This is a genomic window from Pseudophaeobacter sp. 1A16562 (assembly GCF_041008785.1).
Classification (GTDB): Bacteria; Pseudomonadota; Alphaproteobacteria; order Rhodobacterales; family Rhodobacteraceae; genus Phycobacter; species Phycobacter gallaeciensis_A.
Window position 1 is genome coordinate 1 of sequence record NZ_JAXGFT010000014.1, and the last position, 57058, is coordinate 57058.

Below are 57058 nucleotides of genomic sequence, written 5' to 3' on the forward strand. Positions count from 1 at the left end.
GTGACCGCCTGAACGGCACGCCTAGAAAGTGCCTTGGATGGCGCACCCCACTCGAGGCGTTCAGAGAAGAGATGATGAAACTGAGATAGCGGATACTGTCGCAACGACCCTTGAGCCATCACGACAGGGCGCCACTATGATGCGCCCTGTCGACACTCAATCAGGTTGCTGTATTGCGCGCCTATGCGCTGATCTTGTCACGCGGCTGTGCTGCGCTCAGCGTTTCAAAGGCTTCATTCTGGGACAGGAAGATCTGGCCGCTCAGCGCATCCAGGAAATGGCTGCGTTTCAGACGATCCATGACTGGCCCTTTAACCTCGGACATATGCAGCTGGATCCCCATGTCAGACAGCCGTTGGTTCATTTCCTCAAGCGATTCAAGCGCACTCAGATCGATTTCGTTCACTGCGGAGCACATCAGCACGACGTGTTTGATCTCATCACGGCCTTCGTGCACGCGCGCCAGGATCAGGTCCTCCATACGCCGCGCGTTGGCGAAGTACAGGCTTTCGTCGATCCGGAGCGTGACGAGCGAAGGATCGGTCACCACGTTATGGCGGTGAATGTTACGGAAATGCTCGGTTCCCGGCACCTGCCCCACCTCGGCCACGTGCGGGCGCGAGGTCTTCCACACGAACAACAAAAGCGAGACCAGCACACCAGCAGCGACACCGGTTTCCACACCAACCAACAGCGTCAGCAGGATCGTGGTCAGAACCGCGGCGAAATCGGCTTTGGAATAGGTCCAGGCAGTTTTGAGAATCTTCAAATCAACCAGTGAAAGGACCGCAATGATGATGGTCGCTGCCAGTGTTGCCTTGGGAAGAAAATACAGCAGCGGAGTCAAAAACATGGCGGCAAAGGTCAGCCCAACGGCGGTAAAGGCGCCCGCAGCCGGGGTGCGCGCACCGGCGTCAAAGTTAACGACCGATCGAGCAAAACCGCCTGTCACCGAATAGCCACCAGACAAGGCAGAGGCCAAGTTCGCAGCGCCAAGGGCTTTAAGCTCTTGGTTTGGATCAATTTTCTGGCGGCGCTTGGCGGCCAAGGTCTGCGCGACCGAGACACTTTCAACATAGCCGATAATGGTGATCAGCGCTGCAGGACCAATCAGGGCCGGAACCAGCGCCCAGTCGATCATCGGCAGGCCAATCGGCGGCAGACCGGTCGGCACCTCGCCCACCACGGAAACCCCCATCTCAGGCAGGTTCAGCGCCCAGGACAATACGATCGTTCCGATGACGGCAAAGACCGGGCCAACCCGGGCTGCGGTTCCGGCGGCGCCTTTTGACAGGCCGACCTTTTGGTGCAGCACGTTCGCCATATGTCGGCGCACCCAGATCAAAAAGCCGAGGGCCAGCGCGCCGACCCCGAGGGTCCAGAAATTGACCTGACCAAGCCCCTGCCCCAGCGACAGCAGAATTTCCGGCAGATTGTGACCATGCGCCGGAATGCCCAACAAATGCTTCATCTGGCTAACTGCGATCAGCAGCCCCGAGGCCGTAATGAACCCAGCGATCACGGGATGCGACAGCAGGTTGGCCACCACACCCAGACGCAAGGCCCCCATCGTTGCCAGCATCAAGCCGGACAGCAGTGCCAGCACGGCGGCGGCGGCAGTGAACTCTGCAACAGTGTCCAGACCCAGCGGCGCCAGCGCAGATGCGCTCATCAACGACACCACGGCGACCGGCCCCACGGCCAGGGCACGCGAGGTGCCGAAGATCGCATAGGCCACCAAAGGCAGGATCGACGCGTAAAGCCCGACCTCGGCAGGTAGCCCGGCGAGCAAGGCATAGGCCAGTGACTGCGGGATAAGCATGATCGTGACGATCACTGCCGCTGTCATATCCCCGGTGAAATCAGGGCGGTCATACCGTCGTCCCCAGTCCAAAATTGGAAACAGGGATTTCAAGTCGATGCGGGACAGTGGCGAAGACATTGCGGAGGCTTTCCTGAGAATGGATCGCGCCGCGCACCCGATCAGGTGTCAACGCGCTCAATACATATTCGTAAAAGCATATATATATTCGATGAGAGGGAGGAAAGCCCTTTCATTAAAATTGTTACCGCACGCCCCTGTACGCCCTCGTAAAACACTGTTAAAAAAGAATTAAGTACGAAGGATACTGCAAAGCCGCCCTTCAATTTCTGCCGGTGTTATTGCAAAAACACCGGGGCAATTTTGCATGTTGCGACTTGCAGAAACGCAGGTCCGGCGCTTAGCCGCACAAGAAGGGGAATGCGCCCCTCCCTACCCTTTGCGATTTTCTATGGATTCACGTCGAACCTTCGGACTTCAGGGCTATTTGGGTATTTACGCCCATGCTTGAGAACTTGGCCTCAACGCCATGCTCAAATGCTGATGGTATCCCGTGGCGGTTAACTTCGGTAAATGGTGGATGGACGGCAGCTGACCGCGCAGGAGGTTGCTAAAAATAAGCACGGGCAATTTGAAGCATCCCTTGCTTCTGCTTCAGCGTTAACCTCCGCCTTTACCGTTTTGGATCCATTTCGAAGGGAAACGAGCGAAAATCCTGTGCCTTTGTCTTTGCAGTGATGTGAGGACGAGGGCTATCTGCACTATTGCAGGCCTGAAATGCAAAACCGCAAGGCCGGTGGGCACTTGCGGTTTCGAGACTGATGTCAGTCAATCGGGGCCAGACTGCGGAAATTAACGATCTGGCCCCGGATTTTGGCGCTATTCGTTAAAAGAACGCCTGCAGACCGGTCTGAGCGCGACCCAGGATCAGCGCGTGAACGTCGTGCGTGCCCTCATAGGTGTTGACCGTTTCCAGGTTCACCATGTGGCGGATGACCTGGAATTCCAGGCTGATGCCGTTACCGCCGTGCATGTCGCGGGCCATGCGGGCGATGTCCAGCGCCTTGCCACAGTTGTTCCGCTTGACGATCGAGATCATCTCGGGCGCGGCATTGGCGGCGTCCATCAAGCGACCAACACGCAGCGAGGCCTGCAGGCCAAGGGTGATTTCGGTCTGCATATTGGCCAGTTTCAGCTGGAACAGCTGGGTGTTGGCCAGCGGACGTCCGAACTGGGTGCGGTCCAGACCATACTGACGTGCGGCGTGCCAGCAGGCTTCGGCGGCGCCCATCGCACCCCAGCTGATGCCGTAACGTGCGCGGTTCAGACAGCCGAACGGACCTTTGAGTCCTTGCACGTGCGGCAGCAGCGCGTTTTCACCGACTTCGACGCCATCCATGACGATTTCACCGGTGATGGAGGCACGCAGCGACGCCTTGTTTTGGATTTTCGGCGCGGAGAGGCCCTTCATGCCTTTTTCCAGCACGAAGCCACGGATCTTGCCGCCGTGCTCTTCGGATTTTGCCCATACGACAAAGACATCGGCGATCGGCGCGTTCGAAATCCACATCTTGGAGCCGGTCAGCTTGTAGCCAGTCGCGGTCTTCTCGGCGCGGGTTTTCATGCCTGCGGGATCAGAGCCGGCATCGGGCTCGGTCAGGCCAAAGCAGCCGATCCATTCACCAGATGCCAGTTTCGGCAGGTACTTCTTGCGCTGCTCTTCGCTGCCATAGGCATAGATCGGGTACATCACCAGCGAGCTTTGCACCGACATCATCGAGCGATAACCGCTGTCGACGCGCTCAACTTCGCGCGCAACCAGGCCGTAAGACACATAGCCTGCGCCCAACCCGCCGTATTCCTCGGGGATGGTGGTGCCCAGCAGACCCATCTCGCCCATCTCGCGGAAAATGGCGGGATCTGTGTGTTCGTTTTCATATGCTTCGGTAACGCGCGGCTGCAGCTTTTCCTGCGCATAGGCACGGGCCGAAGCAGCGATCATGCGCTCATCTTCGTTCAGCTGGTCGTCCAGACGCAGCGGATCTTCCCAGTTGAAGCCGCTCAGATCGGGCGCATCCTTAGCCCGCAGTTTAGGTGCATCGGTCATGTCTTGCCCCTTTGTCGTTGATGTTGAAACCTGCGGCGACCCTAACGGTGGGTTAAGGAAAAAAACAGCGAGACTTTTGCAAGCATATATGAGTAAAAAGCATACATGAGTGCACCACGTCGTTTTCTCCCGTCCATTTCTGCCCTGCGCGCGCTCGAGGCACTGGATCGTTTGGGCAGTGCATCGGCGGCGGCGGCCGAATTGTCGCTGACCCAAGGCGCGGTGAGCCGCCAACTGCAGGCGCTCGAACGGCAACTGGGGCTGGATCTGGTGCACCGGGACAAGAAAAAACTGACCCTGTCGGCCGAAGCGCAGGAATACGCCGGAGAAATCCGTGCCGCGCTGAACCAGATTGCCCAGTCGACGCTGCGCCTTCAGACCGCGCCCTTGGCTGGAACGCTGAATCTCGCGATCCTTCCGGCCTTTGGCATGCGCTGGCTGATGCCGCGCCTGCCGGAATTTGCTCGGCTGCATCCGGATGTTACCATCAATATGACGACGCGGCTGGAGCCTTTCAGCTTTGCCAGCGAACCCTTTGATGCGGCGATCCATTTTGGCCGCGCAGAATGGCCGGGCACCGACGCCCTGTTGTTGAAACATGAACAGCTTTTACCGGTCTGCGCGCCGGATCTGGTGGTCGGCACGGCCTTGCGCGGCCCCAAAGACATTCTGAACCTTCCACTCTTGCATATTCAGACCCGCCCCGAGGCCTGGTCGGATTGGTTTGCCGCACAAGGCGTGGAGGCGCCAGAGACCGTTAGTGGTACCATGTATGATCAATTTGCAACCATTACTCAGGCCGCAATGCACGGGTTGGGGGTCGCCTTGATGCCGGATTATCTGGTGGAGCAAGATCTGGCGACCGGGCGGTTGGTGGCGCTGCACCCTGCCCCGACAGAAACGCGCGGCGCCTATTATCTGGTCTGGCCGACCAGCAAATCCAACGCGCCCGCGCTGCGCAAATTCCGCGACTGGCTGGCCACCAAGGCGCAGCCCGAAGATCCGCTGCCGCGTTGAACCACGCCCAACCACTAGGCAAAACAAAGGGGGGGGCGTCCGTACCCCACCGCACACCAATCGTGCACCCTGCGTGCGCCGCTGTGGCCCAATCCATGGGACCAAGCGGAGCACGCAAATTTGGAAGAATTAGCCGAGCGCGTAACCTGCGCCGCGCACCGTGCGCACAGGATCGTCGCCGCCATGCTGGGTCAGCGCCTTACGCAGCCGCCCGATATGTACGTCGACGGTGCGGGTGTCGACGTAGATGTCGCGGCCCCAGACCCGGTCCAGCAGCTGTTCCCGGCTCCAGACCCGGCCCGGCTTTTCCATGAAGGTCGACAGCAGGCGGAATTCGGTCGGCCCCAGTTTCAGGGGCTGGTCCGAACGGCTGACCTTGTGGGTCTCCGCATCCAGAATGATGTCGTCAAACTCCAGCCGCACGCCAACGGTGGACGGACGCACCCGGCGCAACTGGGTCCGCACCCGCGCCATCAGCTCGATCACCGAATAGGGTTTTACCACGTAGTCGTCAGCGCCGGTTTCCAGACCGCGCACCTTGTCCACCTCTTCGGAACGGGCCGAGAGCATGATGATCGGAATGCCGCGGGTTTCGGGCCGTGTCTTCAGGCGGCGGCAGACTTCGATCCCGCTGAGGTTCGGCATCATCCAGTCCAGAACGATGATGTCCGGCGTGTCCTCCTCGACCAAAAGCAGCGCCTCTTCGCCGTTTTCGGCGCGGATCACACGGAACCCGTCTGCTTCGAGGTTGTAGGCCAGCACTTCACGTTGGGCCAATTCGTCCTCGACGACCAGAACAGTGGGCTGATCGGCAGCCATGTCTTAGACCTCCTGCGGAGTGGTTGAGGTGGTATCGGCCTTGGGCCGGTCGTCCTCGGGACGGCTGCCGGTAACCAAGTAGATCAGCTCTTCGCAGATCGAGGTCACGTGATCGCCCATGCGTTCGATGTTCTTGGCGATGAAATGTAGATGCATACAGGGCGTGATGTTGCGCGGATCTTCCATCATATGGGTCAGGAATTCGCGGAATAGCGCATTATACATCTGGTCGACGTCGCGGTCGCGGGTGATCACATCGCCCGCCAGTTCGACATCGCGCTGGATATAGGCGTCCAGCGCATCCTTCAGCATCAGTTCAACCTCACGCGCCATCCGGCGCAGGGCGGCGGCGCTGTCCAGCGCATCATGGCCCTGGATCAGGACCCCGGTGCGTTTGGCGATATTCTTGGCGTAATCGCCGATGCGTTCCAGATTGCCGGCGATCTTCATCACCGACAGCACCACGCGCAGATCCACCGCGGCCGGGGCGCGGATGGCGATCACCCGAGCAGCTTCCTCGTTGATCAGCTCTTCGAGCCCGTCGATGGCCTTGTCGTCGGCGCGCACCTTCTGGGCCAGTTCCTCGTCCCGGGTTTCCAGCGCGCGCGCGGATTCCATGATGGCGGCTTCGACCAGCCCGCCCATTTTCATGATCCGGGCCTGGATCGCCTCCAGATCCCGGTCAAATGCGGATGCGATATGTTGCTCTTCCATGTCTCAGTCCTTGCAATGAGGGATCAGCCGATACGGCCGGTAATGTAGCTTTCGGTCCGCGGATCTTCGGGGTTGGTGAAGATCTGACCGGTGTTGCCGAACTCAACCAGGTTGCCGAGGTGAAAGAAGGCGGTTTTCTGGCTGACGCGGGCCGCTTGCTGCATCGAGTGGGTGACGATCACCACCGAATAGCTCGCGCGCAGCTCGTCGATCAGCTCTTCGACCTGGGCGGTCGCGATCGGGTCCAGCGCCGAACACGGCTCGTCCATCAGCAGGACTTCGGGTTCGGTCGCCACGGCGCGGGCGATGCACAGACGCTGCTGCTGACCACCGGACAGGCCGGTGCCGGGCGCATGCAGGCGGTCCTTTACCTCATCCCATATGGCGCCGCGGCGCAGGGATTTTTCGACGATCTCATCCAGTTCGGCCTTGCTCCGGGCCAGCCCGTGAATGCGCGGGCCATAGGCCACGTTGTCATAGATCGATTTCGGGAAGGGGTTCGGTTTCTGGAACACCATGCCAACCTTGGCGCGCAGCTGCACCGGATCGACCCGCTTGTCATAGATGTCTTCGCCGTCCAGCAGGATCTTGCCGGTGACGCGGCAGATGTCGATGGTGTCATTCATCCGGTTCAGGCAACGCAGGAAGGTCGACTTGCCACAGCCCGAAGGACCGATAAAGGCGGTCACGGTATTGTCTTCGATCTCGACATTGACGTCTTTGATCGCGTGGGTGTCGCCGTAATAGACGTTGACGTCGCTGGCCGAGATTTTGATCGTGTTGGTCACAGTCTTATCCAGTCTACTCATGTCGTTCATATCGGTGCCCCCTACCAGCGGCGTTCAAAGCGGCGGCGCAGGATCACGGCCACCGTATTCATGGTTACGAGGAAAACCAAAAGGATAATGATGCCGCCCCAGGCCCTCTCGTAAAAGGCCGGGTCGGCGCGTTTGGCCCATTCATAGATCTGCGCGGGCATGGCCGAGTTCGGCGCCAGCAGACCATCGGCCAGGGTTTCCGGCGCGTTGGAGGCGATGAAGCCCACCATGCCGATCAGCAAGAGCGGCGCGGTTTCGCCCAGTGCCTGCGCCAGGCCGATGATGGTGCCGGTCAGGATGCCGGGCGCGGCCAGCGGCAGCACATGGTGGAACACCGCTTGCATTTTCGAGGCACCGACACCCAGTGCCGCATCGCGGATCGACGGGGGCACCGCCTTCAACGCCGCGCGGGTCGAGATGATGATCGTGGGCAGGGTCATCAGCGTCAGTACCAAGCCACCCACCAGCGGCGCCGACATCGGCAGGTGCATGTAGTTGATGAACACCGCGAGGCCGAGGATACCAAAGACGATGGACGGTACAGCGGCGAGGTTCGAGATATTCACCTCGATCACATCGGTGAGCCAGTTCTTGGGCGCAAATTCCTCAAGATAGATCGAGGCTGCAACCCCAATGGGCAGGGCCAGCGCCAGCACCACCAGCATCATGAACAGGGAACCCATCATCGACACGCCGATGCCGGCGGCCTCTGGGCGTTGATCCGAGGCATCCGCGCCGATGATGAAATCGATGTTGAAGGTCTTCTCGATCACGCCTTCAGCAACCAGCGCATCGACCAGATCCAGCTGCGCGGCCGAGATGTTCTTGTCATTCTCGATGCTGTCGCGGTTGACGCGCCCTTTTAGGTAACCATCAACGCGGCTTTGCGCGAGAAAGCGGAACTCGACCGTCTGTCCGATCTGGTCGGGATTTTCGATCACAAAGGCCCGCAGCTGTGCCACGGCGTTCTTGGACAGAAGGCCGGCCATGTCCTTGGATTTGAGCCCGGTTTCGATGCCGCGCGCGTCGATCATGTCCTGCATCGCGCCCTTGACCAGCGGGGCATAGCCGAAGGTGGTGACCTTCTTGATGTCCTCGATGTCGCGGTTGCCCTTCTTGTCGAGTTTGCTTTCCAGCAGCTCCACGTTCAACGTGACAAAGGTCTGCTGAAAGGCGCCCGCGCCGCGGCCCACGATGGTGGTGACCAGGACGGCCAGCATCATCAGGCCCACAAGGATGGCCGCAATGCCATAGGCCTTGAACCGGGTCTCAGCGGCGTTGCGTTTGCGGGTGCGGGGGCTTTGCGACAGGAGCGATCCGCCCTTGGTCGTCTGTGGCCCGCCAGAGCCGCCGGAGGTGTGACTGATATCGGTCATTAGTCGTACTGCTCCCGGTATTTGCGCACGATATAGAGGGCCAGAACATTGAGCCCCAGCGTCAGAACAAAGAGGGTCAGGCCCAGAGCGAAGGCGACCAGCGTTTCCGGGCTTGCGAAATCGGTGTCGCCGGTCAGCTGGCTGACGATGCGGGTGGTGATGGTGGTCATCGATTCAAGCGGGTTGAGCGAGAATTTGGCAATCGCCCCTGCCCCCATGACCACGATCATGGTTTCGCCGATGGCGCGCGAGGCTGCCAGCAGCACGGCGCCGACGATGCCCGGCAACGCGGCCGGCAGAACCACCTGACGCACGGTTTCGGATTTGGTGGCACCAAGGCCAAGTGAGCCATCGCGCATCGACTGCGGCACCGCGTTGATGATGTCATCGGACAGGGACGAGACAAAGGGGATCAGCATGATGCCCATGACCAACCCAGCCGTCAGAACCGAGGTGGCGCCGCTCATCCATTCGACGCCAAGAACGCCGTTTTCGCCCTGACCGAAGAAGCGCACCAGCAAGGGGCCGACAGTCAACAGGGCAAAGAGACCATAAACGATGGTCGGGATACCTGCGAGGATCTCCAGCAGAGGCTTGGCGAAGGCGCGCACCGCCGGGCCGGCGTATTCAGAGAGGTAGATCGCTGCGAACAACCCCACGGGCACTGCCACCAGCAGCGCGATGAAGGAAATATAGAGCGTGCCCCAGAGCAGCGGCAGGATCGACAATTCGCTGTCACCGCGAAAATTCGGCGCCCAGGTGGTGCCAAAGAAGAAGTCGGTCCAGGAATGCAGCCCAAAGAAATTCTTGGTTTCAAACAGCATCGACAGAACGATGCCGATCGTGGTCAGGATCGCCAGAGAGGCCGCTAGGATCAGCAGCGCCATGACAACCCGCTCCACCACGTTGCGGGCGCGGAAATCCTTGTCCGACTTGCGATATGCCAACCCAAAGCCGCCAAGCGCCAGCAAGAGGACCGCGACGGTCATTGCCGTGCGGCCTGTGTGCGACAGCCCCCGGTAGGCGCGCGCGGCGTCCAGAACTTCGGGACGCACATCAGCGCCAAGCGCGACGCCAACCTCCCCCAGAATGCCCCGCAGGTCGCCGGTCTCGCTGTCAAATTCGCGCACTTCACGGGCGCTCAGCGCGCCCTGCTCAACCGCCAGATCCAGCCCTTCGGCCACCCGGCGCACATCGCTCATCACGAGGCTGAGCGAGGCGTTTTCCGGCACCAGATCCGCGGGGATCATGGAGGACACCCGGTTTTCGATCAGCATGGGCTGGGCCAATAGCCAGATCACCAGAGCCGCCAAAGACGGGATCAGTGCGCTCAACCCCACATGAGAGCCGTAGTAGCTCGGCAGGGAATGCAGCAGGCGGGGGTCACCACCGGCCGAAGCAAGCGCGCGGCGACGGCCCAGAACATATCCGGCGGCCGCGATGACACAGAGTAGAACAACAAGCCAGAACGTCGGCATCAAAGGCTCCGTTTGGTGGCGGATTAAAATTCAGAGTGTCCGATTGGACAGAGAAATGGCCGGGGGAACGTCCCCCGGCCAAATCAGATCAGCGGGGGAATGATTAGGAGTTTCCACCCATTACGTCTTCGTTTGCAACCGCTTCCTGGGTTTTCGCCAGTTCCGGGTCTGCAACCAGACCGTATTCGGCCAGCGGGCCATCGGGGCCTGCAACTTCGTCGGCGATGAAGAATTCAGCATATTCTTTCAGGCCGGGGATCACGCCGATGTGGGCTTTCTTCACGTAGAAGAACAGCGGGCGCGAGACCGGGTATTCGCCGGTTGCGATGCTTTCGGTGGAGGGAACGATACCGGACATGGTTGCGACCTGCAGTTTGTCGGTGTTGTTCTCGTAGAAGGCCAGACCAAAGACGCCGATGCCGTCTTTGTTGCTCTCGATGCGGGCCAGAGTCTCGGTGTAGTCACCGTCGATGTCCACGGAGACGCCGTCGGTGCGCAGGGAGATACAGGCTTTCTCGGCTGCTTTCTTCTTGGCTTTGTCGCTGTCACCTTCGGCGCCGGCCAGGATGTGCTCGAATGCGCCGGTGGCTTCGCAGCCTGCCAGGATCACCTTGTCTTCGAAGACTTCGCGGGTGCCGTGCTTGGTGCCGGGGATGAAGGCCTGGATCGGCTGCGCCGGGAAGGCCGGGTTCACGTCGGCCCAGGTTTTGTTCGGGTTGGCGACCATTTTGCCGTCGACCATGATTTCGTCGGACAGAGCCAGGTACCAGTCGGTCGGGGTGAATTCGAAACCGTTGCCGTTGATGTCGGAGGCAAAGACAATGCCGTCATAACCGATACGGACTTCGATGATGTCGGTGACACCAGCTTCGGCACAGGCTTTGATTTCTTTGTCTTTGATTTTGCGCGATGCGTTCGCAACGTCGATGGTGTTTTCGCCAACACCTTCGCAGAAACGCTTGAGACCGGCCGAAGAACCGCCGGATTCAACAACCGGTGTCGGGAAGTCGAAGTTTTCGCCAAAGGCTTCGGCAACGATCGAGGCATAGGGCAGCACGGTCGAGGAGCCGGCAACCTGCACCTGATCACGTGCGGCGGCAGCGGTGGCCGAAACGGCAGCGATTGCCAGGGCGGATGCGGAAAGTTTCACAAAGGACATTTCAGTCTCCATGAGGTGTTAGAAGGTTCACGATCACCCCCACGATGATCTTGGCCTCCTGCTAAAGGGCGGTCATGTGGCTTTTGTGACAGGTATGTAACAGGCATATGACAATCGCCGGATTGTGACGGAAATTGTGACAAAAACCTTATCCTACTGGTTCACGGCGCCCATACGCCCCTGTGCAATCCGCAAGGAGGCGTTCATACCCTTCGTTTTTCGGAAGCGGATGGTGGCGCAGGAAGGTTACTGCGGCAGGATCACGGTGAAGGATGCCCCTGCCCCAAGATCGCTTTCAACCCTCAGTCGGCCCCGGTGCCGGTTGATGATGTGTTTGACGATTGCCAGACCCAGACCGGTACCGCCCAGCTCGCGCGAGCGATGGCTGTCGGCGCGGTAGAAACGCTCGGTCAGGCGTGGCAGATGTACCGGATCAATGCCCGGACCATTGTCGATCACCTGGATGCGGGCCGCCGGAGCGCGCAGGGCCGGATCCCGCTCCATCGGCGTCAGCACCACGCGCACCTCATCGCCACCGTATTTGATGGCGTTTTCGATCAGGTTGGTGAAGACCTGTTGCAGCTGATCGGAATCGCCGGTGACATGCACCGGCTCGTCGGGCGCCTCAAGCGACAGGGCGACATTGCCGGCCTCAGCCAGCGGCTGCATGGATTTTAGGGTGGATGTCAGATGCGCCGTAAGGTCCAGTTTTTCTTTTGGCCGCACCCGCTCCGCGCTTTCGACGCGGTTAAGGGACAGAAGATCGCCGACCAGACGGTTCATCCGGCTGGCTTCCCCTTCCATGATCGCCAGGAAGCGATCACGGGCTGCCGGATCGTCGCGGGCGGCGCCGCGCAGGGTTTCGATAAACCCCATCAGCGCGGTCAACGGCGTGCGCAATTCATGGCTGACGTTGGCGACGAAATCGCGGCGCATCTGGCCAGCCTGTTCGCGCTCGGTCACGTCGGTGAAACACAACAGTACGGCGCCGCCATTGACGGCGCCGATGCCGGGGACGTAGCGCAGGCTCACCTCGAATGTGGTGTCCTGCGCGCCGTCATTGGACAGATGTCGGGCGGTGCGCGCAGATTTGTCCTGCAGACAGGCTTCGATTGCAGCGGTGACGCCGGGCTGGCGCAGAATGGTGGCGAAGTGCCGCCCCTTCAGTTGCTGCCCCAAAAGGGTGGTGCCGGCCGCATTGGCACCGATGAAGCGTTCGGTCTGATCTACCAGCACCGCAGGCAGCGGGATGGCTTCGAGAAACCCTTCGATCAGCTCTTGCGTCATGGCACTTTGGCCCCTTTTGGATGGCGGTTCGGCCCGTGTACCTTTCCAATGTAACGGTTTTATTATGACGCTGCGGCCGCCGCGACCGCCTCGGAGAACACCGCCAGTAGCGCCGCCGGGTCCTCCAGACCAACCGACACCCGGAAGAACCCTTCGCTGAGGCCGAGGCCCGCGCGTTCTTCTGGCGTCAGGGCCCGGTGCGACGAGGAGGCCGGATGCGACAGGGTGGTGCCCACATCACCCAGCGTCGGGGCAAAGTTCAGCCCGTCCGCCGCGCGGGTAAATGCGTTGGCCGCGGCCCGGCCGCCTTCGAGTTCGAAGCTGACCATATTGCAGCCCTGCCCCTTGAGCAGATCCATGGCGCGGTCATGATCCGGGTGATCTTTGCGCGTCGGGTAGATCACGCGCTTGACACCCGGCATCCCGGCCAGATGATCGGCCAGCGCCGCAGCCGTGGCCTGGCTGCGCTCGAACCGCAGCTCAAAGGACAGCATGCCGCGCTCGGCCAGCCAGCAATCAAACGGGCTGGGCGTCATGCCGGTGGTGACGGAAAACACGCTGAGCCGTTCATTCAGCGCCGGATCGCGTGCCACCACATAGCCCAGCATCACATCGGAGTGGCCGGCCAGCAGTTTGGTGATCGAATGGATGACGATATCGGCGCCGTGGTCGAACGGCTGAAACCCGCGCGGAGTGGTAAAGGTATTGTCCACCACCAGCAGAATGCCGGTTTCCTTGCACAGGGCGGACAGCCCGTCGATATCCGCCACCGCCAGCGTCGGGTTCGACACGGTTTCGACCAGGATCATCTTGGTCTCCGGACGGATCGCAGCACGCACGGCCGCAATATCCGCCGGATCGGCAAGGCTGGTTTCGATCCCCAGACGCGGCAGGTCTTCCTTCATGAGGCGCAGCGAGCGGCCATAAAGCTGGTTGCCGCCGATCACGTGATCGCCGGTCTTTGTCAGCCCCAGCAGAACCGCAGAAACCGCTGCCATGCCCGAACCGGTGACAACCCCGCCCGACATGCCTTCCATCGCATCCAGACGTTTGGCCACCACATCCGCGTTCGGATGTCCCTCGCGGGAGTAGGTATAGCCGTGCACTCGGCCTTCATACTGGTCATCCAGCGCATCAGGGGTTTCGCTGGCGTAAACCACCGAGGGGCTGAGCGGCGTCACGACCGGGTGGCTGGCACTATGGGGAAGCGGATCGGGCCGCATCAGCGAGCCTTTGGAATTTCTCATTTAGTCGACCTTTTGCAGTTCTTCACGAAAGCGGCGCATGTTGTCCTGGTAATGGAGCGCGCTCCACTTCAGCTTTTCGATTGTTGCCTCATCTACCTGACGCACAACCTTGCCCGGAGCGCCCATGACCAGGGAGCCATCGGGAATTTCCTTGTTCTCGGTGATCAGCGCGCCTGCCCCGATCAGGCAGTTCTTGCCGATCTTGGCGCCGTTCAACACGGTCGCGCCCATCCCGATCAGGGAGTTTTCGCCGATGGTGCAGCCATGCAGCATTACCTTGTGACCGATGGTGCAATTCTTGCCGATGCTCAATGGGAACCCAGCGTCAATATGCATGACGACGTTCTCCTGCACATTTGATCCTTCGCCGATGCGGATCTCTTCGTGGTCGGCGCGGATGGTGCAGCCGAACCAGACCGAAGATCCGGCCTCCATCACCACCTTGCCGACCAGGTTGGCATCGGGGGCAACCCAGGTATCTTCGTGGATCTCGGGCTTGTCTGCTCCAAGGGCGTAAAGGGTCATGACATTTCCTCAAACTCTGCTTGCAGACCGCGCACGTGATCCACCAGATGCGGTTGCTGAATCCGGCGTAGACGGGTCGCGGTGATGATCGTGCGCAGGGCTTGCTCGGTGGTGTCCAGATCGTCGTTGATCAGCACATGGTCATAGCTGCCCCAGTGGCTGATTTCGTCCCAGCTTTTCTCCATCCGCCGCTTGATGGTGTCGGCATCGTCCTGACCGCGGCTTTCCAGTCGGCGGCGCAGTTCGTGGATCGAGGGCGGCAAGAGGAAGATCGACAGCGTGTGCTGGCCAAGGTCCGAATTCCGGATCTGCTGCGCACCCTGCCAATCGATGTCAAACAGCACATCCTGACCCGCGTTGATCGCCGCCCGCACCGGCCCCTTGGGAGAGCCGTAGAAGTTGCCGAAGACATGCGCGTGTTCCAGCATCTCGCCTTCGGTGACGGCGGCTTTGAATTCATCCACCGTGCTGAAGTGGTAATCCTGACCGTCGACCTCGCCCTCGCGCGGGGCGCGGGTGGTGGCTGAGACCGAAAACCGGATGCTGTCGTCCCAGCTCCGCAGCCGCTTCGCCAATGTGGATTTACCTGCGCCGGATGGCGACGACAGGATGATCAATAGGCCTCGCCGATCAGCCATCAGCTGCTCTCCTCAAATTTTATGGTCTGGGTCATTCGATGTTCTGCACTTGCTCGCGCATCTGATCTATTATCGCCTTCAGCTCAAGCCCGACAGCGGTCAGATCGCTGTTTTGCGCCTTTGAGCACAGGGTATTGGCCTCGCGGTTGAACTCCTGCATCAGGAAATCCAGCTTGCGACCTATCGGGCCACCGGCCTCTAACAACTCACGCGCCGCACGCACATGGGCGGCAAGACGGTCGATTTCCTCGGTCACGTCTGCCTTGACCGCGATCAGCGCCAGTTCCTGCGCCAGACGGTCGGGGTCCATGCCATCGGAATTCGCCAGAACCCGTTCAAGATTGGTCTTAAGAGTTTCCGCGATTCTGGGCTTGCGCTCTTCTGCCAGAGCCGCCGCCGAAGCGCTGAGGGCCTCCACTTGGTCCAGTTGACGCTTCAATACATTAAGCAATTGGGCGCCTTCGGTCCGCCGCATTTCGGTGAGGCCCGCCAAAAGGGTTAAGAATTCGTCCTTCAGCGCGGCCACCAGAGGCGCCGGGTCGTCCTCTGTCACCGCGTGTTCCATCACCCCGCGCAGGGCTAGAATGTCCGATGCCGACGATGGTTTCAGGTCCACTCCCGCCGCCTGTGCAGCTGCTTCGGTCTGCGCCAGTGCCTCCAACACCGACGTGAGTGCCGCCGGGTTCAGTTGCAGTGGCCCGCCCCCCTCTTCCCGGCGCGTCAAACGCAGGGTCAGCGAGATATTCCCGCGCGATAGAGATTTGGAAAGTGTTGATCTGACAAAGGGTTCCAGACCCTCCAGCCAATCGGGAATGCGCAGGCGCAGGTCCAGACCCTTGGCGTTGACCGACCGGATTTCCCAGCCCCAGCTATGCGCATCAAGGCCCCCTTGCGCGGATGCGAATCCTGTCATGCTGTTCACAGTCATACACTTAGCCCTTCGTCGTTTTCTGCGCGCGACATTGCCACAAAGGCGCCGATAAGCACAACGGATGCGGGCCTTATTCTTTAGTATAGAAGGCCTATCCGGATCCCGTTAACCATTGCTTGAAGAAATAGTCATAATTTGAATCATATTGTGCCATATTAATGAAGCAGTAAGGATTTGGGCGGATATTGTTAAGCAGTCTTAAGAAAGCTTAACCTGCCGCCGCAGACAGTCGGGATTCTCCCGGCAAGCAAAAGGACACGGACATGTTTTTCGGCGGTCGCAAAAGCTCTGGACAGAACAAGGGTCACGACAAGGTGGTTCCGATGGACAACTTCCGCAGCCACACCCCCGTGTCGGCGATGCGCCAGGCAGAAGCCTACTGGACAGCCCTGCGTCGGGGCGACGATATTCCCAGCCGATCGCAGATTGACCCGCGTGGTCTGGAAAACATCTTGTCCCAGACCTTCATTCTCGAACGCGTCGCCCCTGGCATCGCCCGGTTCCGCCTTGCGGGCCAGAAGGTCAACGAGATGGCAGGCATGGAAGTACGTGGAATGCCGATCACGGCGTTCTTCACCCCCGATGCCCGCAAACAGCTGAGCGCCGCATTGGAGCATATGTTCGAAGCCCCCGCTATCGTTGAGCTGGAGCTGCAAACCGAACCCTCGCGTCTGCGGGGCCGCCGCGAGGCACGGATGTTGCTACTGCCGCTCCGCAGTGATCTTGGCGATGTCAGCCGGGCGCTGGGCGTCTTCGTCTCGGAAGGCAACCCGACGGGAACATCACAGCGGTTCACGGTGTCCTCGATCGAGATGCGGACCATCTCTCAGGGCAGCACCGATGGCGAATTCAAGGCCAAGCCGCGCGAAGAGAAGCAAGATATCAATACGCCGAACCCCGGCTTTGCAGAAACACAGGAGCGGTTCACGACCGAAAAGTCCATTCTGGACGAGGCGCGGGCCCTTGCCGACCGCGGCACCCTGAAGGCCACGCCGGATGCAGAAAAACCGGGTGAAACCGCAAACGGCGGTGCCAGCCAAAAGGCGCCCAAACGTGGATCACATCTGCGTCTCGTGGTCAGCCGCGACTAAGCACAGACATAGCCGGAGCACTCCGGCCGAGATTCCGGTCCAAGGTCATAGCACCGGAAAATACGCCCCGCGGAAGAACTCCCGGGGCGTTCCCTTTTCTGCCAGGCTTCACCGTTTTCAAGTCCGCTATGCCGCTCACAGCAAAAAGCCGCCCCGACTGGAGCGGCTTTTCTTTTGTTATCAGCCCTCTAGGCGCAACCCCCTAAAGCAAGCGCCCCTAGCTTCAGCCAGCCTCGGCTGTCGCAGCGGCGCCACCGCGTTGACCGCGCAGGGTGGACAGCTCTTCCGCTACCAGGAACGCCAGTTCCAGCGATTGGCTGGCGTTAAGGCGCGGATCACAGGCCGTATGGTAGCGGTCGCTGAGGTTCTCATCGGTGACAGCCCGTACGCCGCCGGTGCATTCGGTTACATCCTGACCGGTCATCTCGAAATGCACGCCGCCGGGAATGGTACCCTCGCTGGTGTGAACTGCGAAGAAATCGCGCACCTCTCGCAGAACACTGTCAAAGGGCCGGGTCTTGTAACCGCTGGTGGACTTAATGGTATTGCCATGCATCGGGTCACAGACCCATGTGACATTGGCGCCCTCTTCCTTCACCGCCTTGATAAGGCGCGGCAGATGATCCGCTGCCTTCCCGGCGCCGAAGCGGGCGATCAGCGTCAAACGGCCCTCTTCGTTCTCGGGATTCAGCTTGGCCATCAACTCCTTGAGGTCCTCGGCGGTGGTGGTCGGGCCGCACTTCAATCCGATCGGGTTCAGAACACCGCGGCAGAACTCCACATGCGCGCCGTCGGGCTGGCGGGTGCGGTCACCGATCCAGATCATGTGGCCGGAACCGGCCAGCCATTTGCCGGAGGTCGAATCAAGACGGGTCAGCGCCTCTTCATATTCCAGCAGCAGACCTTCGTGGCTGGTGTAGAACTCAACCGTCTGCAGCGTATGCGCGGTGTCGTTGTTGACCCCGGCTGCTTTCATGAAGTCCAGCGTGTCGGTGATCCGGTTCGCCATCTCGCGATAGGTCTCTGCCTTCTCGCTTTCGGTAAAACCGAGCGTCCAGGCGTGGACCTGATTCACATCCGCGTAGCCGCCGGTCGAAAACGCCCGCAGCAGGTTCAGAGTCGCGGCCGCCTGAGTATAGGCCTGCAGCATCCGGTTCGGATCTGGCACCCGCGAGGACTCGTTGAAGGCCAGATCGTTGATGATATCACCGCGGTAGCTGGGCAGCTCAACACCATCCACCACTTCGGTCGGGGCACTGCGCGGTTTGGCGAATTGCCCGGCCATCCGGCCCACCTTCACCACCGGCACCTTGGCGCCATAGGTCAGAACCATCGCCATTTGCAGCATCACCTTGAAGGTGTCGCGGATTGCATCGGCGCTGAACTGTTCAAAGCTTTCGGCGCAATCGCCACCCTGAAGCAGGAAGGCCTCGCCGCGACCGGCGGCTGCCAGGTGCTGTTTCAGACGCCGTGCTTCGCCCGCAAAAACCAGCGGCGGATACTTGGAAAGCTGCGCCTCGACGGCCGCAAGGGCCGCCGCGTCGGTATAGTCGGGCATCTGAACCCGCGGTTTCTGGCGCCAGGTCGATTTTTGCCACTCACTCATAGCTTTTCTCCGCTCAAGAGGTCTTTGGGTATTTTCGGGCCCCACGTATACAAAACCCCGTGGCCACTGGCCAGTTCAGAATTTGAACATCTTGACCCGGCGGCATTCCTGTGAGCACGGTCAAAGACAGCCAGAACGAGCCCGACTCTCTGCGCATTATCCACAACAGTCAGGGGCCCGCACCATGCAGAACCAACGCAAACGAGTTGAACTTTCCGAATCCGTCGGTCCGACCAAACGGTTCGTTTTTGTATTGCTCGAACGGTTCTCCATGCTTTCCTTTGCCTCAGCCGTTGAATGTTTGCGCATTGCCAATCGGATGAGTGGGCGCGAGCTTTATTCATGGTCGCTGCTCGCAGAAGGCGGAGAGACGGTTACCTGCTCAGCCGGAACCACCTTTCAGCTTGATGGTGACCTCAGCGAACTGCAGCGCGATGACACCATCCTTTTGTGCGCTGGGATCGATGTTCAGGGCGCCACAAGCAAGAAGCTGCTGTCCTGGCTGCGGCGCGAGGCCCGCAAGGGATTGAAGGTGGGAGGGCTGTGTACAGCATCCTACGCACTGGCCAAGGCCGGGCTTCTGGACGGAAAACGCGCAACCATTCACTGGGAAAATGCGGATAGTTTTTCCGAGGAGTTTGAAGAGGTTGAGCTGACAAAGTCGGTGTTCGTCATCGATGGGAACCGGCTGTCTACGGCTGGCGGGACCTCTTCGATTGATTTGATGCTGAAACTCATTGCCAATGACCACGGTGAAGAACTGGCCAATGCGGTGGCCGATCAGCTGATCTATTCGTCGATCCGGACCGATCAGGACACCCAGCGCCTTTCGATCCCGACCCGGATCGGCGTGCGCCATCCGAAACTGTCGATGGTCATCCAGATGATGGAAAGCAATATCGAAGAGCCGATCAGCCCATCGATCCTGGCGCAGGATGTCGGCATGTCGACGCGCCAGCTGGAGCGCCTGTTTCGCCGCTATCTAAACCGCAGCCCCAAGCGGTATTATATGGAGCTCCGTCTGCAGAAGGCGCGTAATCTGCTGATGCAGACCGACATGAGTGTCATCAACGTGGCGCTGGCTTGTGGCTTTGCCTCACCTTCGCATTTTTCGAAATGCTACCGAGCGCATTATGACACCACACCTTATCGTGAACGCGGCAGTAAATCGACACAGGCCGCCCCGCGCTGAGTGCGTCGTTGCACGTGGCCCTGATCGGCCGATCCCGGATCACTCTCACGGAGAGCATTTGGCGGCCAATTTTGGCAACGCAGTCGCGTGATTGTGTTCTTTTCCTTTGCGGAGGAACGCTGTAAAGGCACGTCCCAGTCGGGTTTATAGATAAAAATCGTGCCTGATGATGGAGGAATCGGCCCCAAAGCAAGCCGAGTGCGAAGCGAGGTCCAAATGGACTTTCTTTTTTCAAACGCCTTGCCTAGGGTCCAATGTGAACAGATTTGTTCCAACAAGGGAGTTTTCAAATGAAAAAACTACTGCTGGCCACAACGGCCGTTGCACTGACCGCGGGCACCGCATTTGCTGGTGGCCACGCCAAGGAAGTGAAACTGGGCGTTCTGCTTGGCTTTACCGGCCCGATTGAATCGCTGACCGCAGCCATGGGTGCCGGCGCCGAAATGGCAATGGCAGAAGCCACCGCATCCGGCAAACTGCTGGACGGCGCTTCGGTGACCTCTGTACGCGCAGATACCGGCTGCATCGACAACGGTCTGGCTGTTGCCAACGGTGAAAAACTGGTCGCTGAAGGCGTCAACGGCATCATCGGCGGTGACTGCTCGGGCGTGACCGGCGCGATCCTGCAGAACGTTGCGATTCCGAACGGCATGGTGATGATCTCCCCTTCGGCGACCTCGCCCGGGCTGACCACCATGGAAGACAACGACCTGTTCTTCCGCACCTCGCCCTCCGACGCCCGTGAAGGCGAAGTGATGGCCGAGATCCTGCAGGAGCGTGACATCAGCTCGATCGCCCTGACCTACACCAACAACGACTACGGCAAGGGTCTGGCGGACGCGATCAAGACCTCGTTTGAAAAGGTCGGCGGTGAAGTCACCATCGTGGCAGCCCACGAAGACGGCAAAGGCGACTATTCCGCCGAGGTTGCCTCGCTGGCTTCTGCCGGCGGCGACATCCTGGTGGTTGCCGGGTATCTGGACCAAGGCGGCCTGGGCATCATCCAATCGGCGCTGGACAGCGGCGCCTATGACACCTTCGGTCTGCCCGGTGGCATGATCGGTGACAGCCTGCCCAAGAACGTGGGTTCCGACCTTGATGGCTCCTTTGGCCAGATCGCCGGTTCCGACTCCAAAGGCGCGGAAGTCTTTGCCGAAATGGCCAAGGCGGAAGGCTTTGACGGCACATCGGCCTATGCGCCGGAATCCTATGACGCAGCGGCGCTGTTCCTGCTGGCTATGCAGGCTGCAGGCTCCACCGATCCGGCGGAATACGGTCCCAAGATCATGGAAGTTGCTAACGCTCCGGGTGAGCCGATCAACCCCGGTGAACTTGGCAAGGCGCTGGAAATCCTGGCCGCTGGCGGCGACGTCGACTTCCAGGGTGCGACCGGCGTTGAGCTGATCGGCCCCGGTGAGAGCGCAGGCTCCTACCGTGAGATCGAAGTCAAGGACGGTGCAAACACCACCGTGAAATTCCGTTAATCCTGAACAGGATAACGCAAACGAGAGATCAGCCCGGCATCGTCCGGGCTGTTCCAAATTTAAAGACTGCAAAAAACAAGCAGTTAGGGGATGAAATGACATGATCGTCGTCGAGGACTTGCACAAGCACTTCGGCGGGTTCCACGCGGTTGATGGCGCTTCGCTTGAAATCGCAAAGGGCTCCATAACCGGTTTGATCGGGCCAAATGGCGCGGGAAAAACCACTCTTTTCAACGTGATTGCGGGTGTTCTTGAACCCACATCCGGGCGGGTCACCATGGATGGTGAGGATATCACCGGCCTGCCCCCACATGAGCTGTTCCACAAGGGATTGCTGCGCACCTTCCAGATCGCGCATGAGTTTTCCTCGATGACCTGCCGCGAGAACCTGATGATGGTTCCGGGCAGCCAGTCGGGTGAGAGCCTGTGGAACACCTGGTTTGGCCGCAAGCGCATCGCCAACGAGGAACGCGCCCTGCGTGCAAAGGCGGACGAGGTGCTGGAGTTCCTGACGATCAGCCATATCGCCGATCTAAAGGCGGGCGAGGTCTCCGGCGGGCAGAAGAAGCTGCTGGAACTGGGCCGCACCATGATGGTGGACGCCAAGATCGTCTTCCTCGACGAGGTCGGCGCCGGCGTGAACCGGACCCTGCTTTACACCATCGCCGATGCGATCAAGCGCCTGAATGAGGAACGCGGCTATACCTTCGTCGTGATCGAACACGACATGGAGTTCATCGGCCGCCTCTGCGATCCGGTGATCTGCATGGCCGAGGGCAAGAAGCTTGCCGAAGGTACGTTGGACGAGATCAAGGCCAACGAACAGGTGATCGAAGCTTACCTGGGCACCGGTCTGAAAAACAAAGACAAAATAGGGGCAGACGCATGAGCGGCAACCCGTATCAGGACGATCGTGGCAACAAGGATTCCACGATCACCAACACCCATGGCGCGGGCACGATGCAGCCTGCCCACCGCAAGAGCGGCCCCACCACCAAGGTTGAGGGCGACAGCCCCTTCCTGATCGGCGATAGCATGACCGGCGGATACGGCAAGGGACCGGACATCCTGCATGACTGCACCATCGCCGTGAACCCGGGCGAGATCGCCGTGATCGTTGGCCCCAATGGCGCCGGCAAATCCACCGCGATGAAGGCGGTTTTCGGCATGCTGAACGTGCGCTCCGGCGCGGTGCGTCTGGATGGTGAGGATATCACCCAGCTTTCGCCGCAGGACCGCGTGGTCAAGGGGATGGGCTTTGTGCCCCAGACCAGCAATATCTTCACCTCGATGACGGTGGAGGAAAACCTGGAAATGGGCGCCTTCATCCGTACCGATGATTTCAGCGACACGATGGAGCAGGTCTATCACCTGTTCCCGATCCTGAAGGAAAAGCGCAACCAACCGGCAGGCGAGCTCTCGGGTGGTCAGCGTCAGCAGGTGGCCGTGGGCCGCGCGCTGATGACTCAGCCCAAGGTTCTCATGCTGGACGAGCCCACCGCTGGCGTGTCGCCCATCGTCATGGACGAGCTGTTCGACCGCATCATCGAGGTTGCCCGCACCGGGTTGCCGATCCTGATGGTGGAACAGAACGCCAAACAAGCCCTTGAGATCGCGGACAAAGGTTATGTCCTGGTCCAGGGCCGCAACGCATATACGGGCACCGGTCAGGAACTGCTGGCCGATCCCGAAGTGCGCAAATCTTTCCTGGGGGGCTGAGGCATGGAACTTCTCAACGCCCTTGTGGCCTTTACAAACTTCGTTGGCGTGCCCGCCATCGCCTATGGCAGCCAGCTTGCCATCGGCGCGCTGGGGGTGACGCTGGTTTACTCCGTGTTGCGGTTCTCGAACTTTGCCCATGGTGACACCATGGCATTCGGCACCATGGTGACGATCCTGTTCACCTGGTGGTTCCAGTCGATGGGCATCAGCTTTGGCCCGCTGCCCACCGCCCTGCTCGCGCTGCCCTTTGGTATCGTGCTGACTATGGGGCTGATGCTGGTCACCGACCGCACCGTCTATCGCTTCTACCGCGAGCAGAAGGCGAAACCGGTGGTCTTCGTCATGGTCTCGCTTGGTGTCATGTTCATGATGAATGGCATCGTCCGCTTCATCATCGGCCCCGGTGATCAGCGGTTCTCGGATGGGGAACGTTTCATCATCAAGGCGCGCGCCTTCAAGAAGATGACCGGCCTGGACGAGGGGCTCGCCATCAAGACCAGCCAAGGCATCACCGTGATCACCGCCGTGATCGTCGTGGCGCTGCTGTTCTGGTTCCTCAACAAGACGCGCACCGGCAAAAGCATGCGCGCCTATTCCGATAACGAGGATCTGGCGCTTCTGTCCGGCATCAACCCGGAGCGGGTGGTGATGTACACTTGGCTCATCGTGGCCACGCTCGCGACCATTGCAGGGGTTCTTTATGGCCTTGATAAGTCATTCAAACCCTTCACTTATTTCCAGCTGCTGCTGCCGATCTTTGCCTCTGCCATCGTCGGTGGTCTTGGCAGCCCGATCGGTGCCATCGCGGGTGGCTTCATCATCGCCTTCTCCGAGGTGACGATCACCTATGCCTGGAAAAAGGTCGCAACCTACGTGCTGCCGGAAAGCATGGCGCCTGACGGGCTGATGCAGCTTCTCAGCACGGATTACAAATTCGCGGTTTCCTTCGCGATCCTGATCATCGTCCTGTTGTTCAAACCCACGGGCATCTTCAAAGGAAAATCGGTATGAGCGATACAGTGAAACACACGCTGCTGTTCGTCTTTGTCGGCGTTCTGATCCTGCTGGAAGGCTCTACCACCTTCCTCAACGTCTTCTCCGGCTCGTGGAACTCGGCCCTTGTGATCCTCAACATGGGGCTGATCTCGGCCATCATGGCGCTGGGGGTGAACCTGCAATGGGGTTTTGCCGGTCTGTTCAACGTCGGCATCATGGGTTTTACCGCGCTTGGCGGTCTGGCTGTGGTGCTGGTCTCTACCGCGCCCACACCGGGGGCCTTCACCGCTGGTGGTATGGGTATCCTGATGGCGCTGGTGATGGGCGCGCTGACAGTCGTCGGCGCGGTTGCCGTCTACCGGTTCATGGCGCCGGGCATCGCCCGCACCCTGACCCTGCTGGCAGTGCTGATCGTCGGCTTCTTCGTCTACCGCGCGCTGTTTGACCCCTCGGTCGAGGCGGTCGAGGCGATCAACCCCGCGCTGGAAGGCAATATCGGTGGTCTTGGCCTGCCGGTGCTGCTGGCCTGGCCTGCCGGTGGCCTGCTGGCCGCCGGGGCGGCCTGGCTGATTGGTAAGACGGCCCTGGGTCTGCGTTCTGACTATCTGGCGATTGCCACGCTTGGCATTGCGGAAATCATCATTGCGGTCCTGAAGAACGAAGACTGGCTGTCCCGCGGCGTCAAGAACGTCGTCGGCCTGCCCCGTCCGGTGCCTTATGAAGTTGATCTGCAGAACGATCCCGCCTTTGTAGAACGGGCGGCAAGCTGGGGAATGGATGCCGTCGAAGGGTCCACGATCTTCGTGAAGCTGGGGTATTCCGTACTCTTCGCCGTGGTGCTGCTGGTGCTATTGTGGATGGCGCAGATGGCGCTCAAAAGCCCCTGGGGCCGAATGATGCGCGCGATCCGCGACAATGAGGTCGCAGCCGAAGCGATGGGCAAGGACGTCACCCGCCGTCACTTGCAGATCTTTGTACTTGGCTCGGCCATCTGCGGCATCGCCGGCGCGATGATGACGACGCTCGACAGTCAGCTTACGCCAGGCACCTATAACCCGCTGCGCTTTACCTTCCTGATCTGGGTGATGGTGATCGTTGGCGGCTCCGGCAACAACTTTGGCGCCGTGCTGGGCGGTATGCTGATCTGGTTCTTCTGGATCAAGGTTGAGCCGATGGGTATCGAGCTGATCAAGCTGGTCACCGCCGGTATGGCGGATGGTAGCTGGCTGAAGGACCACCTGATGGAAAGCGCATCGCACATGCGGCTCTTCACCATGGGGCTGATCCTGCTGCTGGTGCTGAGGTTCAGTCCACGCGGATTGATACCTGAGAAATAAGCCTGAAAACAAAAAACGCCGCCCCGAAGATCCGGGGCGGCGTCTTCAATTGGAAAAGGAGCCAGCCGGGTCAGCGCCCTTTGAACAACCCGCCCAGGATCCCGCGCACGATGCGGCGACCGGTGGTGCCTTTCAACTCTTTGATCACTGCTTCGGACAGGGCCGAACCAAAGGTATCCTTGGGCCTGCCATAGCTGCGCGAAGTTGACCGGCTGACACGGCTGCCCGAATAGCGCCGCGCGGCGTTGAACTCTCGCGCCATCGGCTCTGGCGCCGCTTCGGCCTGCTCCTCGGCCACCTCGGCTTCGGTGGCAGCCTGAGCTGCCCGCTGCGCTAGGATTTCATAGGCCGAATGCCGATCCAGCGTCTGGTCATATTTCCCGGCCATTCCCGACGCTTGCAGAGCCGCCTTGCGCTCCTCATCGGTGATTGGTCCCAGTTGGGACGAGGGCGGCCGGATCAGGGTGCGTTCCACCACGCCGGGCACGCCCTTCTTTTGCAGCATGGATGTCACCGCCTCCCCGACGCCAACCTCGCGAATTGCGTTCTCGGTCGAAAAGCGCGGGTTCTCGCGGTAGGTTTCAGCCGCCAGTTTCAGGTTCTTGCGATCCCGCGCGGTAAAGGCGCGCAGGGCGTGCTGGATCCGGTTGCCGAGCTGCCCAAGGATATCCTCGGGCACATCCGCCGGGTTTTGGGTGATGAAATAGATCCCGACGCCCTTGGATCGGATGAGGCGCGCCACCTGCTCCACCTTGTCGATCAGCGCCTTGGGGGCATCGTCGAACAGCAGGTGCGCCTCATCAAAGAAAAACACCAGCCGGGGTTTATCCGGATCGCCCACCTCTGGTAGCTCCTCGAACAATTCGCTCAGCAGCCACAACAGGAAAGTGGCATAAAGCCCTGGTGCAGCCATCAGCTTGTCCGCGGCCAGAATGTTGATCATACCGCGCCCCTCAGCATCGCAGCGCATCAGATCCGACAGTTCCAGCGCCGGCTCGCCAAAGAACTGCCCGCCGCCCTGATTTTCCAGCACCAGCAATCGCCGCTGAATGGCCCCGATCGAGGCGGTCGAGACATTGCCATAGCGCAAGGACAGATCGGCCCGGTTCTCCCCCGTCCAGACCAGCAGCGCCTGAAGGTCCTTCAGATCCAGCAGTGGAAGACCTTCCTCATCCGCCAGACGAAAGGCGATGTTCAGTATGCCTTCCTGTGCTTCGCTGAGCTCCAAAAGCCGCGACAGTAGCAACGGCCCCATTTCGGCCACGGTGGTGCGGACCGGGTGGCCCTGCTGGCCGTAAAGGTCCCAGAAGGTCACCGGGCAGGCGTGATAGTGATAGGTGTCAAATCCGATGGTCTGCGCCCGGCTGGTAAAGGCCTCGTGCAGTTTGTGGCTCGCAGTTCCGCTTTTGGCGAGGCCCGAAAGGTCGCCTTTGACATCGGCAAGGATGACGGGAACGCCTGCGTTGGAAAAACTCTCGGCCAGGATCTGCAGCGTCACGGTCTTGCCAGTGCCAGTGGCGCCCGCGATCAGCCCGTGTCGGTTGGCGTATTTCAGGGCCATCTCCTGCGGGATGCCATAACCCTCGCCGCCGCCGCCCAGGAAGATCTTGTCGCTCATGCCTCTTTCCTACTCGCCTGCGTTCGAGAATACGGTGGCTGCGAACCCCGATAATCCGGCCCCGCTGATCGTCATCCGAACGCCCACACAGTTAATTAACCTTTATACTGAATACTTAGAACTGCCCGCCCACGCAAATACGGATGTGAGGGCGGTCATTTCCTCCCTGTCAGACTGGCCGTGCCACCGAGCACGGCCTTTTTTTGTGCACCGACAGGTGATGGATACCCTCAAAATCATGGTTAAAAGTTCGTAAATCGGTCAAACCCCTTTCAGGGGTGCCTTGCTGTAATTTTTTTGTCATTCCATGTTGACCACAGGCCGGGGCTTTCGTAACGTCCCTACCAATAACTAAGTCGGCCAGTCCGACGGGGAGAAAAAAACAAAAGGGAACCCGTTAGGTTCCCTTTTTTCTTTGTTTCCAAAATCTTCGCTCTGATCACCCTGCCGTGCATTTCCCCGCCGATAGGCCGATAATGACCTGACACCACATGTGCATCGTGCTAGATCCCGTATCGGACGTCCTGACATAAAAGAGGCACTCATGATCAAGTCCCTGACACCGATCGCCCTGGCTGCGATGATCGCAACAACTGCGCCTTTGCATGCGCAGGAAACGCAGAACTCCGGCGGCGAGACGGCTGCGCCCTCTGCGGATCAAATGCTGGACCTGGGGCAGCCCGTCGATGACGGCACTCCGGCGATTGGGGATCGCTATGCAAAAGAAACCCACGGCGACTGGGATCTGGCTTGCATCAAGACCGAAACAGAAACCGACCCCTGTTCGCTGTTGCAGATCCTGACTGCGCCTGATGGCAACCCGATGGCCGAGGTTTCGCTGTTCCGCATCGATCAGACCGGCGGACAGGCTGTTGCTGGGGCAACCGTAATCGTACCGCTGGAAACGCTGCTGCCTGCGGCCCTGACCATTTCGGTCGATGGCGCCCCGAGCAAGCGCTACAATTATTCGTTCTGCAACCCACTGGGCTGCGTGGCGCAGATCGGCTTTACCCAAGGCGACATCGATGCATTCAAGAAGGGCACCGAAGCCACCCTGTCCCTGCGCCCTGCCCCGGCGCCGGATCAGCTGATCGAACTGAAAATGTCGCTGAAAGGGTTCACTGCTGGCTACAATGTCGTCGACGTGGTTTCCCAATAAGATGAGAACTCACGCTCCCGCCATCCGGCGGGCGTGATCAGACAATGATAAAAGCCACCGCAGCAATGCTGACGGTGGCTTTTCTTTTCGGGTAGCGCTCCGTTCAGATCTTTTTCAGCGCCAGAACCGCGTTCAAACCACCAAAGGCAAAGGCGTTGCTCAGCGCCACATCCACCTTTGCCTCACGCGCCTCATTGGGCACCACATCCAGAGCGCATTCCGGGTCTGGTTCCTCATAGCCGATTGTGGGGGCAATCACCCCATCACGCACGGCCATGATACAGGCCAGAAGTTCCACCGCGCCGGTGCCGCCGATCAGGTGACCATGCATGGATTTCGTCGAAGAGATCATCAGCCGGTCCGCGTGCGGACCAAAGACATCCGCCACCGCGGCACATTCGGTTTTGTCATTCGCTGCAGTGCCGGTCCCATGGGCATTGATATAGCCAACGCTTTCAGGCGCCACTCCGGCATCCTGCAGGGCGCCTGAGATTGCGCGGGCCGCGCCCTGTTTGCTCGGCATGACGATATCCGCCGCGTCCGAGGACATAGCGTAGCCCACCACCTCGCAGAGGATCTCCGCACCGCGGGCGCGGGCGTGTTCGTAGTCTTCAAAGACAAACACGCCCGCGCCTTCGCCCTGCACCATACCGTTTCGGTTGGCGCTGAACGGACGGCAAGCATCGCGGGACATCACCCGCAACCCTTCCCAGGCCTTGACCCCGCCAAAGCACAGCATCGATTCCGATCCGCCAGTCACCATGGCGGGCGCCATGCCGCTGCGCACCATCTGGAACGCCTGTGCCATCGCATGGTTGGAGGAGGCGCAGGCGGTGGAAACGGTGAAACTCGGCCCTTTGAGGTTGAATTCCATCGACACATGGCTGGCGGCTGCGTTGTTCATCAGCTTCGGCACCACGAAGGGATGGACGCGGTTCTTACCGTCCTCATAGACCGAGCGGTAATTGTCATCCCAGGTGGACACGCCGCCGCCGGCGGTGCCCAGAACCACACCGGATTTCGCCGACAGATCGCCGTGGAATTCGATTCCGGACTGGGCAATCGCCTCTTTCGCGGCGGTCAGAGTGAACTGGGTGAACCGGTCATAAAGGCTCATCTGTTGCCGGTTAAAACGACCCTCGGCCTCAAAGCCCCTGACTTGGCCACCGATCTGAATCGACAGACGCTCCACATCGCGAAACTCCAGCGCGCCGATGCCACAGCGCCCCTCGCGCATCGCCTCCATGGTGGCGGATACAGAATGGCCAAGAGCGTTGATGGTGCCGGCGCCGGTGATTACTACGCGTCTCATTCAGATCATCCTTGATCCCGAGGCAGGCCTCACTGCTTTGCAGCCGTCAGCTTTTCGATACCCGCGATGATGGCCGCAACATTGGTGATATCGAAATCACTCTCTTCCGGCGCATTGGCATTGAACGGAATGGTGATGTCGAACTCTTCCTCGATAGCAAAGATGCTTTCCACGAGGCCGAGACTATCGATTCCCAGATCCTCCAGCGTGCTGTCGAGTGTCACATCAGACGGTTCCAGGACTGCCTGCTCTGCGATGATTTCGATTACCTTGTCCTTGATGCTCATACCGGGTCCTTGATCCTTAAGGCTGGCGCAGATGTAATCTCTGTGCCGTTATTTTAAAACTGCCTTTTTCAGCGCTTCGATATCGCGCATCAGTCGGGGCAGCCTGCGTTGTGCCTTATAGACTTCGGTATGTGTCTCCATTTTGACAGCGGGATAGCCCATCATCACACGGCCTGCGGGCACGTTCGAAAGGATCTTTGTGCCGCCGCCGGCAATCACCCCGTCGCCGATAAAGATATTATCGACCACGCCGCATTGCCCACCAAGAACCACGTTGTTGCCGATATCAACCGAGCCGGAGGTGCCGGTCTGTCCACACAGGAGGCAATCACGCCCAACTCGGGTGTTGTGGCCAACGTGTACAAGGTTGTCGAGCTTTGTTCCGTCGCCGATCACCGTGTCGCGGATGGTGCCGTTGTCGACGGTGCAATTGGCGCCCACTTCTACATCGTCGCCGATGGTGACCGAGCCAAGGGAGTGAATGCGCAGCCAGCTTTGTGGTTTGGCATCGCCCTGATCACCCAGCGTCTTGCGCACGGTTTCCGCGCCTGACACCTCAGGGGTTACATAGGAAAACCCATCGCCACCGATGCGCGCGCCGGGCTGGGCCCGGAACCGCTCCCCAATGGTGACGCGGGCGCCGATGGAGACCATTTCGCGCAGCTGTGCTCCGGTCCCCAGCGTGACATCCACGCCGATATGGCACTGCGGACCGATGATGGAGTTGTCTCCGATTTTCGCCCTCGCACCAATCACACAGAAGGGGCCGACGCTGACACCCTCTCCCAGCTCCGCGCTGGGATCAATGACGGCTGAGGGGTGAATGCCGGAGCCAAAGCCCTGGCCCGGATCCATCATACTGGTGAGACCGGCCATGGCCATACGCGGCCGGGCTGCGAAAATAGCCGCCTTCAGGCCCATTGACTGCCAGTCGGCGCCTTCCCAGAGCATGGCAACCTGGGCTGCGCCCTCGGCCAGCGCCTCGGCATATTTCGGGGAGGTTGCAAGCGCCAGATCGCCGGGACCTGCGTCTTGCGGTTCGGCCGTACGCGCCACTTCGATAGAAACATCGCCTTCGCAGGCAGCACCTAATGCATCAGCAATCTGACGGACAGTATACATATGGGGCCCTTCCTCACGTCTGTTGAAGACGGGCCCCGGAGATCAGCCCTGCACGCCCGGCAAGGCGACCCCTGCCTGCTGCAAGGCGTCCCATACCTTGGCGTCGCGTCCATAGACATCCCGCCGGAACTCGGCCCGTCCTTTGCCCGAGACATAAGCCGTCCGGTAGATAATGTGAACAGGCACCTTCTGTTCCAGCTCCACTTTGGTTTCTTTTCCGGAGCTTAGGATCCGCTGAAAGAATGCCTTGGGATCTTCTGTCTGCCGCGCCAGCAGCGCATAAGCAAACTCAAAGGGCTGCGCCAGGCGGATACAACCGTGGGAGAAGGCCCGGACTTCGCGGCTGAACAGGCTCTTTTGCGGCGTGTCGTGCAGGTAGATGTTGTATTTGTTTGGGAACATGAACTTCACCAGCCCCAGCGCATTGCTGCGGCTCGGCGGCTGGCGCATCGAGTATGGAAAGTTGCTTCTGGTGTACTGAGAGAAGTCCGCTGAGTTGCGGTCGACGACACGGCCCTGACGGTCGGTAATCAGAATGTGACGGACTGCATTCGGGTTGTTGCGCAGTTTCGGCAGGTATTCCTTGGTAATGATCGAGCGCGGCACGTGCCAGCTCGGGTTGATGATCATGTGTTCCATGACATCCGAGAATTCCGGCGACCTGCGGTCGTGCTGGTTCTTGCCGATCACGGACCGGGTTTCAAAGGTCACGTCGCCACGGTCGACAATCTTGGCCGTGAAATCGGTCTGGTTCACCAGGATATGACGCTCACCGCGTTCGGGTGACAGCCAGCGCTCCCGCTCCATCGCCACCACCACGGATTTCAGCCGTTCGGTAACCGGTTTGTTGAGCTCGGCAATGGTGCCGTCCCCGGCAACGCCGTCGACCTCTAGCCCGTGGTCCGACTGGAACTTCTGCACCGCCTGTTCCACATCCATGTCAAACGCGGCGGTGGCGCTGCGGGTCAGATATCCCATTGCTACCAGCCGGTCGCGCAGCGCGATCACAGCAGGTCCGGTGTCACCCGGCTCAAGCTTGCCCTTCGGAACCGTGGTGCCCCAGCCGCCTTTGGCGACCAGCTGCTCAAGACGGAATTTCTCCCGCAGCAAGGCGCGGTATTGCGGCGAAGCGGGCACCAGCGAGCGCATATAGGCCATCGGCTGATTGTCCCGGATGCCTTCCAGATAGGTCACCGGATCGGTGGTATGTTTCTTGCGAACGATCCCGTCGTCGATCGAGCCGGGATCAAGAAGGCCGGTCTGCAGGTCAGTGGCATAATTCACGTAAGCCGTGCTCAGCGCCGCTTCGATCTGCCCCAAATCGCGGGCCGACCGTGCATTGCGCATCTGCTCCATCAGCGACGCCGCCAGGGCAGACTGGTCCGGCAACCCGTGGGCCGAGGCCTCTTCCAGCGCCCGCAGTAGCGCGGCCCGGCGCTGCATCGATTCTTCGCCCGGCGCCGTCCAAATCGGGGTGTAAGCGGATTCGCGGTAGAATTTGGCAACTGCGTCTTCGCCCGCTGCGAATTCAGCAACCGATTGCTTGAAGGCCGTGACCTGAGCCGAGGCACCACTGGGTGCAAAGGCGACTGTGGCACCGAATAGGGCCAGAGCGAAAACGCCGGACCGGACCTGCGGTAGAACGCTGCTATAAAGTGCTGTTTTCATTGACGCGCGACCCCCTGATGACGATGCCATTAAATCTTCCCTCTACTACATGAATCTTTAGTAAAAAGAAGCAAGACGCAGCCCCCATTTACACATCGTAAACCAATAGTTGAGAGCCTATTTTCGGCGGTTCTCGAACTTGTGACCAGTGATTTTGGTGCTTTTTGATGGGGAAATCTTAACGGAACGTCCCCTTTTGCGCAAAAAATTGCCGAAAATCCGAAGAAAACAGGGATGAGACCAATCGAAACTTGGATCGTGATTCCCCCTGTGTCATAGAAGTCACGTGCCGGGAAATACGGCAGGCCCGTAACATCGGGCATCGGCAGGACACACAAATCGTTCGGGATGGTGCGGTAAACATGGCAGAAACATCGAACTCGGGGCTCACCCGTCGGGCCCTTCTGGGTGCATTTGCGGCAACAGCAGTAACCGCAGCCCCAACATTCTCCAATGCAGCTGGCTTTTTGCGTGGTGGCGGCGATATCCGCCGCATCCGCATGTACTCGGGCCGCACCGGTGAACGGCTGGACATGGTCTACTGGATCGAAGGCAAGTACATCAAAGACGCAGTGCGCGAGATCAATCACTTCATGCGCGACTGGCGCACCGACGACGTAAAAGAGATCGACCTGCGCACAATCGATATCATGGCCGCCTCTCATAACCTGCTGGAAGTAAACGAACCGTATATGATGCTTTCGGGATATCGCAGCCCGAAGACCAACGCCATGCTGCGCAGCCGTTCGCGTGGTGTTGCCAAGAACTCTCTTCACATGCGCGGACAGGCCGCAGACCTGCGCCTTGCGTCTCGCTCGGTTACGCAGATGGCGAAAGCGGCCAAGGCTTGCCGTGCCGGCGGTGTTGGCACCTATTATCGCTCCAACTTTGTTCACATGGACTGCGGCGTCGTCCGTGACTGGCGCGGCTGATACGGAAACCCGACCCGGCATTCTATAGAAGCCCGGTCCGCATGTCGTCATCCAGGCGTTCTGTATTACACCAAAACGAACCACTAATGTCCGGTGTGCCCCGATGGGTGCGCCGGATTTTTGCTTCTGCTGCACCCGGAATCGGCGTCGAAATAACAATACAGCCCAAATCCGAATTGGTCCGGACACTGGTTCGGGAGATTAGTTCGGGGAGAAGTGGCGCACCTGATAGGATTCGAACCTATGGCCTCTGCCTTCGGAGGGCAGCGCTCTATCCAGCTGAGCTACAGGTGCCTGATGTGGAGCCGTATACCTGCCGTTCCATGACGCTGCAATGCCAAAATTGCCTCTGGATTCTTTTGTTTGCGGACCGCCAGCCCTGTGCCGGGAGTACTGCGGTCCCGCTCGGCGCTGGATTTGCAAAATCCGCCATCCACAGCGAAATCAACTTGAAGCGCCCACGGCGCGGTGCTACCCAAATCCCACTGCGGGTGTAGCTCAATGGTAGAGCATTTGCTTCCCAAGCAAGTGACGAGGGTTCGATTCCCTTCACCCGCTCCAAATCTCCCTTCCCATTTTGAATGCCACCGCCTCGCAACGCTTGGACTGATGTTTTCGCGGCTGTCGCGGTCAAGACGATGTGCCGGAGGGTTTTTGTTGAAACTTCAAATACCGCGCCTTAGTCCAACGGGATGACACTCCTTTACCTTACCCCGCTCGATTCAGAGACTCAGTTGGCTCAGGGGATCGACCACCCCTGCCCCGTTGCCATTGCCGATAAGGTTCGTTTTTCCGAACTCGACCTTTTGAACCACGTGAACAACAAGGCCTACCTGGGCTGGTTCGAATCCACCCGCGTCACCTATTTCGACACGCATTGCGCCAGGCATTTCTCCGGCGGGCCGATGCCGCGCACGGTGATGCGCAATTCCAATGTGCACTATGTCAAGGAAATGCTGCTTGGCGAAAGCTACATCTCCACCGCACGGGTGCTGTCCTTCCGCAACACGTCATATGTGATGGAGCAGCAGATCTGGTCTGGCGACCTGCGCACCCGGCTGGAAGCCGTGATGGTTCTGCGTACCGCCGATGGCAGCGCAGGACAGCCGATTCCGGACAGTTTGAAACGGCAATTTCTGGACCTCGATGGCGCCACCGACCTCAGCCAATAAGGCTGAGACTTAAGGTGCCCAATGCACTTGAGTGCCTGACAAAATGGCCTGAACCGGGGCTTCTTCGGGCGGCAGCGATATCGCCCGATCCAGCGCCTTGCGTTTCGCCTCACCAAAGATCACCAGATGTTTCGCCATCGCTCCGTTTAACACCGGCGCGGTCAGACTGATGCGGCCTTCCGGCTGGCTGTCCGGGCGCATCACTGCCAAAGTCGGCGCCGAGCCGGCCAGCGCTGCCTCAAGCCCCTTCACCCCCGGAAACAAGGAGGCCGTGTGCATGTCTTCGCCCATCCCCAGAAGCGCCACTGAAATCGGCAATTCCGGGGAAACTAGGGATTCGACCTCGGCCAGGACATCTTCGGGGGCGCGGTCGGGCACGTAGAACGGCAGAAAACGCGCGGCGGCAGCGGGGCCTGTCATCAGCCGCTCGCGGATCATTCGCGCGTTGGAACGGTCACTGTCGGAGGGCACCCAGCGTTCATCCGTCGCCATCACCCGGACCCGTTCCCAATCGATTGAAGCTGCGCAGAGATCATCAAAGATAGGAGCGGGCGTGCTGCCGCCTGCCACCGCAAGCGAGGCGGTGTCGTGATGTAGCAGATGTGTTTCCAGATCCCCGGCAATGCGCTGCGCAACCTCTATCGCCAGCATTTCCTGATCTGGATATTCATTGAATTTCATGGATTTATTCCTCTCCATTCACGTCCATCACGGCGCATCAGCAAGTCCGCATCGCCGGGCCCAGTGCTGCCCATGTCATAGGGTTTTGGCACATCCCCGCGCGCCTGCCAGCCCGCGATGATCGGGTCGGTCCAAGCCCAGGCGGCGGTCACCTCGTCCCCGCGCATGAACAACGTCTGGTTACCCCGGATCATATCGGTGATCAGACGCTCGTATGCGTCCGGGGGATTTTTGCCATCCGCCCCGAGGGCCGTTGCAAAACTCATATCCAGCGGAACGTCAACCAGCCGCATGCCGCCCGGACCCGGCTCCTTGATGGTCACGCTCAGTGTGATGCCTTCGTTGGGTTGCAGGCGGATCTTCAGATGGTTGGCGTGACGGCCGGCTTCTTCGCCAAAGATCGAATGCGGCGCGTCCTTGAACAGCACGTTGATCACCGAGGACCGCGCCACAAGCCGTTTTCCCGTCCGCAGGTAAAAGGGCGTGCCCGCCCATCGCCAATTGCTGATATGGGTCTTGAGCGCGATATAGCTTTCGGTGCTGGAGCGCGGGTTTCCGACGGTTTCCCGGTAGGTTAGGTCGGATCCTTCACCCCCGGCAGCCGCGTTATACTGCCCCCGGACGATGTGGTAAGGCTCCACCGGATCCAGCGCCCGGATCACTTTTACCTTTTCATCGCGCACCGCGTCGGGGTCAAATTTTGCAGGCGGTTCCATCGCGATTAGGCACAGAAGCTGCATCAGGTGGTTCTGCATCATGTCGCGCATTGCGCCGGCGCGGTCGTAATACTCCTCGCGCCCGGCGACCCCGACGGTTTCCGCCACGGTGATCTGGATATGATCGACGTATTGACTGTTCCACAGGGGTTCGAACAGCATATTGCCGAACCGGATCGCCATCAGGTTCTGCACCGTTTCCTTGCCCAGATAATGATCGATCCGGTAAATCTGGTTCTCGGTGAAATGCGCAGCCAGTGTCGCGTTCAGCGCCTTGGCAGACTGCAAATCGTGTCCAAAGGGTTTTTCTACCACGATCCGGCTGTCTTCATCCGACAATCCGTGCCGGTGCAGACGTTCGGCCAGCGGTCCGAACAGGCCCGGCCCCACCGAGAAGTAGAAGACTCTGATCGGCCGTGGCTCAACTTCGGCCAGTTGCGCGGCCAGCGGCTCCCAACCGCGATCCTCGCGGGCGTCCAGCGACACATAAGTGACACGGCGCAGAAACTTCGGGATTCCCGCAGCACCCGGCCCGTGTTCATTCAGCGTTGCCTTAATTCCCTCCGCCACCAGCCGCCGGTAGTCTTCGGTGCTGATATCGGCCCGGGCGGCACCGATGATGCGGACTTCCTCGGGGAAATGGCCACCACAAAACCGCCGGTAAAGCGCCGGCAGGATTTTGCGCTGCGCCAGATCGCCAGTACCGCCAAAGATCACCAGATCGAAGGGATCGACCGGAATCACGCGTGGAGCCATTGTTCATTCCATTTCGCTGTGACCGGATGCCCAAGGCAGAGGCGAAATCACTTCACATCCCTGTCAGGCGGCCTCCGGCGGCTTTCACTTTGGGGGCAGTATAGGGTAGCCTTCTCGGAAAGGAACGGCCCATGAGGACATCCCCGTGAAAGATCTGCCTAACCCCAACGCAAACCTAGGTAAATTTCAAGACAGCCTGGTGACAGCCGACGGCAGCACCCGGGCGTCCGTGGCCTTGTCGAACCCGGAAACCCTATGGTTCAACACCGGAACGCTTTGCAATATTGAATGCGCGAACTGCTATATCCTCAGCTCACCCCGCAATGATGCCCTTGTCTATCTGACGGCGTCCGAGGTCGAGGACTATCTGGATCAACTCGAAGAGCGGAACTGGCGGGTACGTGAAATCGCCTTTACCGGCGGCGAGCCTTTCATGAACCCCGAAATGTGCGCCATGGCAGGCGCCGCGCTGGACCGGGGTTATGAAGTTCTGATCCTCACCAACGCCATGCGCCCGATGATGCGCAAGACCGTGCGGCAGGATCTGCTGGCGCTGAATGAAAAACATCCCGGCAAGATGACGCTGCGCATCTCGCTGGACCACCATAGCGCGGAGATTCACGACACCGAACGCGGCGCGGGCAGCTATGCCAAGACGCTGGAAGGCATGACCTGGCTGCGGGACAACGGGTTCCAGATGGCTGTCGCGGGCCGCATCACATTCTCCGAAAGCGAAGCCGAAGCGCGCCAAGGTTTTGCCGATCTTTTCGCCGCGCAGGATTTTGCAATCGACGCAATGAATCCCGGCCAGACGGTGCTGTTCCCGGAAATGGACGAAAGCGTTGAGGTGCCCGAGATTACCACAGCCTGCTGGGGTATTCTGAACAAGGTCCCAGAGGACGTCATGTGCGCCTCCTCCCGCATGGTGGTGAAACGCAAGGGCGCCGACAAACCGGCTGTGCTGGCCTGCACCCTGCTGACCTATGCACCGGAATTCGAGCTCGGCACGACCTTGGCCGAGGCAGAGAAGCCAGTGGCCCTGAACCACCCCCATTGCGCCAAGTTCTGCGTCTTGGGCGGGGCCAGCTGTTCGGCCTGACCTCCATCCACAGCCCGGCACATGCCGTTCAGTGGATACGGAACTCACCCTTCACGTGCCGCCATTCCCCGGCGCCGATCATCTTGCGGTGGGTAAAGCGGACCGAATGCAACGGTCCGTCGATCTCCTGGTGCCAGAATTCGATGAACCGGAACATCCGGTCGTGGTCTGGCGCCAGATCGTAGTCCTGCCACAGAAATGTATTCAGAACATGAGGATGGTCCGGCATGTGATAGATGAATTCGGCCGTGGTCAGCCCATAGCCCTTGAGCATCAGTTCCGTTTCGCTGATCTCCATATGTGGTCTCCTGCAACGAAGCCCCCCGTGAAATCCTAGCCGCGGATTGGTTAACAGTTTCGAAACCATGCTGTTGATGCCCGCCGCACTCTGCCCGGGCCGCACAGTCCACACGCGCGCCCATCAGCCAGCTTGCGCCCCATATGGGGTGTCTGATAGGGTGGCCTGACACAATAGAGACCCATAATACAGAACGGGCAGCAAACGTGAGCGATACGCCGGATACCCCTGAAAACATGGACGAAACACCGCCCCAAGGGCCGGTATATGAGGGGCCGACGGTCTCCATCGAATCCGAGATGCGCACGTCCTATCTGGACTATGCCATGTCGGTCATCGTCAGCCGGGCCATTCCCGACCTGCGCGACGGGCTGAAACCGGTTCACCGCCGGATTCTTTATGCCATGCATGAGACCGGCAACACCCACGACAAATCCTACCGCAAATCGGCACGTCCGGTTGGCGACGTGATGGGTAAATACCACCCGCACGGCGACAGCGCGATCTATGACGCCCTTGTCCGCATGGCGCAGGATTTCTCGATGTCGCTGCCGCTTTTGGATGGTCAGGGCAACTTTGGCTCGATGGACGGCGATAACCCCGCCGCGATGCGTTACACCGAAGTGCGCATGGACAAGCCTTCGGCCTTTATGCTGGCGGATATCGACAAGGATACCGTCGATTTCCAGGACAACTACGATGGCAAGGACCAGGAACCGACGGTTCTGCCCGCGCGTTTCCCCAATATGCTGGTCAACGGCGCCGGCGGCATCGCGGTTGGTATGGCCACCAACATCCCGCCGCACAATTTGGGCGAAGTTGTTGATGCGACCCTGGCCCTGATCGACGAACCGGATCTGACCAGCGAACAGCTGATCGAATATGTGCCCGGCCCCGACTTCCCGACTGGCGGCGTGTTGCTGGGCCGCTCTGGCGCGCGCAAGGCCTATCTTGAAGGACGCGGAAGCGTCATCATCCGCGCCAAGACCCGGGTCGAGGAGATCCGCAAGGATCGCTACGCCATCATCGTGGACGAAATTCCCTATCAGGTGAACAAGGCCTCGATGATCGAAAAGATCGCCGAACAGGTGCGCGACAAGAAGATCGAAGGCGTTTCCCACGTTCAGGATGAATCCGACCGCAACGGTGTGCGCGTGGTGGTCGAACTGAAGCGTGACGCCACTGCCGAGGTGGTGCTCAACCAGCTTTATCGGTTCACTCCGATGCAGACGCATTTCGGCTGCAACATGCTGGCGCTCAACGGCGGCCGACCTGAGCAGCTGACCCTACGCCGGTTCCTGACCTCCTTTATCGATTTCCGCGAAGATGTGGTCGCACGCCGGACCGCTTATCTGCTGCGCAAGGCGCGGGAACGCAGCCATATCCTTTGTGGTCTGGCGGTTGCCGTTACCAATATCGACGAGATCGTCACGACGATCCGCCAATCTGCGGATGCGGCCGAAGCGCGTGAAAAGCTGATGACCCGCCGCTGGCCGGCGCAGCCGATCCTGGAATACATCGCGCTGATCGATGATCCGACCCATACAGCGAACGAAGACGGGACCTACAACCTGTCAGAAACTCAGGCCCGCGCCATTCTGGAACTGCGCCTGCAGCGCCTGACCCAGATCGGGGTCAAGGAAGTCACCGACGAGTTGGAAGAACTGGCCTCCAAGATCAAGGAATACCTTGAGATTCTGGGCTCGCGTGACCGGATCATGGGCATCATCGCTGACGAGTTGCGCGAGGTTCGCGAGAATTTCGCCGTGCCGCGCCGCACCGAAATCGTCGACTGGTCCGGTGATATGGACGATGAGGACCTGATCGAGCGCGAGGACATGGTGGTCACCGTCACCTCGGGCGGCTATATCAAACGCACCCCGCTGGTCGATTTCCGCGCCCAAAAACGCGGCGGCAAGGGCCTGTCGGGGATGCAGACCAAGGAAGAGGATGTTGTCACCACCCTCTTTGTTGCGAATACCCATACACAGCTGTTGTTCTTCACCACTGATGGCATGGTCTACAAGCTGAAGACCTGGCGCCTGCCGCAGGGCGGACGCACCTCGAAAGGCAAGGCCATCGTCAACATCCTGCCGATCCCCACGGGGGTGTCGATCGCGGCCATCATGCCGGTCGACCGGGCCGAGGATGAATGGGACGATCTGCAGATCATGTTCGCGACATCTGCTGGAACTGTACGCCGCAACCGGTTGTCAGACTTCACAAATGTCATGCGCAACGGAAAGATTGCGATGAAGTTCGAGGACGATCACGCGGACACCAAACTGATCAATGCCCGGATCTGCTCCGAGGATGACGACATCATGCTGGTCACCAACACCGGCCGCGCGATCCGGTTCCCCTCGACCGAGGTCCGGGTGTTCAACAGCCGCAATTCCGTTGGTGTACGCGGGATCAAGCTGAATGAAGGCGACGAGGTCGTATCGATGTCGGTGATCCGCCACTCGAAATACACGCCCGAACAGCGGACGGCGTATCTTAAGATGCGCCGGGCCATGGCCGGGATCGCAGACGATGCAGAACCCTCGGATGAGGATAGCGTGGCAGATCCCAACTTCTCGACCGAGCTTTATGCAGAAATGTCAGCGGCCGAAAACCTGATCCTCACCATTACCAAGGGCGGTCAGGGTAAGCTGAGCTCCAGCCACGATTACCCGGTTCGGGGTCGTGGCGGTATGGGCGTCACCGCCATGGACAAGGCGATGCGCGGCGGCGAACTTGTGGCGTCTTTCCCGGTTGAGGTTGAAGACCAGATCATGCTGGCGACCTCTAAGGGTCAATCGATCCGGGTGCCGGTGGATGGAATTTCCTTCCGGTCCCGCTCGGCCGGCGGCGTCCGTGTCTTCAACACTGGCAAGGGTGAAGAGGTGGTTTCGGTCGCCTGGATTGCCGACAGCGGTGACGATGATGAGGCTGAGGTTGAGGGCGGCGAAGCCTGACGCCCACTCCCCAAACCAAAGCAACAAAAGACGCCGTCCCGGCCCGGGGCGGCGTTTCGTTTTTACCGATGGGTAAACAATTTCTGCCATGCTGATGGGAAACATTTGCGTGGGAGGAGCCACCCGATGAACATGTACCACTGCTACATCGACCTTCATCACGAAGCCAAAGCGCTCGCGTTTTCCAGCGCCGTCGATCAATGGATGTCCTACCTGCAAGAACGCAAGGTGATCAACGGCTGGCGCCTGCTGCGTCGCAAGCTGAACCTTGCCAGCGATTCCTGCCGTGATTTCCTGCTTGAGATCGAATTCGAGAACATGACCCAGCTGGACCAGGCCTTTCGGGTGTTGGGTGAAAAAGACGAAGAGATTGAAAAACTCTACGCGAATGTCTCTGCGTTGATCGCAAATTCCGACTTTGGGCTCTACCGGCCATTTCCGGATCCGGAACGGGCGGAGCGCATGGCTCTGGTCTGATTCCGCTGTAGTTTATACAAAAAGGCCGGGCATAGCGCCCGGCCTTTTCTGTTGTTCCCGCCAGGCGGCTTACAGATCGTAGAGCGCGCCGAATTTCTGTTCGAGATAGTTCATGAGCGGCGCGTGGTCCGGCTCCATTCCCGCCGCATGGGCGATGGTATCCCGCGGGCTGCGCAAGCCACCGTGCTGCTGCAACTTCTCGCCCAGCCAGCCGGTTGCGGCCGAAGTATCGCCTTGCGCCAGATCCGTATCCAGCTGCGGCACATCCCGGCGCAGCGCCTCGTGCAGGCAGCCGGCGTAGACATTGCCCAGCGAATAAGTCGGGAAATAACCAAAGAGACCAACCGACCAATGCACGTCCTGCAGACAACCGTTTGAAGGCTTGTCGACGGCATAGCCAAAATCGGCCTCAAACCGGTCATTCCAGGCCGCCTCTAGGTCCGCAACCTCCAGATCGCCTTGCATCAATGCCCGTTCGAGATCGAAACGGAGCATGATGTGCAGGTTATATTGCAGCTCATCTGCTTCGGTCCGGATATAACCGTTATGAACCTTGTTGACCGCCGCGTAGAAGGCATCGGCATCGGACACGCCAATGTCGTCAAAGCTGTCCCGCATCTGTTCGAACAACCATCCAGTAAAGGCGCGGCTGCGGCCGATCTGGTTTTCATAAATCCGGCTCTGGCTTTCGTGCACGCCCATCGACACACCGCGCCCCAGCGGCGTCAGCAGGTAATCGCGGCTGATGTTCTGCTCATAGGCGCCGTGGCCAACCTCGTGAATGGTCGAATAGAAGCAGTTGAACGGATCTGTTTCGCTGGTCCGGGTGGTAATCCGCACATCCAGCCCTGAGCCAGAGCTGAACGGGTGCACCGCCTTATCGACCCGGCCATGCGCCATGTCATATCCAAAGGTGCGCGCCAACGTGCGCGCCAGCTGCATCTGGGCTTTTTCATCAAACCGCCCCGACAGGCCCTGCGGCGCTGGCTTATCCAGAACCCGGGCGCGCAGGTCCACCAGACCGGGACGCATCGCATCAAAGATTTTTGCGATTTCAGAAGAGGTTGTGCCGTGTTCGTAATCCGCGACCAGCGCATCATACAGATCACCACCCGCCGCCAGTGCCTGACCTTCCTCACGCTTCAGTGCGACCACTTCCTCCAGCACAGGCAGGAAGGCCGCCACGTCTTCATTGGCGCGGGCCTCGGCCCATTTTCCCTGCGCTTCTGAGGTGACCTGTGCCAGTTTCTTGGCCAGATCCGCGGGCACCTTGATGGTACGGTCGTAGCTGCGGCGGATTTCGCGCAGATGCGCAGCGCCCACCTCATCCGGGGCTTCGGCCTGCTCCAGCCATTCCGCCACCTGCGGCGCGCTGCGGCGGGCGTGCAGCACGGATTCGATCGCGGCCATCTCCGCGCCGCGCTGCCCGGTGGCCCCGCGCGGCATCATGGTTTCCTGATCCCAGCCCAGACGGCCAGCGATCTGCCCCAAAGCCTGCGTGTCACGCTCATAGGCCATCAGCTGTTCAAATGCGGTCATATTCTCAATGGTCCTTGATGGAAGTTGCAATCGGATAGCCTGCCAGGAAGCGGGCGCGCAGGATCAGGACCCACAGAACCACAGCCATCAGCTGGTGCAGGATCGCTGCCTGCCAGGGCGCAGCGTAAAGAACGGTGATCACACCAAGGGCAATCTGTACGATCAAACCTGCAAAGACGGCGTTGAAGGCGAACCGGGTCGCGCCATGGGCACTGGCGCGGCCGCGCAGCCAGACAACCACCCCAAAAGCAAACAGAAGATAGCCACAGACCCGGTGAACAAACTGCACCAAGCCTGGGTTTTCAAAGAAGTTCTTCCACATCGGTTCAATCATCAACGGATTGGGCGGGATCACCTGCCCGCCCATCAGCGGCCAATCAGTATAGGACCGCCCAGCGTCAATGCCTGCCACCAGCGCGCCCAGCAGGATTTGCAGGAACGCAAAGTGCAAGAGCCCGGTCGAGAGGCCGAAGATCTTTGCTTCCTTGGCCCGGCGCGCCTGCATCAGGTCCCGTTCCTGCCGCCCCAGAAGGAAGCCATACCAGGCGATCAGCCCGAGGATGACAAAGGCCAGGCCAAGGTGCGTCGCCAGCCGATAGGAGGCAACCGAGGTCATGCCCTCGCCCTGGGTCACGCCCGAAGAGACCATCCACCAGCCGATTGCACCCTGAGCCCCGCCCAAAGCCCCCGGCAGGATCAGCCGCCCGGTCCAGCCGGTCGGGATCTTGCGGGCCAGCAGAAAGCCAAAAAAGCCAACCGCCCAGACCAGCCCGATGACACGGCCCAGTTGGCGATGGCCCCATTCCCACCAGTAGATCGATTTGAAGTCAGCAAGCTCCATCCACTGGTTATGGATCTGCCACTGGTCGATCTGCTTGTATTTGTCGAACTCCCGCTGCCATTCCGCCTCGTTCATCGGCGGAATGGCCCCGGTGACGGGGCGCCATTCGGTGATCGATAGGCCGGAATCGGTCAGACGGGTCAACCCGCCGACCACGATCATCGCCACCACCAGCGCAAACAGCACAAAGAGCCAGGCCCGGATCGCCTTGCGGGCGCCGCCCCGGCCCCGGTCGATCATGCCGGTTGCGGCGGTCTGCGGCTTGGCCTCGGGTTCACTGACCTCTTGGAAGATACTGCGCTTGCTGCTCATGCTCGTCCCTCTTCGGTTTCGCGGTGAAGCTAGGGTTGGCGGTCCGGATCGTCCAGTGCTAACGCTCAGCTATCGTCCGACATTTTCTTCCAGCGGACCATCTGCCGCATCACCCCATGCAGCATCTGCACATCCGCCCGCGTCAGGCGCATGCGGCTGAACAGGTTGCGGAAGACTACTTTCATCCCCGGCGCCTTTTCCGGCGGGAAGAAATAGCCGGCTTCCTCAAGCCGGTCCTCGTAATGGGTCACCAGCGCCTCAACCTCAACGCCGGTTGCCCAGTCGGATTTGCCGATCTCGAAAACCTCATGCTCGACCTCCGCCGCCTGACGGCGCCATTCATAGGCAGCCAGCAGCACGCATTGACCAAGGTTGAGCGAGGCAAACTCCGGGTTGACTGGCACCGTGATGATAGCATTGGCACGGGCGATATCGTCATTCTCAAGGCCAGCGCGTTCCGGGCCGAACATCACCGCGACCTTCTCGCCGCCACGGATTTTCTCAATCGCCAGCTTCATTGCAGCTTCGGGGCTGTACACCGGTTTGGTCAGCTCACGCGGACGCGCAGTGGTGGCAAAGACAAAGGAACAGTCCTCCAGCGCACCAGGCACATCGGGGGCCAGCAGTGCCTCGTCCAGCAGCCGCCCCGCACCCGAGGCCATGGCCACCGATTTTGGGTTCGGCCAGCCGTCGCGCGGCGCGACGATGCGCATCCGGTCCAGCCCGAAGTTCCACATCGCACGGGCGGCAGCGCCAATGTTTTCGCCCATCTGGGGGCGCACCAGAACAAAGGCGGGCTGTGGCATATCGCTGGGCATGTCTGTCTCCATAGCGCCCAAAGGGCATTTCCCCTGCTGTAATCGCAGGGGCTGCGAACGGCAAGGGCATCCACTGCTGGTCCCGGCGTCGCAGGGCGGCGCAGGATCCTTGCGTCCTGTGGCAGATGCGTTAAACACCAGCCAGCAAGCAACAGGAGCGCCCTTGATGGATACCGCCGCGGACACAGTGGAAAAGCCCCAGATCTATCTGATTTCGCCGCCTAGTTTTGAACTGGGCCGGTTTCCCGACCAGCTGGCCAAGGTGCTCGACAGCACCGAGATTGCCTGCGTGCGCCTAGATCTGGCAAGCCGCGATGAAGACACGCTGAGCCGGGCCGGTGACGCCCTGCGCGAGGTTTGCCTAGCCCGCGATGTGGCCATCGTGATTTCCGATCATCAGATCCTGGCCGAGCGGCTCGGCCTTGATGGCGTGCACCTGACCGATGCCTCCAAATCCGTGCGCAGCGCCCGCAAGGCGCTTGGCGCCGATGCCATTGTCGGCAGCTTTTGCGGAGCTTCCCGCCACGACGGGCTGACTGCAGGCGAAGCCGGCGCCGATTACATCAGCTTTGGCCCCGTCGGCACATCCGGCCTGGGTGATGGCGCGGTGGCTGAGCAGGAGCTGTTCCAGTGGTGGTCCGAAGTGGTAGAAGTGCCGGTCGTGGCCGAAGGCGGTTTGACTGAAGAGCTGGTCGGAAGACTTACTCCTTACACGGATTTCTTTGGCATTGGCGAGGAAATCTGGCGCAGCGAAGATCCCGTCGCCGCGCTTCAGACATTTATCAAGGCAATGGGCTGACCGCAGCCCTCACAGATAGCACGCCATCGCCCCGATGTTACAGCTGCGGGGCGATGGAAACACGATCAGAGCCAGACGCGTTCCACGAACCAATAGCTGCCGATCAGCGCAATCGTAACGGAGGCTGGAATGGCTACGCGGCCGCGGTATTTCGGATGACCGCCGAACCAGTAACCGACCAGCAGATAGGCAAGCGCGATCACCGTCAGCTGCCCCAGTTCAACCCCGACATTGAACCCGATCAGCGCCGGAATGAACTGCGCCTGCGGCAGGCCAAATTCCCCCAGTACGCTGGCAAAGCCCAGCCCGTGCAACAAGCCAAAACCAAAGATCACCACCGTCCGCCAGCTGTGCAGCCGCCGGGCAAAGATGTTCTCCACCGCAACAAAGACGATCGAGGCCGCAATCAGCGGCTCCACCACCGCCGGGTTCACAGTCACCAGCCCCAGCGCGCCGCAAGCCAGCGTGATGGTGTGGGCGACGGTAAAGGCGCTGACCTGCCACAAAAGCGGCTTCAGACGGGTACTGAGGAAGAAAAGCCCCAGGACAAACAGGATGTGATCCAAACCTTTTGGAAGGATGTGGTCAAAGCCGACCGGGATATAGCTGGTAAAAGCCTTTGCCGGGGACAAGGCCGATCCGCCCCCGATCGCGATGGGTCCGCTGCTCTCACCGCCCTGAATATAGCCGGTAAAAGGTTCTTCCACCCCGTTCTGACGCAGAACCACGGCGCCTGCCCCTTCTGGCCAGCGGATCGTCAGCGCCGAGGCAAGCGGCGGTAGCTCCCCCGAAAGGGACAGCACACTCTCGCGCGGCAGTTCGACGTCACCAACCGATGCGACGCGTACATCTTCCACCACCAGCGGCACCGGGCTACCTGCCTCGACATCAAGGGTTTTCAGCCAGTCCTCGGCAAACAGGCGCAGCATCGGCGCCAGTTCCTCGGGCGGCATGGCGCGCAACAGATCGTAATCGCCCGCCTGATCGGCCGCTTCGGTGTCTTGGTGCGTATCCAGATCAATACCGGCGACAAATGCCTCTGCATTCAAACGAAGAGACAGATGTAACGTGTTGTCCTCAATTGTGAAATCACCAATGGCCGGTGTTACCTCATGGGCTAGGGCGCGCTCGGCGCCCCAAAAGCCGAGACTTGACAGCAGGCAGAGGCATGCCACCTTCATCCCACGCAGCAACAAAGAATTCGTCATGAAAAATCACCTGGCCTGTTTACTCGTTTTTGCATTCTCGTTCAGGCTGGCAGAACCAGCCCTGTCCCATGAGTTTTGGATCGAACCGCAGAATTATCAAGTTGAATCCGGAGAGGAACTCCCAGCGCAATTGCTGAACGGGCAAGAGTTCAAGGGCTTTCGGCTGCCCTATTTCAAAACTCGCACCAAACGCTCCGAGGTAATCACCGGTGACACCACCACCCCTTACGAAGGACGCATGGGCGATTTACCGGCCCTGACAGTGACCGCCGAACGGGACGGGTTGCTGACTCTAGTCTATGAAACCATGCCGGAAACGCTGATCTATGAGACTTGGGAAAAATTTGACGCCTTCGCCGAGCACAAGGGATTTGCCGATATCCGCACCCGGCACGAGGGGCGCGGCCTGCCGGTGGATGGTTTCACCGAACGCTACAGCAGGCACGCGAAATCCCTGATTGCCGTCGGCAGCGGCGCCGGGTCGGACCGGGAAAGCGGCTTGGAGACGGAGTTTGTTGCACTGGAAAACCCCTATTCGTCCAAGGGCGACACACTACCGGTTCAGCTGTTCTATCAGCAAAAACCGCGCGTAGCCGCACAGGTCGAAATCTTCGAACGCGCGCCCGATGACAGCGTGACCATCACCTTGACCCAGACTGATGCAGAGGGGCGCGCCGAGATCCCGGTGAAGCCCGGCCATACCTATCTTCTGGACGCTGTTGTGCTGCGCCCGTCCGATCCGGAAACCGGCGCGGTATGGGAAACGCTTTGGGCTGCGCTGACCTTTGCGGTGCCATAGGTTGCAAAGCCGCTTGCGGGGGCGCGTGAAAGGCGGCAAGAGAGAGCCATGACATCGCCCCGTTCCGATACCCCCATGGCCCAACCTGCTCCCGCCCAGATTCTCTGCATCGGATCGGTGCTTTGGGACGTGATTGGCCGCTGCTCCTCTGACATGCAACGCGGATCTGACATGCCGGGGCGGATCACCCGCCTGCCCGGCGGCGTTGCCATGAACATCGCCATGACACTGGCCCGCTTTGGCCTGAAACCCGCGCTGCTGAGCGCGATTGGTCAGGATGCCGAAGGGGATGAGCTGATCGCCGCCTGTGGTCACCTGGGGCTTGATACGCAGCACGTCTACCGCTCCGAAGATTTACCGACCGACCAGTATATGGCGGTCGAAGGCGCCAACGGGTTGATTGCGGCAATTGCCGATGCCCATTCGCTGGAGGCCGCGGGGGCGAAAATCCTCCGCCCGCTGCTGGATGGCACCCTTGGCTCGGAAACCGCGCCCTATGCCGGGCCGGTTGCGCTGGATGGCAACCTGACCCTGTCCCTGCTTGACGACATCGCCGCCAGCCCCGCCTTTGCCAATGCCGACCTGCGGGTGGCGCCTGCCTCTCCGGGCAAGGCAGAACGGTTGCGGCCTTTCCTCATGCGCAGCCGCGGCACGCTTTACGTCAACCTCGAAGAGGCCGGTTTGCTTTGCCAGGCGACCTTTGCCGATAGCGAAACCGCCGCAGCCGCCCTGCTGGAGCGCGGCGCCGCGCGGGTTCTTGTCACCGACGGCAGCCGGTCGGCTACCAAGGCGGACGCACACAATACCTTTACGCTTGAGCCGCCGCAGGTCACCGTGGCCCGCGTCACCGGCGCTGGCGATACTTTCATGGCGGCGCATATCGCCGCCGAGACCCGCGGCGAGCCGCCCGCTACGGCGCTGGCATCTGCTTTGACCGCCGCAGCCACATATGTTTCAGGAGAGCCTCCGCTGTGATCCCCATCAAATATTCCCAAGAAGTGGCCGAGGCCCGCGCTGCCGGTCGCGCCATTGTCGCGCTTGAAAGCACCATCATCACCCACGGCATGCCTTATCCGCAAAACGTGGAAACCGCCGCACAGGTCGAACAGGACATTCGCGATGCGGGCGCGGTTCCGGCCACCATGGCGGTGATGAACGGCAAGCTGTACGTAGGCCTAGAAGCGGATGAGCTGCAGGCGCTGGGCCAGGCGAAAGACGTCGCCAAGGTGTCGCGCGCGGATATCGCTGCCTGCATCGCCAGTGGCGGCACCGGAGCGACCACCGTGGCCGCCACCATGATCGCTGCCCGGCTGGCGGGGATTTCCGTCTTTGCCACCGGCGGCATTGGCGGCGTGCACAAGGGCGCCGAAACCAGTTTTGACATCTCCACCGACCTGATGGAGCTGGCGCAAACCCCGGTGACTGTCGTTGCGGCTGGCGCCAAGGCGATTCTGGACATCCCGAAAACGCTGGAAGTTCTGGAAACCCAAGGGGTTCCGGTGATTTCTTATGGTCAGGACAGCTTCCCCGCCTTCTGGTCGGCGCAATCCGAACTGATGGCGCCACTGCGGATGGACACGGCCAAAGAGATCGCCAGCGCCCATGCAATGCGTCAGGCCATGGGGCTCAACGGCGGGCAGTTGGTAGCGAACCCGATCCCGACCGAGGCACAGATCCCGTCCGAGGAACTGGCTCCGATCATCGCACAGGCCCAATCCGAGGCCGACGCACAGGGTATTTCCGGCAAGGGGGTGACACCCTTCCTGCTGCAGCGCATCTTTGATCTGACCGAAGGACGCTCGCTGGTGGCCAATATCGCGCTTGTGCGCAACAACGCCCGTCTTGCTGCGGCTATTGCTCAGGAATTGAACGCAATCGCGGGCTGATATGGTAATTCGGCAGCGCGGCCATTGCCGTTCTGCTGAACAGTGCCTAGGTTCCCCGCATCTGTCATCGTGAATGCGCCCATGACCACTCCATTTGATCAAGAACCCCACCGCCGTCCCGGCCTGTTCGCGCGACTGCGCTCTTCCTTTCTGACCGGTATCGTCGTGATCGCGCCGGTGGGGCTGACACTCTGGCTGCTCTGGACCGTGATGGGCTGGATTGACGGAGTGGTTCTGCCCCTGGTGCCGCATACCATGCGGCCCGAGCAATATATCGGCATTAACCTGCGCGGCGTCGGGCTGATCATCTTCCTGTTGTTCACCATCATCGTCGGCTGGATTGCAAAAGGCATCATCGGCCGTTCGCTGATCGGGTTCGCGGAGAACCTGGTGGACCGGATGCCGGTGATCCGCTCGGTTTATTCCGGAATCAAACAGATCTCGGAAACCGTATTCGCTCAGTCGGAAAGCAGCTTTGATACCGCCTGTCTGATCCAGTATCCGCGCAAGGGCGTTTGGGCGATCGCTTTTGTCTCGACCAAGGCGAAGGGCGAAATTGCCCAGCGGGCCGAAACATCCGGCGGTTTGATGAGCGTCTTCATCCCGACAACACCCAACCCGACCTCCGGGTTCCTGTTGTTTGTGCCAGAAGAGGATGTGACCGTTCTCGACATGTCGGTCGAGGATGCAGCGAAACTGGTGATTTCCGCCGGACTGGTCTACCCGAACCCCAAGGATCCGACGCAGCCGCCCGCCGACGGGGCCAAAGGCTGACGACTTAGGCTTTTTCGTGCTTTAGCCTGCAATATCGGCATTAAGAGCGGCAGCTATCTCGCTGCCACTCCACTCCTTTTCCCACACCGCTTACAGAGCGGTCCAGCCACCATCGACGCTGATCGTGGTGCCGGTGATCTGCGCAGCCGCATCCGAGCACAGGAAGACAGCCGTACCGCCAAGTTGCTCAACCGTGGCGAATTCGCGCGAGGGCTGACGCTCCAGCATGACCTTCTTGATCACCTCCTCGCGGCCCATGTTGTATTTCTCCATGGTGTCCGGGATCTGTGCCTCGACCAGCGGTGTCAGCACGTACCCCGGGCAGATCGCATTGGCGGTGATCGGCTCTTCAGCGGTTTCCAGCGCCACGGTCTTGGTCATACCGACCACGCCGTGCTTGGCCGCCACATAGGCCGATTTATAGGGCGATGCGGTCAGACCATGTGCAGAGGCGATATTGACCACCCGGCCCCAGCCCGCTGCGCGCATCTTGGGCAGTGCCGCTGCGGTGGTGTGAAAAGCCGAGTTGAGATTGATCGCGATGATCGCATCCCATTTGTCCAGCGGGAACTCATCAATCGGGGCGACATGCTGGATCCCGGCATTGTTGATCAGAATATCGCAGCGGCCCGCCTTGTCGATCAGGCCGCGGCAGTCTTCACCTTTGGACATATCCGCTTGAATGTAGCGGGCATTGACCGAGAACTCCTTGGCGATCTCTTCGGCCAGCGCGTGGTCTTCGTCCCTGTCGGTGAACGAGTTCAGAACCACATCCGCACCGGCGCGCGCCATCTCGCGCGCAACGCCAAGGCCGATGCCCGAATTCGATCCGGTAATCACCGCCGTTTTGCCCTTCAGTGTCATATCTCAGGTGTCCTTTGAGCTGAGTTGAGTTGCGCGGCATTCTGCCACGTGACCGGGGCAAAGAAAACGCGTAGGACTACTGACTTGTTCATCCAGGACGGCCGAAATACACAGCGCTTCCGCCGTACTCTCCCAAGCTATTTGCCAAAGAAAACCACACGATTTTACCAAAAAAAACGCCCGCACGAAGCGGGCGTTAAGTTATTGAGGCAGGTTTCATACAGGCAAGAAACCTATCGAGCAGTGACCCCTTTATACGCAATTTCGTGCTTTCATCCAAGCTAAAAGTTTGAAAAGACAAAGACGCGCCTCTACCGTGAAGGCTCAAGTAAATAAGGGCAGAATGGGATTGTTGCCAAAGTGAGGTCAGAATATTTCTCCGCCGCCAGATCGCTTGTGATGGGAATCGGGCTTTGTCTCAACGCCAGTTTTGCAGCCGCAGAATCAGCCCATGGTATTGCAATGTATGGCGAACCGGCGCTGCACCCTAGCTTCACCGCGCTTCCCTATGCCAACCCCGAGGCCCCAAAGGGCGGCAGGCTGGTTGTCGGCAACACCGGCGGCTTTGATACGCTGAACCCATTTGCCCAGAAAGGCACCCCGCCCTGGCAGCTCCGCTTCTGGGGATACGAAAGCCTGATGGGCCGCTCCTGGGATGAACCCTTTACCCTTTATGGCTTGCTGGCCGAATCGATCAACGTGCCCGAGGACCGCTCCTGGGTCGAGTTCACGTTGCGCCCCGAGGCGCGGTTTTCCGATGGCAGCTCTGTCACGGTCGAGGATGTGCTTTGGTCCTATGAAACGCTCGGCACCGAAGGTCACCTGCGCTATCGCGGGTTCTGGTCCAAGGTCGCCGGGATTGAACAGACCGGTCCACGCAGCCTGAAGATTACCTTCAATACCGAAGACCGGGAGCTGGCGCTGATCGCCGGTATGCGCCCGATCCTTAAAAAGGCGCAGTGGGAAGGGAAGGATTTCGCGGCCTCTGGCCTCAGCGAGGCGCCCATAGGCACCGGTGCCTATGTGGTCTCCGATTTCGAGCCGGGCCGGTTTGTCACCCTTTCCCGCAATCCCGACTACTGGGGCGCGGATCTACCGCTGCGGCGGGGCATGCATAACTTTGACGAGCTCCGCATAGATTTCTTTGGCGATCAGACGGTGCTGTTCGAGGCCTTCAAGGCCGGAGAGCTGAGCGCCTATCGTGAATTCAACGCAGACAAATGGAAAAGCGCCTATGACTTTCCCGCCGTTAGCAATGGCGACGTGGTCAAAAGCGAGATCCCGCATCAGCGCCCATCCGGCATGACCGGACTGGCGATGAACACACGCCGCGCACCGCTGGGTGACTGGCGCGTGCGAGAGGCGCTGATCCTTGCCTTCAATTTCGAATATATCAACGGCACCGTGACCGGCGGTATCCAGCCGCGGATCACCTCTTATTTCTCCAACTCCACCCTTGGCATGCGGGACGGTCCCGCGCCTGATGAGGTGCGCGCACTGCTCCAGCCCTATGCCGACAGCCTGCTGCCCGGCACGTTGGAAGGCTATGCCCTGCCCACCAGCGATGGCACCAAACGCAACCGCAGGAATCTGCGCCGTGCAGTCGCCCTGCTGGCCGAGGCAGGATGGACCGTCCAGGACGGCGTGCTGAAGAATCCTGACGGACAGGTGCTGACGCTGTCGGTCCTCTTGCGCCAGGGCGATGCAGAGATGAAAACCATCGTCGAAATCTACGCCCGCGCACTGGATCGTCTGGGCATCACTATCACGCCAGAGCTTGTTGATAATGCGCAATATGTGGCGCGCCAGTCCGAGTTCGATTTCGACCTGACCCGGTTCCGCCGCGATCTGTCGCTTAGTCCCGGCAACGAACAGAAACTCTATTGGGGGCGCGCCGGGGTCAACCAACCGGGCAGCCGCAACCTGATGGGCATCGACAGCCCCGCCGCCGAAGCGATGATTGACCAGCTGCTGACCTCAAAGAGCACGGATGACTTCACCGCTGCGGTACGGGCACTGGACCGTGTGCTGACGGCGGGGCGCTATGTGATCCCGATCTGGCAATACGACAAAGGGCGCATTGCCCATAAGCGGCAACTGGCCCATCCCGAGAGCCTTCCAATATATGGTGATCGCACCGGCTTCTTCCCCGACGTTTGGTGGCATCAACCAGAGTAACTGGGCACGGCGCCGCAACCACTAGGCGTTGATCACAGCGGTTTCGCGTGATCGTGAAGATCTTCATGATCCAATTGTTTTCTTTTTTGACATATTTGCTACCATAATACCGTATTGTTGTTGTTTTCACGGGGTACTCGAAATGTCATGTTTCTCTGCTTCGGCCAGCTGGGCGGTCCGCTTTCCCCGCGCCAAACAGCGGTTTCCGTATCTTCAACGCCGGTATGCTCCCTGTCCGATCGGCGACAAGGACGGGTTCGTTGCTTACCTGGCCCAGTCGCACCACCTGACGCTCACCGAGGCGCAGGAAGAGGCCGACGACTTCCTGTTTTGGGAAAGGCTGCATGAAGAGCTGGAACGCGATGCGATCTGAGCGCCGTGTTCCTTTGGTCATCGCATTGGGGTGCGGACTACAGCCGCTGTGACCGCTGTGGGCTGAAATGCCCGTAGCGCGGGTCATACGGTGATGCGCGAGAATTCCTGGGCGCCATCCCTCAAAAACAAAATCATAAAAATTCAGGGAGTTGTCAGCAGTACTTCACTGCGGCCTTCAGACCAGGGACGTGACCCACAGAATGGTCGCATCATCCGGGCTGAGCGAGATCACGTTGTGCCCCATGGCACCATCGTAATAGGCGCTGTCGCCCCGGCGCATTTCAACCGGCTCGTAAAACTCGGTATAAAGCATGATCACCCCGGTCAGCACATAGAGGAATTCCTCGCCGTCGTGCCGTACCCAGCCGTCAAACTCATCCATCGAGCGCGCCCGGACCCGGGCCCGGTACGGCAGCATCTGCTTGCGGGTCAAACCATCGGCGAGCAGTTCGTGCTCATAGGTGGCCGTCGCCTGATGCGATCCTTCACCGGATTTTGTCACCGTCATCCGCCCGTTCACCTGATCGCGCTGCGGCGGGGTGAACAGCTGCGGTACTGAAATTTCCAGCCCGACGGCCAGCTTTTTCAGGGCGTCATATGTCGGGGACATCTGGCCGTTTTCGATCTTCGAAAGGGTCGAACGCGCCAGCCCCGCTTGATTGGCCGCGTGTTCCAGCGTCCAGTCCCGCGCCTTGCGCAATTCCCGCACGCGGGCGCCAAGGTCCAGCGGTTCTGCCTGCGTGTCTTCGCCGCCAGAGCGGGCAATGGTGATAAGGGTTTTGGGGTCGCGGCCAGTCATGCTGTTTCTATAGGCCGCAGCACGGCAGCTTGCAACGCGGCACGTGTCACGCTAGCGAAGATCCATGATATCAGTTTTCGACAATGGGCCCTTTGCCCCCTGCCCGGCGCCGTTCAACATGGCCGCCCATGTTCTGCGTTTCGCACCCGACCGCCCTCAAAAACCTGCGTTGGAGGTCCTTGGCGGCGATCAAAGCCAGAAATGGACCTATTCCCAGCTGGAGGCCGCGGTGCGCGGGACCGGCACGGGGCTGTTGGCGGCGGGTCTGCGCCCTGGCGACATTGTGATGATGCGGCTTGGCAATACGGTCGATTTCCCGCTTGCCTATCTTGGCGCGATTGCGGCTGGTCTGGTACCCGTCCCGACCTCCTCGCAGCTGACCGCACCGGAAACCGCCAAGATGATTGCGGAACTCGACGTGGCCGCAGTTCTGCGCGATCCGTCGGTCGCCTGCGCCGATCACCCGCGCGAAATCATCCTGCCTGAACTGACCGCGATGCGCGACCTTCCTCCCTGCGAGTATGACATGGGGGATCCCGACCGTCTGGCCTATGTGGTCTATACCTCCGGCACCAGCGGATCACCCCGCGCCGTCGCTCATGCCCACCGCGCGATATGGGCGCGGCAAATGATGGTGCGGGACTGGTACGACCTTTCAGAACACGACCGCCTGCTGCACGCCGGCGCCTTCAACTGGACCTTCACCTTGGGCACCGGATTGATGGATCCGTGGAGCATTGGCGCAACCGCGCTGATCCCTGATCCCGACACACCGCCCGAGGCAATCCCGGCACTGCTGCGCGACCATCACGCCAGCATTTTTGCTGCTGCACCCGGTGTTTATCGAAAAATCCTCAACTCAAATCGCACTCTTGACCTGCCGGATCTGCGCCACGGCCTTTGTGCCGGTGAAAAGCTCTCGCGCCACCTCTCCGAGCTTTGGAGCGATCGAACCGGCCGGGCCCTTTTTGAGGCCTACGGCATGTCCGAATGTTCGACCTTCATTTCTTCCAGCCCGGCACACCCGGCGCGCGGCGATGCGCTTGGCCAGCCGCAGGAAGGACGCCGGGTTGCGATCCTTGGTCCAGACGGGCCAGTACCGCGCGGCGCCGAAGGTACCATCGCCGTGCACCGGTCGGACCCCGGTCTGATGCTGGGCTATCTGAACGCCCCCGATGAAACCGAGGCGCGCATACAGGGAGACTGGTTCCTGACCGGCGATCAGGGCGCCATGGCGGCCGACGGCCAGATCACCTATCTGGGGCGCGCCGATGACATGATGAACGCTGGTGGTTTCCGCGTCTCGCCCATCGAGGTCGAGACCACGCTTGCCGCTCATCACGGGATTGTGCAAGTCGGGGTGACATCGGTTGAAGTCAAGGAAGACACACATATTATCGTGGCCTTCTACACCGGCCCGCAAGAGATCCCCGAAGCCGACCTTCGGGATTTTGCCACGGACCGCCTGGCGCGTTACAAACAACCGCGCGCCTATGTGTATCTTGAGGCCCTGCCGACTGGCGCAAACGGAAAACTACTGAGGCGCGCCCTGCCGGCCTATTTCAAAGGATAACCCATGACCAGCCTTCCTTCGGTCAAGCTCGACATTCTTTCGGACCCGATCTGCCCCTGGTGCTATATCGGTAAGACGCATCTGGACAAAGCCTTGGCCGAGATTCCCGACCATCCTTTTGTGATCGAATGGCACCCCTTCCAGCTGAACCCTGACATGCCCCGCGAAGGTATGGACCGGCGCGCCTATCTTGAGGCGAAGTTTGGCGGCAAGGAAGGCGCGGTGCGGGCCTATGCCCCCATCGTGGAACATGCTGAACAGGCCGGACTGTCGATCGATTTCGAAGGCATGAAACGCACGCCCAATACGCTCAACGCGCATCGGCTGATCCATTGGGCCGGCACCGAAGGCAAACAGACCGCGGCCGTGGATGCCCTGTTCGAGGCCTATTTCGTCAAAGGCCTCGATATTGGTGATCCCGAAATCCTGGCTGACATTGCCCAAGAGATTGGCATGGAACGCGATGTCATGCTGAAACTGCTGGAGACCGAGAACGACATCGAGGCGATCCAGTCCCGCGATGCGCATTCGCGCAAGATGGGCGTGAACTCGGTCCCGACCTTCGTGGTGGCCAACCAGCACGCCGTGCCCGGTGCCCAGCCGCCCGAACTGTGGAAGCAGGTGATCGCCGACATCATGTCCCAGTTGGAAGCCGGACCAAAGGATTAAT

Annotated in this window: 51 protein-coding genes and 2 tRNA genes; 24 read left to right on the forward strand and 29 right to left on the reverse strand. The window is 60.1% G+C overall.

All coding sequences use genetic code 11. The annotated features are described in order from the left end of the window. Positions 1 to 181 precede the first annotated feature (181 nt). Positions 182 to 1942 carry a SulP family inorganic anion transporter gene (locus SM764_RS17620; protein ID WP_065270286.1) on the reverse strand — a complete coding sequence of 587 codons (1761 nt, stop codon included), beginning with the start codon at positions 1940 to 1942 and terminating at the stop codon, positions 182 to 184. A gap of 766 nt (positions 1943 to 2708) precedes the next feature. Then, the gene (locus SM764_RS17625; protein WP_368946582.1) at positions 2709 to 3929 is read right to left on the reverse strand and encodes an acyl-CoA dehydrogenase; all 1221 of its coding nucleotides are present in this window, start codon (positions 3927 to 3929) and stop codon (positions 2709 to 2711) included. Positions 3930 to 4034: 105 nt separating this feature from the next. On the opposite strand from SM764_RS17625, the gene SM764_RS17630 reads away from it, so the two are divergent. Beyond that, positions 4035 to 4946, forward strand: a complete 912-nt coding sequence (locus SM764_RS17630; protein WP_274828116.1) for a LysR family transcriptional regulator — start codon at positions 4035 to 4037, stop codon at positions 4944 to 4946. A gap of 129 nt (positions 4947 to 5075) precedes the next feature. Here the strand turns inward: SM764_RS17630 and phoB are convergent, their stop codons facing one another. From phoB to SM764_RS17685, 11 genes are all read right to left on the reverse strand, one after another. Then, entirely contained in the window at positions 5076 to 5765 is a 690-nt protein-coding gene (gene phoB / locus SM764_RS17635) for a phosphate regulon transcriptional regulator PhoB (protein ID WP_065270283.1), read from the reverse strand. Positions 5766 to 5768: 3 nt separating this feature from the next. Beyond that, positions 5769 to 6479, reverse strand: coding sequence for a phosphate signaling complex protein PhoU (gene phoU / locus SM764_RS17640; RefSeq protein ID WP_065270282.1), 711 nt, complete (start codon positions 6477 to 6479; stop codon positions 5769 to 5771). A gap of 23 nt (positions 6480 to 6502) precedes the next feature. Continuing rightward, positions 6503 to 7297, reverse strand: coding sequence for a phosphate ABC transporter ATP-binding protein PstB (gene pstB, locus SM764_RS17645; protein ID WP_065270281.1), 795 nt, complete (start codon positions 7295 to 7297; stop codon positions 6503 to 6505). Between the two features lie 11 nt (positions 7298 to 7308). Further along, entirely contained in the window at positions 7309 to 8673 is a 1365-nt protein-coding gene (pstA, locus tag SM764_RS17650) for a phosphate ABC transporter permease PstA (RefSeq protein ID WP_369002377.1), read from the reverse strand. Then, positions 8673 to 10151 (reverse strand): phosphate ABC transporter permease subunit PstC, encoded by a 1479-nt coding sequence (gene pstC, locus SM764_RS17655; protein ID WP_065270279.1) that lies wholly within the window; start codon positions 10149 to 10151, stop codon positions 8673 to 8675. The genes pstA and pstC overlap by 1 nt, the downstream gene beginning before the upstream one ends. A gap of 103 nt (positions 10152 to 10254) precedes the next feature. Next, complete coding sequence (locus tag SM764_RS17660; RefSeq protein WP_274832245.1) at positions 10255 to 11310, reverse strand: substrate-binding domain-containing protein; 1056 nt, start codon at positions 11308 to 11310, stop codon at positions 10255 to 10257. Positions 11311 to 11556: 246 nt separating this feature from the next. After that, the gene (locus tag SM764_RS17665; protein ID WP_274832244.1) at positions 11557 to 12597 is read right to left on the reverse strand and encodes an ATP-binding protein; all 1041 of its coding nucleotides are present in this window, start codon (positions 12595 to 12597) and stop codon (positions 11557 to 11559) included. 62 nt (positions 12598 to 12659) lie between these two features. Next, complete coding sequence (locus tag SM764_RS17670) at positions 12660 to 13844, reverse strand: trans-sulfuration enzyme family protein (protein ID WP_065270277.1); 1185 nt, start codon at positions 13842 to 13844, stop codon at positions 12660 to 12662. Beyond that, complete coding sequence (locus tag SM764_RS17675; RefSeq protein WP_065270276.1) at positions 13845 to 14369, reverse strand: gamma carbonic anhydrase family protein; 525 nt, start codon at positions 14367 to 14369, stop codon at positions 13845 to 13847. It abuts the gene before it with no gap. Continuing rightward, positions 14366 to 15007: a guanylate kinase gene (gene gmk / locus SM764_RS17680; protein ID WP_065270275.1), complete on the reverse strand. Its 642-nt coding sequence runs from the start codon at positions 15005 to 15007 to the stop codon at positions 14366 to 14368. The genes SM764_RS17675 and gmk overlap by 4 nt, the downstream gene beginning before the upstream one ends. A gap of 31 nt (positions 15008 to 15038) precedes the next feature. Continuing rightward, positions 15039 to 15935 carry a YicC/YloC family endoribonuclease gene (locus SM764_RS17685; protein ID WP_369002378.1) on the reverse strand — a complete coding sequence of 299 codons (897 nt, stop codon included), beginning with the start codon at positions 15933 to 15935 and terminating at the stop codon, positions 15039 to 15041. 266 nt (positions 15936 to 16201) lie between these two features. Here SM764_RS17685 and SM764_RS17690 point away from each other — a divergent pair, with 266 nt between their 5' ends. Beyond that, entirely contained in the window at positions 16202 to 17029 is an 828-nt protein-coding gene (locus SM764_RS17690; RefSeq protein ID WP_369002379.1) for a PAS domain-containing protein, read from the forward strand. Between the two features lie 223 nt (positions 17030 to 17252). Here SM764_RS17690 and SM764_RS17695 read toward each other — a convergent pair whose 3' ends face one another. Then, a complete protein-coding gene (locus SM764_RS17695) occupies positions 17253 to 18635 on the reverse strand; it encodes a class II 3-deoxy-7-phosphoheptulonate synthase (protein ID WP_274839177.1) in 1383 nt (460 codons plus the stop codon). A 184-nt stretch (positions 18636 to 18819) separates the two neighbouring features. On the opposite strand from SM764_RS17695, the gene SM764_RS17700 reads away from it, so the two are divergent. The 6 genes from SM764_RS17700 to SM764_RS17725 all read left to right on the forward strand — a co-directional run bounded on the left by SM764_RS17700 (position 18820) and on the right by SM764_RS17725 (position 25366). After that, a complete protein-coding gene (locus SM764_RS17700; protein WP_065270271.1) occupies positions 18820 to 19827 on the forward strand; it encodes a GlxA family transcriptional regulator in 1008 nt (335 codons plus the stop codon). A 290-nt stretch (positions 19828 to 20117) separates the two neighbouring features. Next, on the forward strand, positions 20118 to 21311 hold the full coding sequence (locus tag SM764_RS17705) for an ABC transporter substrate-binding protein (protein ID WP_065270270.1): 1194 nt from the start codon (positions 20118 to 20120) through the stop codon (positions 21309 to 21311). A 100-nt stretch (positions 21312 to 21411) separates the two neighbouring features. Then, positions 21412 to 22200, forward strand: a complete 789-nt coding sequence (locus SM764_RS17710) for an ABC transporter ATP-binding protein (RefSeq protein WP_065270269.1) — start codon at positions 21412 to 21414, stop codon at positions 22198 to 22200. After that, a complete protein-coding gene (locus tag SM764_RS17715; RefSeq protein ID WP_274834128.1) occupies positions 22197 to 23030 on the forward strand; it encodes an ABC transporter ATP-binding protein in 834 nt (277 codons plus the stop codon). Before SM764_RS17710 ends, SM764_RS17715 begins: the two co-directional genes overlap by 4 nt. A 3-nt stretch (positions 23031 to 23033) precedes the next feature. Then, positions 23034 to 24044, forward strand: coding sequence for a branched-chain amino acid ABC transporter permease (locus SM764_RS17720; protein ID WP_274839178.1), 1011 nt, complete (start codon positions 23034 to 23036; stop codon positions 24042 to 24044). After that, positions 24041 to 25366, forward strand: coding sequence for a branched-chain amino acid ABC transporter permease (locus SM764_RS17725; RefSeq protein WP_065270267.1), 1326 nt, complete (start codon positions 24041 to 24043; stop codon positions 25364 to 25366). Before SM764_RS17720 ends, SM764_RS17725 begins: the two co-directional genes overlap by 4 nt. A 70-nt stretch (positions 25367 to 25436) precedes the next feature. Here the strand turns inward: SM764_RS17725 and SM764_RS17730 are convergent, their stop codons facing one another. Beyond that, complete coding sequence (locus SM764_RS17730; protein ID WP_369002380.1) at positions 25437 to 26984, reverse strand: helicase HerA-like domain-containing protein; 1548 nt, start codon at positions 26982 to 26984, stop codon at positions 25437 to 25439. Positions 26985 to 27528: 544 nt separating this feature from the next. On the opposite strand from SM764_RS17730, the gene SM764_RS17735 reads away from it, so the two are divergent. Beyond that, positions 27529 to 28143, forward strand: coding sequence for an invasion associated locus B family protein (locus tag SM764_RS17735; RefSeq protein ID WP_274828105.1), 615 nt, complete (start codon positions 27529 to 27531; stop codon positions 28141 to 28143). Between the two features lie 103 nt (positions 28144 to 28246). Here SM764_RS17735 and SM764_RS17740 read toward each other — a convergent pair whose 3' ends face one another. The 4 genes from SM764_RS17740 to SM764_RS17755 are packed head-to-tail and all read right to left on the reverse strand — an operon-like array spanning position 28247 to position 32532. After that, positions 28247 to 29455, reverse strand: a complete 1209-nt coding sequence (locus SM764_RS17740) for a beta-ketoacyl-[acyl-carrier-protein] synthase family protein (RefSeq protein WP_274828104.1) — start codon at positions 29453 to 29455, stop codon at positions 28247 to 28249. Between the two features lie 29 nt (positions 29456 to 29484). After that, positions 29485 to 29742 carry an acyl carrier protein gene (locus tag SM764_RS17745; protein ID WP_065270263.1) on the reverse strand — a complete coding sequence of 86 codons (258 nt, stop codon included), beginning with the start codon at positions 29740 to 29742 and terminating at the stop codon, positions 29485 to 29487. A 48-nt stretch (positions 29743 to 29790) separates the two neighbouring features. Beyond that, positions 29791 to 30864: a UDP-3-O-(3-hydroxymyristoyl)glucosamine N-acyltransferase gene (gene lpxD / locus SM764_RS17750; protein WP_369002381.1), complete on the reverse strand. Its 1074-nt coding sequence runs from the start codon at positions 30862 to 30864 to the stop codon at positions 29791 to 29793. Positions 30865 to 30906: 42 nt separating this feature from the next. Beyond that, positions 30907 to 32532 carry a L,D-transpeptidase family protein gene (locus tag SM764_RS17755; protein WP_369002382.1) on the reverse strand — a complete coding sequence of 542 codons (1626 nt, stop codon included), beginning with the start codon at positions 32530 to 32532 and terminating at the stop codon, positions 30907 to 30909. A 362-nt stretch (positions 32533 to 32894) separates the two neighbouring features. On the opposite strand from SM764_RS17755, the gene mepK reads away from it, so the two are divergent. Next, entirely contained in the window at positions 32895 to 33464 is a 570-nt protein-coding gene (gene mepK / locus SM764_RS17760) for a peptidoglycan L,D-endopeptidase MepK (protein WP_065270260.1), read from the forward strand. 217 nt (positions 33465 to 33681) lie between these two features. On the opposite strand, the gene SM764_RS17765 is transcribed toward mepK, so the two are convergent. Further along, positions 33682 to 33758: transfer RNA gene (locus tag SM764_RS17765), tRNA-Arg, on the reverse strand. A 193-nt stretch (positions 33759 to 33951) separates the two neighbouring features. Here SM764_RS17765 and SM764_RS17770 point away from each other — a divergent pair. Both SM764_RS17770 and SM764_RS17775 read left to right on the forward strand, forming a co-directional pair. After that, positions 33952 to 34025: transfer RNA gene (locus tag SM764_RS17770), tRNA-Gly, on the forward strand. A gap of 173 nt (positions 34026 to 34198) precedes the next feature. Then, positions 34199 to 34636, forward strand: coding sequence for an acyl-CoA thioesterase (locus SM764_RS17775; RefSeq protein ID WP_369002383.1), 438 nt, complete (start codon positions 34199 to 34201; stop codon positions 34634 to 34636). A 9-nt stretch (positions 34637 to 34645) separates the two neighbouring features. Here SM764_RS17775 and pgl read toward each other — a convergent pair whose 3' ends face one another. Both pgl and zwf read right to left on the reverse strand, forming a co-directional pair. Continuing rightward, on the reverse strand, positions 34646 to 35317 hold the full coding sequence (gene pgl / locus SM764_RS17780; RefSeq protein WP_065270258.1) for a 6-phosphogluconolactonase: 672 nt from the start codon (positions 35315 to 35317) through the stop codon (positions 34646 to 34648). Then, positions 35314 to 36789 carry a glucose-6-phosphate dehydrogenase gene (zwf, locus tag SM764_RS17785; protein ID WP_369002384.1) on the reverse strand — a complete coding sequence of 492 codons (1476 nt, stop codon included), beginning with the start codon at positions 36787 to 36789 and terminating at the stop codon, positions 35314 to 35316. Before zwf ends, pgl begins: the two co-directional genes overlap by 4 nt. 145 nt (positions 36790 to 36934) lie before the next feature. On the opposite strand from zwf, the gene SM764_RS17790 reads away from it, so the two are divergent. Beyond that, complete coding sequence (locus SM764_RS17790; RefSeq protein ID WP_369002385.1) at positions 36935 to 37888, forward strand: radical SAM protein; 954 nt, start codon at positions 36935 to 36937, stop codon at positions 37886 to 37888. Positions 37889 to 37916: 28 nt separating this feature from the next. Here SM764_RS17790 and SM764_RS17795 read toward each other — a convergent pair whose 3' ends face one another. Beyond that, a complete protein-coding gene (locus SM764_RS17795) occupies positions 37917 to 38186 on the reverse strand; it encodes an usg protein (protein WP_369002386.1) in 270 nt (89 codons plus the stop codon). Positions 38187 to 38392: 206 nt separating this feature from the next. On the opposite strand from SM764_RS17795, the gene gyrA reads away from it, so the two are divergent. Together gyrA and SM764_RS17805 are read left to right on the forward strand one after the other, a co-directional pair. Further along, positions 38393 to 41146: a DNA gyrase subunit A gene (gene gyrA, locus SM764_RS17800; RefSeq protein WP_197492330.1), complete on the forward strand. Its 2754-nt coding sequence runs from the start codon at positions 38393 to 38395 to the stop codon at positions 41144 to 41146. Between the two features lie 126 nt (positions 41147 to 41272). Then, positions 41273 to 41623, forward strand: coding sequence for a DUF6614 family protein (locus SM764_RS17805; RefSeq protein ID WP_065270254.1), 351 nt, complete (start codon positions 41273 to 41275; stop codon positions 41621 to 41623). Positions 41624 to 41692: 69 nt separating this feature from the next. Here SM764_RS17805 and SM764_RS17810 read toward each other — a convergent pair whose 3' ends face one another. The 3 genes from SM764_RS17810 to SM764_RS17820 form a co-directional block, all read right to left on the reverse strand. Then, positions 41693 to 43162, reverse strand: a complete 1470-nt coding sequence (locus SM764_RS17810) for a carboxypeptidase M32 (protein WP_368946595.1) — start codon at positions 43160 to 43162, stop codon at positions 41693 to 41695. A 4-nt stretch (positions 43163 to 43166) separates the two neighbouring features. Further along, positions 43167 to 44315, reverse strand: coding sequence for a heme A synthase (gene ctaA / locus SM764_RS17815; protein WP_369002387.1), 1149 nt, complete (start codon positions 44313 to 44315; stop codon positions 43167 to 43169). 65 nt (positions 44316 to 44380) lie between these two features. After that, positions 44381 to 45133, reverse strand: a complete 753-nt coding sequence (locus SM764_RS17820; RefSeq protein WP_065273454.1) for an RNA methyltransferase — start codon at positions 45131 to 45133, stop codon at positions 44381 to 44383. Between the two features lie 166 nt (positions 45134 to 45299). On the opposite strand from SM764_RS17820, the gene SM764_RS17825 reads away from it, so the two are divergent. Then, the gene (locus tag SM764_RS17825; protein ID WP_369002388.1) at positions 45300 to 45932 is read left to right on the forward strand and encodes a thiamine phosphate synthase; all 633 of its coding nucleotides are present in this window, start codon (positions 45300 to 45302) and stop codon (positions 45930 to 45932) included. Between the two features lie 65 nt (positions 45933 to 45997). Here the strand turns inward: SM764_RS17825 and SM764_RS17830 are convergent, their stop codons facing one another. After that, positions 45998 to 47140: a HupE/UreJ family protein gene (locus SM764_RS17830; protein WP_369002389.1), complete on the reverse strand. Its 1143-nt coding sequence runs from the start codon at positions 47138 to 47140 to the stop codon at positions 45998 to 46000. Here SM764_RS17830 and SM764_RS17835 point away from each other — a divergent pair. The 4 genes from SM764_RS17835 to SM764_RS17850 all read left to right on the forward strand — a co-directional run bounded on the left by SM764_RS17835 (position 47139) and on the right by SM764_RS17850 (position 50599). After that, entirely contained in the window at positions 47139 to 47939 is an 801-nt protein-coding gene (locus SM764_RS17835; RefSeq protein ID WP_369002390.1) for a DUF4198 domain-containing protein, read from the forward strand. The two genes, SM764_RS17830 and SM764_RS17835, sit on opposite strands and share 2 nt — an antisense overlap. A gap of 48 nt (positions 47940 to 47987) precedes the next feature. Further along, positions 47988 to 48914, forward strand: a complete 927-nt coding sequence (locus SM764_RS17840; RefSeq protein WP_369002391.1) for a PfkB family carbohydrate kinase — start codon at positions 47988 to 47990, stop codon at positions 48912 to 48914. Next, positions 48911 to 49825 carry a pseudouridine-5'-phosphate glycosidase gene (locus SM764_RS17845; RefSeq protein WP_369002392.1) on the forward strand — a complete coding sequence of 305 codons (915 nt, stop codon included), beginning with the start codon at positions 48911 to 48913 and terminating at the stop codon, positions 49823 to 49825. Before SM764_RS17840 ends, SM764_RS17845 begins: the two co-directional genes overlap by 4 nt. 81 nt (positions 49826 to 49906) lie before the next feature. Next, entirely contained in the window at positions 49907 to 50599 is a 693-nt protein-coding gene (locus tag SM764_RS17850; protein WP_065270246.1) for a DUF502 domain-containing protein, read from the forward strand. Positions 50600 to 50689: 90 nt separating this feature from the next. Here the strand turns inward: SM764_RS17850 and SM764_RS17855 are convergent, their stop codons facing one another. Further along, positions 50690 to 51463 carry a 3-hydroxybutyrate dehydrogenase gene (locus SM764_RS17855; RefSeq protein WP_369002393.1) on the reverse strand — a complete coding sequence of 258 codons (774 nt, stop codon included), beginning with the start codon at positions 51461 to 51463 and terminating at the stop codon, positions 50690 to 50692. Positions 51464 to 51925: 462 nt separating this feature from the next. On the opposite strand from SM764_RS17855, the gene SM764_RS17860 reads away from it, so the two are divergent. Then, positions 51926 to 53641, forward strand: coding sequence for an extracellular solute-binding protein (locus SM764_RS17860; RefSeq protein ID WP_490363086.1), 1716 nt, complete (start codon positions 51926 to 51928; stop codon positions 53639 to 53641). 142 nt (positions 53642 to 53783) lie between these two features. Beyond that, the gene (locus tag SM764_RS17865; protein ID WP_274828089.1) at positions 53784 to 54014 is read left to right on the forward strand and encodes a hypothetical protein; all 231 of its coding nucleotides are present in this window, start codon (positions 53784 to 53786) and stop codon (positions 54012 to 54014) included. Between the two features lie 177 nt (positions 54015 to 54191). On the opposite strand, the gene SM764_RS17870 is transcribed toward SM764_RS17865, so the two are convergent. Beyond that, positions 54192 to 54815, reverse strand: coding sequence for a helix-turn-helix domain-containing protein (locus SM764_RS17870; protein ID WP_065270242.1), 624 nt, complete (start codon positions 54813 to 54815; stop codon positions 54192 to 54194). A 64-nt stretch (positions 54816 to 54879) separates the two neighbouring features. On the opposite strand from SM764_RS17870, the gene SM764_RS17875 reads away from it, so the two are divergent. After that, positions 54880 to 56388, forward strand: a complete 1509-nt coding sequence (locus tag SM764_RS17875) for a class I adenylate-forming enzyme family protein (protein ID WP_369002395.1) — start codon at positions 54880 to 54882, stop codon at positions 56386 to 56388. A gap of 3 nt (positions 56389 to 56391) precedes the next feature. Then, entirely contained in the window at positions 56392 to 57057 is a 666-nt protein-coding gene (locus SM764_RS17880) for a DsbA family oxidoreductase (protein ID WP_369002396.1), read from the forward strand. The last annotated feature ends 1 nt before the right edge of the window (position 57058 follow it).

Coding starts and splice junctions, on each gene's coding strand:
- SM764_RS17620 (WP_065270286.1), bottom strand. CDS start 1,942: ATGTCTTCGCCACTGTCCCGCATCGACTTGAAATCCCTGTTTCCAATT.
- SM764_RS17625 (WP_368946582.1), bottom strand. CDS start 3,929: ATGACCGATGCACCTAAACTGCGGGCTAAGGATGCGCCCGATCTGAGC.
- SM764_RS17630 (WP_274828116.1), top strand. CDS start 4,035: ATGAGTGCACCACGTCGTTTTCTCCCGTCCATTTCTGCCCTGCGCGCG.
- phoB (WP_065270283.1), bottom strand. CDS start 5,765: ATGGCTGCCGATCAGCCCACTGTTCTGGTCGTCGAGGACGAATTGGCC.
- phoU (WP_065270282.1), bottom strand. CDS start 6,479: ATGGAAGAGCAACATATCGCATCCGCATTTGACCGGGATCTGGAGGCG.
- pstB (WP_065270281.1), bottom strand. CDS start 7,297: ATGAACGACATGAGTAGACTGGATAAGACTGTGACCAACACGATCAAA.
- pstA (WP_369002377.1), bottom strand. CDS start 8,673: ATGACCGATATCAGTCACACCTCCGGCGGCTCTGGCGGGCCACAGACG.
- pstC (WP_065270279.1), bottom strand. CDS start 10,151: ATGCCGACGTTCTGGCTTGTTGTTCTACTCTGTGTCATCGCGGCCGCC.
- SM764_RS17660 (WP_274832245.1), bottom strand. CDS start 11,310: ATGTCCTTTGTGAAACTTTCCGCATCCGCCCTGGCAATCGCTGCCGTT.
- SM764_RS17665 (WP_274832244.1), bottom strand. CDS start 12,597: ATGACGCAAGAGCTGATCGAAGGGTTTCTCGAAGCCATCCCGCTGCCT.
- SM764_RS17670 (WP_065270277.1), bottom strand. CDS start 13,844: ATGAGAAATTCCAAAGGCTCGCTGATGCGGCCCGATCCGCTTCCCCAT.
- SM764_RS17675 (WP_065270276.1), bottom strand. CDS start 14,369: ATGACCCTTTACGCCCTTGGAGCAGACAAGCCCGAGATCCACGAAGAT.
- gmk (WP_065270275.1), bottom strand. CDS start 15,007: ATGGCTGATCGGCGAGGCCTATTGATCATCCTGTCGTCGCCATCCGGC.
- SM764_RS17685 (WP_369002378.1), bottom strand. CDS start 15,935: ATGACTGTGAACAGCATGACAGGATTCGCATCCGCGCAAGGGGGCCTT.
- SM764_RS17690 (WP_369002379.1), top strand. CDS start 16,202: ATGTTTTTCGGCGGTCGCAAAAGCTCTGGACAGAACAAGGGTCACGAC.
- SM764_RS17695 (WP_274839177.1), bottom strand. CDS start 18,635: ATGAGTGAGTGGCAAAAATCGACCTGGCGCCAGAAACCGCGGGTTCAG.
- SM764_RS17700 (WP_065270271.1), top strand. CDS start 18,820: ATGCAGAACCAACGCAAACGAGTTGAACTTTCCGAATCCGTCGGTCCG.
- SM764_RS17705 (WP_065270270.1), top strand. CDS start 20,118: ATGAAAAAACTACTGCTGGCCACAACGGCCGTTGCACTGACCGCGGGC.
- SM764_RS17710 (WP_065270269.1), top strand. CDS start 21,412: ATGATCGTCGTCGAGGACTTGCACAAGCACTTCGGCGGGTTCCACGCG.
- SM764_RS17715 (WP_274834128.1), top strand. CDS start 22,197: ATGAGCGGCAACCCGTATCAGGACGATCGTGGCAACAAGGATTCCACG.
- SM764_RS17720 (WP_274839178.1), top strand. CDS start 23,034: ATGGAACTTCTCAACGCCCTTGTGGCCTTTACAAACTTCGTTGGCGTG.
- SM764_RS17725 (WP_065270267.1), top strand. CDS start 24,041: ATGAGCGATACAGTGAAACACACGCTGCTGTTCGTCTTTGTCGGCGTT.
- SM764_RS17730 (WP_369002380.1), bottom strand. CDS start 26,984: ATGAGCGACAAGATCTTCCTGGGCGGCGGCGGCGAGGGTTATGGCATC.
- SM764_RS17735 (WP_274828105.1), top strand. CDS start 27,529: ATGATCAAGTCCCTGACACCGATCGCCCTGGCTGCGATGATCGCAACA.
- SM764_RS17740 (WP_274828104.1), bottom strand. CDS start 29,455: ATGAGACGCGTAGTAATCACCGGCGCCGGCACCATCAACGCTCTTGGC.
- SM764_RS17745 (WP_065270263.1), bottom strand. CDS start 29,742: ATGAGCATCAAGGACAAGGTAATCGAAATCATCGCAGAGCAGGCAGTC.
- lpxD (WP_369002381.1), bottom strand. CDS start 30,864: ATGTATACTGTCCGTCAGATTGCTGATGCATTAGGTGCTGCCTGCGAA.
- SM764_RS17755 (WP_369002382.1), bottom strand. CDS start 32,532: ATGAAAACAGCACTTTATAGCAGCGTTCTACCGCAGGTCCGGTCCGGC.
- mepK (WP_065270260.1), top strand. CDS start 32,895: ATGGCAGAAACATCGAACTCGGGGCTCACCCGTCGGGCCCTTCTGGGT.
- pgl (WP_065270258.1), bottom strand. CDS start 35,317: ATGAAATTCAATGAATATCCAGATCAGGAAATGCTGGCGATAGAGGTT.
- zwf (WP_369002384.1), bottom strand. CDS start 36,789: ATGGCTCCACGCGTGATTCCGGTCGATCCCTTCGATCTGGTGATCTTT.
- SM764_RS17795 (WP_369002386.1), bottom strand. CDS start 38,186: ATGGAGATCAGCGAAACGGAACTGATGCTCAAGGGCTATGGGCTGACC.
- SM764_RS17805 (WP_065270254.1), top strand. CDS start 41,273: ATGAACATGTACCACTGCTACATCGACCTTCATCACGAAGCCAAAGCG.
- SM764_RS17810 (WP_368946595.1), bottom strand. CDS start 43,162: ATGACCGCATTTGAACAGCTGATGGCCTATGAGCGTGACACGCAGGCT.
- ctaA (WP_369002387.1), bottom strand. CDS start 44,315: ATGAGCAGCAAGCGCAGTATCTTCCAAGAGGTCAGTGAACCCGAGGCC.
- SM764_RS17820 (WP_065273454.1), bottom strand. CDS start 45,133: ATGCCCAGCGATATGCCACAGCCCGCCTTTGTTCTGGTGCGCCCCCAG.
- SM764_RS17825 (WP_369002388.1), top strand. CDS start 45,300: ATGGATACCGCCGCGGACACAGTGGAAAAGCCCCAGATCTATCTGATT.
- SM764_RS17835 (WP_369002390.1), top strand. CDS start 47,139: ATGAAAAATCACCTGGCCTGTTTACTCGTTTTTGCATTCTCGTTCAGG.
- SM764_RS17830 (WP_369002389.1), bottom strand. CDS start 47,140: ATGACGAATTCTTTGTTGCTGCGTGGGATGAAGGTGGCATGCCTCTGC.
- SM764_RS17840 (WP_369002391.1), top strand. CDS start 47,988: ATGACATCGCCCCGTTCCGATACCCCCATGGCCCAACCTGCTCCCGCC.
- SM764_RS17850 (WP_065270246.1), top strand. CDS start 49,907: ATGACCACTCCATTTGATCAAGAACCCCACCGCCGTCCCGGCCTGTTC.
- SM764_RS17855 (WP_369002393.1), bottom strand. CDS start 51,463: ATGACACTGAAGGGCAAAACGGCGGTGATTACCGGATCGAATTCGGGC.
- SM764_RS17860 (WP_490363086.1), top strand. CDS start 51,926: ATGTATGGCGAACCGGCGCTGCACCCTAGCTTCACCGCGCTTCCCTAT.
- SM764_RS17865 (WP_274828089.1), top strand. CDS start 53,784: ATGTCATGTTTCTCTGCTTCGGCCAGCTGGGCGGTCCGCTTTCCCCGC.
- SM764_RS17870 (WP_065270242.1), bottom strand. CDS start 54,815: ATGACTGGCCGCGACCCCAAAACCCTTATCACCATTGCCCGCTCTGGC.
- SM764_RS17875 (WP_369002395.1), top strand. CDS start 54,880: ATGATATCAGTTTTCGACAATGGGCCCTTTGCCCCCTGCCCGGCGCCG.
- SM764_RS17880 (WP_369002396.1), top strand. CDS start 56,392: ATGACCAGCCTTCCTTCGGTCAAGCTCGACATTCTTTCGGACCCGATC.